Raw genomic sequence first — 52,124 nt, 5'->3', positions numbered from 1 at the left:
TAGCGACGGTGCCAAGGGGAGTGTAAGAAGACGACGACCTGAATGGGCAAAACGATCGAATAGATCTGGATTGGGAAAACCAGTTAGGGCCTACGAGCTCAGAGCTCGCTCAACAGATTTGGACCTGATCCGCTGATCACCATCCCGGCCCGCGGCTTTTGGAAGTGCCGCATCTCGAGGCCTTACAGAAGACCGCACTCGATCACTCGCCAATAGGGTCAAAAAATTCTTGCACTACGGGCGGCAACCACAGAAGGCCCTAGTTGGGTGATGGATGAACACAAGATGTTCGCGGATAGCACACGCAAGCTTTTTGATGCCGAAATGGCTCCAAACATCTCAACGCATATGGCAGTGAGGAACAGAAGAAAAAGTGGTTGCCGAAATTGGTTAGTGGTCATCATGTCGCCGCCATCGCGATGACCGAACCGGGAACGGGCTCTGACCTCCAGAACGTCCAGACCCATGCGGAAAAGGATGGCAACCACTACAAGATCAACGGCTCGAAGATCTTCATCACCAACGGACATACAGCCGATCTAGTTGTTGTCGTGGCAAAGACCGACCGTAACGCTGGCGCCAAGGGCGTTTCGCTGATCGTTCTGGAAACCGAGGACGCCGAAGGCTTTCGTAGGGGACGAAACCTGAAGAAGTTGGGCATGAAGGGGTCGGATACTGCCGAGCTGTTCTTTGAGGATGTGCGCGTGCCGACGGCAAACCTGCTTGGCTCGGAAGAGGGGCAGGGGTTCTATCAGCTAATGAAGCAACTGCCGTGGGAGCGGCTGATGATTGGCGTTACCGCGCTAGGCTTCATTGACTTTGCCATCGATGAAACCGTGAAATACGTGCAGGACCGCAAGGCGTTCGGCAGCCGGATCATGGATTTCCAGAACACAAGGTTCAAGCTGGCGGAATGCAAGACCAAGGCCGAATTGCTGCGCAGTTTCGTCAATGACGGGATCGCACGGCTGGAAGCGGGCGAGCTTGATGCGGCCACGGCCTCGCAGCATCTCCTCGTAAATGGCCACCGGGCGCAGCCCGGGGCTGGCCCGCAACATCGGCACGACTTCCGAGTCGAATATGTGTTCCAGCGGATCGGGACGCCGCCGCTCTCTGCTCGGCGTCTTCTGCGACGGGAGCCGGGGATCCTGCACGATCCGATAGGCGGTTGCCCGGCTCATTCCCGCCTTCGCGGCGGCGGTCTCGATGGGGTGGTCTTGTCTCAGCTTCATGAAAAGCCTCGTCTGATGATCGGTTACATGGCAACCCGGCACAAAGGTGGTTCTCCAGTCCTGAAAACCACCAGCGTAGCGGGCTAGCCGCGATCACAGACCCCAAAATCGGGCGCAGCGGCGGGTGTGTGCCTCCGGTCGGGCTACGCCCTCCCTTCGACACACACCCGCCGCAACGTCTCATCCTGATTGACGCTGAGGCTCATCCTGTTTGTCGCGCAGCAGATTGATCCGCCCGGAACCGGGAGGGGCTATTCCTCACCCGGCCCGAATGTCTCTTCCCCGAATATCTCGTCGTCGTGTTCCCCCAGCCGGGGGGCAGGGCGGTGGTCATGTCGCGCCGGCGTCGCCGAGAACCGGATCGGTGGGCGTGTCGTCCAGATCGCACCTTCGGATGGGTGATCAATCTGCTGAAAGAACCCGGTCGCGGCAAGATGGGGGTCGCTGGGCAAATCCGATAGGTTATTCACCGGCATGGCGGGGATGTCGGCCTGCTCCATCAGGGCAAGCCAGTCATCCGTTGTCCGGGTCAGCGCAATCTGCGCCACCATATCGTATACAGCGCCGATGTTGCGGCTGCGGTTGTCCATGTCAGTGACCCAGACGTGGTCGATCATGTCATCGCGCCCGACCGCCTTGAAGAACCGCGCCCATTGTATGTTGGTGTAGGGCAGAATTGTGATATATCCATCTGCCGTCTTAACCGGACGCCTATGCGGAACCAGCATCCGGGCATATCCGAAATCCTGCGGGGTCTCTTCGAAGGTGGCACCATCCAGATGTTCGGCCAGCAGGAAGGCGGCCAGCGTCTCAAACATCGGCACCTCGACATGCTGGGCTTCTCCCGTACGCTCTCGGTGGAACAGGGCTCCCATCACGGCATAGGCGGCCGTCACGCCGCCAAGCTTGTCGGCGAGAATCGTAGGGGCATATGCGGGCGGCGCTTCGGGATCGCGCAATGTTGCCAGGCTAGCCAACCCGGAAACCGACTGGACGGCATCGTCGAACGCGGGTCGGGCGGCATAGGGTCCGTCCTGCCCGAATCCAGTGGCAGATACCGTGATCAGGTTCGGATTTTCCTGGCGTAGGGTTTCGGGATCGAGAGATAATCTGGCTAGCGCCGCAGGCCGTATGCTTGAAATCATCACGTCGGCATCGATAAGCAGCTTGCGCAATCGATCCCGACCGGTTTGCGTCTTCAGGTCGAGCACAACGCTGCGCTTGTTGCGGTTGGTCCCCAGAAAGGCGGCCCCCATCAGCTTGTTGCGGGACGGCTGGACCTGGCGCAAAAGATCTCCCTCGGGGCCTTCTACCTTGATCACATCGGCCCCCAGATCGCCCAGCATTTGCGTGGCCAAAGGTCCGAAAACGACCGAAGTCAGATCCACGATCTTCACGCCTTCCAGGATCGCGGGTTTCTGCGCAGCTGTCATTTAGTTACCCACCCTTTTTCATGAACGAGTGCCGAACTCGGCGCGAATGGCTTTGCCTTCCGCATCGAAGGCCGGGCAGGGGCCCAGTGTCGTTTCGCCGACGCTGCGCCGGATCGGGGGTGTCGGGACCTTGATCCCGCCGGAGGGTGTGCCAATCACGGACCGGTCAAGCTGAGGGTGATCGGACAGGGTCGCCACGTCGTTCACGGCCCCGGAGGCAATGCCCGCAGCGTCAAGCCGCTTCAGCATCTCGGCGCGGTCATGAGAGGAGAACACGGCCTTGATGAGCGCTTCGAGCGCGGGCTTGTTTTCGAGGCGCGCCATGTTGTCATGAAACCGGGGGTCGGTTGCCAGAGTTTCATCGCCCAGTATGTGCTCACAGAACCGTTGCCATTCGCCGCTGTGTTGCACGGTAATGACGACAAGCTGGCCGTCCTTGCACTCATAGGCGCCGTAGGGACAGATCACCGTGTGGTTCAGACCGACGCGGGGCGTCGGTTTGCCAAGATAGTCGTGATAGAGCAGCGGAACCGACATCCAGTCGGCCATCACGTCGAACATGGCCACCGAAACGCCGCTGCCTTTGCCGGTGCGATCACGCCCGATCAGCGCTTCGCATATCCCGGCATGGGCTGTCATGCCCGTGGCGATGTCGCAGACCGACACGCCAACCCGCCCCGGCCGGTCCGGCGTGCCGGTCACCGATGCCAAGCCGCTTTCGCATTGCACCAGAAGGTCATAAGCCTTGGCGTTGCGCATCGGGCCGTCTTCGCCGTATCCGGTGATGTCGCAGGTCACAAGCCGCGGGAACTTCTCTCGCAAGGTCGTCGAATCCAGACCCAGCTTTGCCAGGGCGCCCGGCAAGAGATTTTGAATGAACACATCCGCGTTTTCCAGCATCCTGAGCAGGATTTCCCGGTCCTCGGCGGCTTTAATGTCCAGGGCGACCGATTCTTTGCCTCGGTTCAGCCATGTGAAATAGGCGCTTTCACCATTGGCGGCGGTATCGTAGGCGCGGGCGAAATCGCCTGTGCCCTTGCGTTCGACCTTGATCACCCGCGCACCGGCATCGGCAAGCCGCGAAGAGCAAAAGGGCGCCGCCACCGCCTGTTCGAGCGCGATGATGAGCTTACCGGAAAGAGGGGCTGAATTTGAACCAGACATGGCGTTCTCTCAAGTGATCCTATGGGCTTGACTAAATCTAACATTTGTTAGAAACATTATCAATACGCTTAACCAGAGACTGGATTACTTGAAGGAGGACGCCGGTGCCGGACGCCAAAGGACCAGACCATATTTTCCAGGGCGCGCTGACAAAAGGAGAGATCCTGCTGCCAAAGTGCGAAGACTGCGGGGCCTATCATTTTTTCCCGCGAGTCCTGTGTCCCCATTGTCATGGCACTGCGATTTCGTGGAAGCAGGCTACCGGCAAGGGACGGGTCCACACCACAACCGTCGTGCGCCGAAAGCCAGAACGAGGGGGCGACTACAACGTGTGCGTTGTCGAACTGGACGAGGGCGTCCGGATGATGAGCCGGGTCGAGGGCATTGCTCCGGGTGAGGTCGCCATCGACATGGCTGTAACCGCTTTCGTGGGCGAGGCCGAGGGCGCTCCGGCCGTGCTTTTCAAGCCGTCGGAGGGATAAAATATGACCGCTGAACTTCGGGGAAAATCCGCCATCGTGGGAACCGGTCATGCCGGTTTCGGCGAGGCCCATGGTCTGACGGCATATGATGTCATGGCGCAGTCCGCACTTGCAGCGCTTGGCGATGCCGGGCTGAAACTGTCCGACGTGGACGGGCTGTTCTGCACCATGATGGAAGACAGTATGCCGGCGCTTATGGCGGCAGAGTATCTGGGCATTCAGCCGCGTTTCATTGATGGCACGATGTCGGGCGGATCGTCCTTCGTGAATTATCTGACGTCTGCGACCATGACGCTTGATGCCGGTCTGTGTGATGTCGCCCTGATTGTTTATGGCTCCAATCAGCGCACCGCGTCGGGCAGGCTGGTGACCGCCTCGCGCCCGCCGGCCTATGAGGCGCCGTACAATCCGCGCTATCCGATCTCCGCATATGCGATGGCCGCGGCGCGGCACATGCATGAATATGGCACCACCCGCGAACAGCTGGCCGACGTGGCCGTTGCCGCGCGGGCCTGGGCGCAGCACAACCCCGAAGCGTTCGAGCGCGGCCCGCTGACCCGCGAGGACGTGTTAGGTGCGCGCATGGTAGGCGATCCATTGACCGTGCGCGATTGTTGTCTTGTCACCGACGGCGGCGGTGCGATCGTGATGGTTCGCGCCGAACGCGCGCGAGACTTCCCGAAGGCCCCGGTTTACGTTTTGGGCAGCGCGGCGGAAAGTTCGCACCGGCAGATTTCGCAGATGAAGGATTTCACCGTGACTGCAGCCCGCGACTCAGGCGCGCGCGCCTTTGCGGCGGCCGGAGTGACCGCTGCGGACATCCAGGCGGTCGAGCTTTATGATGCCTTCACCATCAATACCATCCTGTTTCTTGAAGATCTGGGGTTCTGCGCCAAGGGCGAAGGCGGGGCCTTCGTCGAAGGCGGGCGCATCGCGCCTGGCGGTGTCTTGCCGGTGAACACGAATGGTGGGGGTCTGTCCTGCGTGCATCCCGGCATGTACGGCATATTCACCGTGATCGAGGCAGCGCGCCAGATCCGTGGCGATGCCCCCGGCATTCAGTTGAACGGTGTCGATCTGGCGCTGGCGCATGGCAACGGCGGTGTGCTGTCCAGTCAGGTCACGGCAATCTTGGGGTCGCAAAACACCCTCTAAGAACGAACAAGGGAGGAAAGATCATGCCATTGGATTTCGACGCGCTGTCGAACTGGGACTTCGAAGAGATCGAACAGACGCTGACCGAGCGGGATACCATCCTGTATGCGCTCGGCCTTGGGTTCGGCGAGAATCCCACCGACAAAAAGGAACTGGCCTATGTCTATGAGGACGGGCTCAAGACGGCTCCATCGATGGCGGTCACTATGGGGTACCCCGGCTTCTGGCTGCGCGATCCCAAGACCGGTGTGAACTGGCAGCAAGTGCTACATGGTGAACAGTGGCTGGATATCTACAAGCCGCTGCCAACCCATGGCCGGATTGTCGGCCGCAGCAAGATCGACTTCATCTCCGACAAGGGCGAGGGCAAGGGTGCCGTCATCTACCAAAGCCGCGATATTATCGACGCGGACAGCGGTGAAAAGCTGGCGCGCGTGGCGATGTCGGCCTTCTGTCGCGGCGATGGCGGCTTTGGCGGTGAAAACAAGGCGGGCCCGGCACCGGCAACGCTGCCTGACCGCGCGCCCGATCACGTCTGTGAAATCGAAACCCTGCCACGTCAGGCGCTCATTTATCGCCTCAGCGGCGATTTCAATCCGCTTCACGCTGACCCGGATGTCGCCCGTTCGGTTGGGTTCGATCGCCCGATCCTGCATGGTCTGGCAACCTACGGGCTGGCGGCTCGGGCGATCCTCAAGTCGCTGCTCGATTATGACGCAGCCCGGCTTGTCGGGCTGGACGTGCGGTTTTCCGCCCCGGTCTATCCCGGTGAAACCGTGCGGTTCGAAATCTGGGAAGAGGACGGCGAGGCCCGGTTTCGCGCGTCGGTCCCGGCACGCGACGTCGTTGTTCTGAACAATGGCGCCGCGCGCTTCGCGTGAGGAACAGAAGATGACTCAACCGCTCAAGGATATTCTCGTGCTGGATTTCAGCACCCTGCTTCCCGGCCCGATGGCAACGCTCATGCTTTCCGAGGCCGGTGCCGAAGTTGTCAAGTTCGAACGGCCCGGGGTCGGTGAGGACGCGCGCCACACGGAACCCATGATCGAAGGAGAGAGCATCGGCTTTGCTGTGTTGAACCACGGCAAGCGATCGGTGGCCATCGACCTCAAGTCAAAAGACGCAATGGATGTTCTGCGCCCTTTGCTCGAAAAGGCCGACGTTCTGGTAGAGCAGTTCCGCCCCGGTGTGATGGACCGGCTCGGCCTGGGATACGATACCGTGCGCGAGATCAATCCGGGTCTCATCTACTGTTCGATTACCGGCTATGGCCAGACCGGACCAAAGGCCAGCGCCGCTGGCCACGACCTTAACTACGTCGGTGATGCGGGTATCCTGTCGCTGAGCCGCGGACCGGATGACCAACCAACGGCACCGTTCGGGCTGGTCGCCGATATCGGAGGCGGAACCTATCCGGCGGTGATGAATATCCTGCTGGCCCTGATTGCGCGGCAGGCAAGCGGGCAGGGGACGCATCTGGATATCGCCATGTCCGAGGGGGCGTTCACCTTTGCCTATTGGGCCCATGCCGAAGGTGTGATCGCCGGGCAAAACATCGAAAGCGGCGGCAGCCGCCTGACGGGCGGCCTGGCCCGGTATCGGCTTTATACGGCTGCGGACGGGCGTCAGATCGCCGTTGGCGCGTTGGAAGAAAAGTTCTGGCAGTCGTTCTGCGATGTCATCGGTTTGCCGTCGGCGCTTCGCGATGACTGGTCCGAGCCTGATTCCTGTGCTGCGGAAGTTGCGCGTCGTCTGGGGAAACAGCCCTCGACCCATTGGGAGCCTTTGCTGGCGGCGGCCGATTGTTGCTGTTCGGTCGTAAAAACGCCCGCCGAGGCGTCGCGTGACCCGCATTTCAAAGCGCGTGACGTTTTTGGGCGAACCCTGAGCATATCCGGCCAGAATGCGCCCGCATTGCCGCTACCGATTGCGCCGGAGTTCCGGTCTCCGGCCAACTCGGTCGGAGTTGCGGCCGCCTTGGGAGAAGACAATGCGCGTTACGGGCTGGGCGCGCCGGATACAGATTAAATCCCGTTGACGTGCTGGTGGTGAATCACTATTCTAACAGATGTTAGAAAAGAGGAGATGCACGATGGCCAAGGCCAATGACGACCTGCCGACAGAAGCCGAACGCTATGTCATGCCATCGCATTATGTCGAAAGCGACAGCCTGGAAGTGCAGGGGTTTGTGACAGCGGCCTTGCGCGATCTCTCGCCGGATGCGTCCAAGCGGGACAAGGCGATCCGCCTGTTCGAAGCGGTCCGCGATGACATCCGGTATGATCCCTACACATTCGCGCTGGATGAGGACTCTTACCGTGCAAGCAAGATCGCCGGGGAGGAAGCGGCGTTTTGCGTTCCCAAGGCAATTCTTCTGGCAGCCTGTTTGCGGGCCGTCGGTATTCCCGCCGCTCTGGGGTTTGCGGATGTGCGCAACCACCTGAACACACCCAAGCTGCAGGAGCTGATGGGCACCGATCTTTTCATCTATCACGGCTACGTTCAGTTGTGGCTGGATGGAGAGCCCTACAAGGTCACGCCTGCCTTCAACATGGATCTGTGCAAAAGGTTCGGGGTCAAGCCTCTGGTCTTTGACGGCTATCACGACGCCCTGTTTCATGAATTCGACGAACAGGACCAGCGCCACATGGAATATGTGAACGACCGCGGGCTCTATTTCGATGCGCCGATGGAGGAGTTCCTGACAAATTTCAAGGAAACCTATCCGAAGCTGGAAGAATTCAACCGCGTACGGATCTCCAAGGATGCAAGCGGATATGATTCCGGTTTCGCAAAGGAGGGTGCTTCTTGAAGTATCTGGAGGATTTCGCGCCGGGTCAAGTCTATCACTTTCGCAGTGCCCCGATGAGCGCAGACTCGATAAAGGCATTTGCCGAGGAATGGGATCCGCAGCGGCTCCACACCGACGAAGCCTATGCGGCCACCATTCACGGCAGCCTGATTGCCTCGGGCTTTCAGACGATGCTGGAGGCATTCAAGCCCGTCATGACCGAAATGATGGTCGATGTTGCCAATATCGGTGGCATGGGCTTTGACAATCTGCGCTGGCTGCGGCCGGTGCGCCCGGATGAACCCCTTGATATCGAACTGACGGTCAACGCGGTCACGCCTTCAAGAAGCAAGCCCGACAGAGGTGTTTTGCACTATACGCTCAGCGCCAAAAACCCCGAGGGCGAGGTCGTTTTTTCGACCGACACCCCCGTGATGATCCAGCGGAAAACAAAATGACACAGACTGATATCCTTTCCAGCGAACAAGAAGACCTTCGCCTGTTGCGGGAGAGCGCGCGTACGCTGTTTGAGCGGGCGGGCGGAAGTGGACGCGCCAGAAAACTCCGTGATGCCGGGGGCAGTTTCGACCCGAAGATGGTCCGGGAACTGGCCGAGGCCGGCGTTTTCAGCGTGGCGGTGCCCGAAGATCAAGGCGGGCTTGGCATGGGCCTGGCCGCCGGGGGCGTCATCGCCGAGGAGGTAGGCCGCGTGATTGCACCGGAACCGGTCGTGTTGACGATCGGTCTGAGTCTCGGCCTTCTGCGCCGCCTTTGCCCGGAACATCCGAAGATGGCGCAGCTCATCGGCGGCGAGGTTTCACTGGCGGTTGCCTGGCAGGAACGCGGCCCGGGCGGGGCGCCCGCCGATGCGACCTGCCGATACGCGGACGGGCGGCTAACCGGAAACAAGGCTTGGGTGGTCGGTGCGACCGGATCGCAAGGGTTCCTCGTCGTGGCCGAACAAGATGGTGGACCGGTTCTAGTCTTGGCCGAGTGCACCGCGGACGGGGTTGTCATCGACAAGCGGGCGCAGGCCGACGGCAGTTCCCTGGGCGAGCTTTCGTTTTCAGGAACACCGGCCGCGGAACTGGCCAGCGGCGACGCGGTTCAGGCTGCGCTTGCCGAGGCTGTCGCCGACGCAACGGCGCTTGCCGCGGCCGAGCTTGTCGGTCTGAGCGAGTGCGCCTTCGAGATTACGCTCGAGTACATCAAGACGCGCGAGCAGTTTGACAAGCCGATCGGGTCATTCCAGGTCATCCAGCATCGTGCTGTCGACCTCAACGTGATGTGCGAGGTTGCACAGGCGGGCGTCCGCGAAGTTCTGGCGCTGATGGACCGTGAAACCGATCCGAAGGTTCGGGCACAGCTTGCCAGCCGTGCCAAGGCGCGTGCGGTTACGGCCGCCAAAAGAATTACCCGTGATGCGATCCAGTTGCACGGCGCGGTCGGGTACACCGATGAGTTCGATATCGGGCTCTACCTGAATCGGGCGCTGGTGCTGTCGGCCTGGTTGGGCGACGACGCCTATCACAGGCGGATTTGGTTCGATGCGCGCGAAGCAGAGGGGGCAGCACAATGACCGACTGGAACGCAATGAGCGATGCGGACTTCCGCAAAGAAGTGCGCCAGTTCTTCGAGGCGGAATATCCCGAGGAGCTGCGCCACCTGCCGCATCGTCCCAAATTCGCCGAGATCGAACATTGGCACCGCAAGCTGCACGCCAAGGGCTGGGTCGCGCCGGCCTGGCCCGCGGAATACGGCGGCATGGGGCTGGATGCGGCCAAGCTGCTGATCTTCTACGAAGAGCAGCAACGCTGGGGCGTGAACCGCGGGCGCGATATGGGCGTGCAGATGGTCGGCCCTCTGATCATCAAGTTCGGCACCCAGGAACAAAAAGACTATTGGCTGCCGCGAATCCTCAGTTGCGAAGACATCTGGTGCCAGGGGTATTCGGAACCCGGTGCCGGGTCCGATCTGGCAAACCTGCGCACGCGCGCAAAGATTGACGGCGACGACTTTGTCATAAACGGACAGAAGATCTGGACCACGATGGCGCATGACGCCACGCACATCTTCATGCTGGTCCGCACCGATCCGGATGCGCCCAAGAAACAACAGGGTATCAGCTTTGTCCTGGCGCCGATGGATCAACCCGGTGTCGAGGTGCGCACGATCACCACGCTTTCGGGGGAAACGGAATTTTGCGAGGTTTTCTTCGACAATGCCCGTACACCCCGCGAAAACCTCGTGGGCGAGTTGAACAAGGGCTGGACGATGGCCAAGGCGCTTCTGAGTTTCGAGCGCATCTTCATCGGCTCGCCAAGCCTGGCCCAGAACGCTCTGGGTCAGCTTGAAAGCTTTGCCCGGGGCCGTGGCGCTTTCGATGATCCGGTGTTCCGCGACCGCTTTGCCCAAGCCGCACTCGATGTTGAAGATCACGCCGCGCTATACGCCCGTTTTGCCGATCAGCTCAAGCGAGGTGAAACGCTCGGCGCGGATGTCTCGATGCTCAAAATCTGGGTGACTGAGTGCTTTCAGCGCATTACCGAGCTTATGATCGAAGCTGCCGGCCCTGACGGCGGCACCATCGGGCCGCTTCAGGTCGGCAACGTAAGTGTCGATGTCCTTGCGAGCTTTTATAAGGCCAGGCCGACCACGATCTACGGTGGGTCGAACGAAATCCAACGAAACATTCTGTCCAACGCCGTCCTCGGATTGCCTGGCTGAACCCATACTCATACCCACACCCTACGGAGGAAAAGAACTATGTCGGAGCGCTATGCAAAGTACGACAAACTGAAATTTGACTACCCGGCGGATCGCGTCCTGCGCATCACTTTTGACCGCCCTGAGTCCTTTAATTCCGTGGACGCGGAAACCCATACCCAGATGACGGACATGTGGATCGACATCGACCGCGACCCTGACATCAACGCGGTCATCGTGACCGGCGCGGGAAAAGCGTTTTCCGCCGGGGGGGATTTCAGCCTGATCGAGAGCATGATCGGCAATTCGAACGAGATCATGAAGACGTGGAAAGAGGCCAAGGACCTCGTCTACAATATCATCAACTGCAACAAGCCGATTATTTCCGCGATCAACGGTCCGGCAGCGGGCGCGGGGCTTGTCGTGGGCATTCTCGCCGACATCTCGATCGCCGGCAAACGGGCCAAGATCGTCGATGGCCACCCGCGTCTGGGCGTCGCTGCAGGCGACGTGGCCGCAATCATCTGGCCGTTGCTGACCTCGATGGCCAAGGCGAAATACTACCTGATGACTTGCAAGCCAGTGTCTGGCGAAGAGGCCGAGCGCATCGGACTGGTTTCCATGTGCGTCGAAGATGACGAATTGCAACAAATCGCTTTGGACACGGCCGTCGAGCTGGCCAACGGCTCGCAAAGCGCAATCCGCTGGACCAAGTATTCGCTGAACAACTGGTTGCGCCAGGCTGGCCCGATCTTCGATGCGTCGACCGCGCTGGAGATGCTCGGTTTCATGGGTGAAGACGTCAAGGAAGGCGTTCTGTCACACCGGGAGAAGCGCGCGCCGAACTTCCGCAAGGACTGCCCGCTTTAACGCCTGATTGGACGAGGAGGCATAAAAATGTCTGAAGATATCTACCAAGATATAGCGCAAGCCTATGCCGCTGCGGCCGAAATGGCTCCTGGCCTGAAATCGCGATTTACGGCTGCCGGATTTGATCCGGCAGCCGTCACATCGGTGGCGGACCTCTCGCGTCTTCCAGTGATGAAGAAGGAAGAGCTTCTGAAGATCCAGCGTGACAACCCGCCCTTCGGCGGGTTCCTCGCATCGGATCTGAAGGATATCGGGCGGATCTACGTATCCCCCGGCCCGATTTTCGAACCGGCACTTTCGGGCGGTGGCGGCCACGGCATTGACCTGCTGTTCAAGGCGGCCGAAGTGGGACCGGGGGATATCATTCTGAACACCTGGATGTACCACCTCGTGCCGGCAGGCTTGCTGTTCGACGAAGCGGCACAGTCCGCTGGGGCCACGGTGATACCCGGCGGCGTCGGCAATACCGAGCTTCAAGCACAGATCATCGTCGAAACCGGCGTGACTTCGATCTGCGCTTCGACCGCGTTTTTCCTGACGCTGGCGGACAAGGTGATCGAAACCTATGGCCGCGACGCCTGGAAGGTGAAAACCGCATTTCTGGGTGGCGAGATGGGCGACTGGATGGCCACGCGCCACCGGATCGAGGCCGATTATGGGGTGTCCACCTGGGCCGCCTATGCAACCGCCGATCTGGGCCTTGTCGCCTATGAGGATGGCGGTGAAGGCTATGTGGTTCATCCCGACCGCGTGGTGCAGATCTGCGATCCGGTCAGCGGCGAACAGCTGCCGCAGGGCGAGCCGGGCGAGGTCGTCGTGACCGCGCGCGACGCAGGTTGGCCGATGATCCGGTTCGGAACCGGCGACAGCGCCCTTGCGCTGGAAAGCAACGCGGATGGCAGCGTCAGCCGCCTGTCCGCCCTGCAGGGCCGGGTGGGCGCAGCGGTGAAGGTGCGCGAGATTTTCGTTTATCCTCGCGTGATCGAGGAAGTCGTGATCGCGACGCCCGGCGCCAGGGCTGCACAGGCGGTTGTGACGCGAGAGAACGACCGCGACATGATCCGGCTTTCGCTTGTGCTGGATGAGGGTGCCGACACGGCCGCCGCCGAAAAGGCCGCCTCCGAGGCCTTCAAACTGCATGCACGAATCCGCGCAGACGAGGTGAGCATTGTTGCGGAACTGGCCGAGAATGCAGATCTGATCATCAACCAAAAAGACGGCTGAGATCGGCTGAAACCGGAAAGCGTTCCAAATGACTTGGGAGCGGCCAGGGCATCCTGGCCGCTCCCAAGTCATTTCAAGAGTCAGAACGCGTTCAACCCGGTCAGGTTCCGGCCCATGACCAGCTTCTGAATCTCGGTGGTCCCGTCCGGGATCGGCATGACCTTGGCATTGCGAAAGTGCCGTTCGACTGGAAACTCTTTGGTGATGCCGTTGCCGCCGTGTATCTGCACGGCCTTGCCGGCGATTTCGACAGCCATTTCCGTCGCATACCATTTCGCCATCGAGGTCTGGGTGTCGCAGCGCACGCCCAGGTCTAAAAGTTGCAGCCCGCGCTGACACAACAGGCGCGCTGCATCCAGGTGCGTGGCCATGTCGGCCAGGTAGCCCTGGATCAACTGGTGCCCGCCGATCGGCTTGCCATGCTGTTCGCGATCCTGCGCATATTTGACGGCGCATTCCAGTGCCGCCTGGGCAATGCCAATGCTCGTCAGGCCGACAAACACGCGAGCGCTTTCAAACAGCTTCAAAGTCTGGAACAGGCCTCCGCCCGCATTACCCAGAACATGCTCGGCGGTAGTTTCCGCGCGGTCGAAAAACAATTCGCAGGTCGAAGCACCGACAAGCCCCATCTTGCGCAATTCGCGGCTTTCGTATCCGCCAGTGTCACGGTCGACGATGACCATGGAAATACCGTCGTCTAGGTGTTCAGTCCCGGCATCTGGTGGATCGGATTTAGGATGAATCTGTCTGGCTCAGATGTCCAGATCTTGCAGATGTATTCATAGGGCGTGAGGCCGCCGAGGGTCTTGAGCCGGCGGGCGAAATTGTAGGCTGCCATGAAGTCTGCCAGGTGGGTGCGGAGCTGGCCGTGATCATCGTAATGGAAGCGTTTGACCGTTGCGTCCTTGATGGTGCGGTTCATCCGCTCGACCTGTCCATTCGTCCAAGGGTGGTTTGGCTTTGTGAGGCGGTGCTCGATACCGTTGGCCTCGCAGATCATGTCGAAGCGCATGTCCAGCGACATCAGGGACTGACCCCCTGGCGACACTAAGAACTGACCCCCTCGCTTTTTGATGTGTTGATGGTTGGGTGCGCCGGAGCGGCCTTTTGCAAAAGGCCGCTCCGGCGCTTCTCGCGCAACCGGTAGCTTTCGCCCCGGATGGTGATGACGTGGCTGTGGTGGAGCATCCGATCGAGGATCGCGGTGGCGACGACCGCGTCGCCGAAGACGCTGCCCCATTCGCCGATGGCCCTGTTCGAGGTAACGAGGAGCGCACCACGCTCGTAGCGACGGCTGACCAGCTGGAAGAACAGATGCGCTGCGTCCGGCTCGAAGGGCAGATAGCCGAGTTCGTCGACGATGAGCAGCTTCGGCTTGGCGAAGTGCGCCAGCTTCTCCTCCAGCCTCCCCTCGGCATGAGCCTTGGCCAGGGTGGCGACCAGCGTCATGGCCGGAACGAAGAGCACGGTATAGCCCGCCACGATCACCTCCCGGCCGATTGCGACAGCGAGGTGGGTCTTGCCAACCCCGGGAGGGCCCAGCAGCAGCACGGCCTCGCCGTTCGCGATGAAGCGCCCAGTGGCCAGGTCGCGGACCTGTCCCTTGTCGACCGAAGGCTGGGCCTCGAAGTCGAAGCCGGAGAGATCCCGCACGAAGGGGAAGCGGGCCAGGCCGAAGCTCATCTCGATCCGCCGCTGATCCTTGCGGGCAATCTCCCTCTCGCAGAACAGCGTCAGAGCCTCTCGGATCGTCAGCTCACCACGCCCGGCCTCGTCGAGGAGCCCGTCGAGTTGGTCGCGGATCGCGGTCAGCTTGAGCCGTGTCAGCATCCGCTCGAGATGGTCAGGGGTCTCGAAGGCCATCACCAGGCTCCTCCCGCCACGGCTTCGTATTCGCTGAGGGGCCGCAGCAGCTCCGGCGATAAGGGCGCGGGCTCGGGCTCGGCTTGCCCTTCGGCGCGGGCCAGCGGGCTGCCCGTGATGCCTTCGAAGTGGGTCCTGTCCACGATGCGGGCCCGGCGCCCGAGTCTCAACCGATGGCACGCGACCTCCCGGCCGGCATGGCTGACGCGCAGCTCCGTGCCGGTGACCGCCACGCTGACCCGCTCTCCGATCAGCCGCCAGGGCACCGAGTAGGCGTTGCCGTCGACCTCGACCGCGCAGTCCGACGAGACCCGGCGGACGAGGTCGCGACTGGTCAGGAAGGCCGGGAGGCCGTCGATAGGCTTGAGCCGGTGAGCCTCGTCCCGGGAGAAGCGCAGGCAGGGCGGCTCTCCGGTCGTGCCGTGGGTGCGCACATCCGCAACCTCCCTGATCCAGGCCTCCAGGTGCGCTTCAAGCGCGGCGAAGCTCTCGAACCTGCGTCCGGCGATGGCATTGCGCTTCACGTAGCCCACGCCGCGCTCGTCCTTGCCCTTCGTGCGCGCCCGGTAAGGCGCGCAGGCCCGGACCCGGAAGCCCCAGTGGTGGGCAAAAGCGTGGAGCCGGGGATTGATCGTCACCTCCCGCGTCGCCGGATCATGATGGGAGATCAGGGCGCGGGCGTTGTCGAGAAGCACTTCCTCCGGCACACCGCCGAAGCGGCGGAAGGCGCCTTCCATGCCCTCGAACCAGTGCTCCTGCCGTTCGCCCGGGAAGGCGCGCACATGCAGGCGCCGGGAGTAGCCGAGGGTGGCCACGAAGAAAAACACCTTCACCTTCGTGTCGCCGATCTCTACCCGACGCTCGCCGAAGTCGATCTGCAACTGCTGGCCGGGACGGGTCTCGAATCGGACCGTGGCCCGCGCTTCCGCCCGCAGCTCCTGCCGCAACGGCGCGACCGCCCGCTCCACGGTCCGCAGGCTGACCGTGATGCCCTTCTCCGCAGCCAGCTCCTGGCGCACGACATCCGCGTTCCCGGCGTGCTGCCGAAAGCGCTCCGCCACCCAATCCTCCAGCCCGTCGAGCGCCTTCGCCCGTCCCACCGGAGACGGCGCGCGCCAGCCTCCCGCAGCCAGCCATCGCTTCACAGTGTTCCGCGAGCAGCCGAGTTCCGTCGCGATGCGCTTCGAACCCCACCCACGCGCCTTCAGTGCCAGCATCGCCGACACCTCTTCGGGCGTCCGCATCTCGATCCTCCACGAAACTCGTTCCCGCGAAGAACCCTGCGATATTGCTTCCGTCATGTGACCTCCTTCCGACAAAGGGGGTCAGTTCCTCATGTCGTCAGGGGGTCAGTTTTCCATGTCGCCTGACAGCGCATGGGCCGGGAATAGATAGTGTTGCGATTCCGCGGCTGCTCGGCGAACTGAATGCCGTTGTCGGTGAGAATGGTGTGGACCTGATAGGGCATTGCTTCAAGCATGTGCTGTAGGAACTCCCAGGCCGTCTTCCTGTCCGCCTTGTCGACGAGCTGGGTCACGGCGAACTTGCTTGTGCGGTCGATGCCAACGAACAGAAACAGTTTGCCCTCAGCAGTCTGCACTTCGGCAATATCGATATGGAAGAAGCCGATGGGGTAGCGTTTGAACTTCTGCCGCTTCGGCTTGTCGCCTCCCACGTCAGGCAGTCGAGAGATACCGTGGCGCTGTAGGCACCGATGCAGCGCCGAGCGTGTCAGGTGCGGGATCGATGGCTGCAGGGCATAGAGGCAGTCGTCCAGCGGTAGCAGCGTGTGCCGCCGGAAAGCGACGACGGTCGCCTCCTCAGCCTCGGTCAGGGTCGTGGAGCGTGGCTCCTTCGGCCCGGTCTTGAGATCCTCAACCGCCTGGCGCTTTCGCCATTTCGCAACCGTCTTCGGGTTAATACCAAGATCCCGGCTCAGCGTCGCGAGCGAAGCTTGCGATCGTTGTATTGCAGCTCTGACGGCGTGCGTGGTCGTGGCGCTTCCATGGCGAACTTGGCCCATAATGCTTCCTTCCATTCCTGAGAAAGGATCGCACCATCAAACCGTGGGATCAAACACCTAGTCTATTTACCAAGTCTCCCCGCGCAACCTAACAGGTGTTAGAAAAGTTGGTCAACAACTGAATTCGCTACCGAAGAAAACCGATCAGACAGCCGCGTATTCTGCGGAGAAGCTTCGAAGACCGTTTTGATCCTGACACCAGACTGTCCCGGAGGTTTCGGTCCCTTCATTGTGCAATTGCAATTCGCAGGGCAAGGTCAGCGGTGCGAGTCCGCGGAAAGAAAACCGGTGGGGCGACGTATTCAACGCATCCGCCGCCAGGTTCAGAAGCAGCGTTGCCTGTAAAGGGCCATGCACAACGAGCCCGGGATAGGCTTCGGATTCGGTCGCGTAGATGTGGTCATAGTGGATGCGATGGGCATTGAACGTCAGCGCCGAATAGCGAAACAGCAGCACGGGATCCGGAGTCAGGCTCGATCTGAGCGTGGCGGGGTCGCCCGCGTCGGGTGCGCTCTTCACCGGGCGGGGCGCGGTGATCTTACGAAAGACAATCGACTGCTGTTCCCGGATACAAAGCCGGTTGCCGCTGAAATACTCGTGTTCGATGGTCACAAAGACCAACGCTCCGCTGCGGCCCTGCTTGGCCGTTATATCCCCGATCGACGAGCGTCGGGTGAAGGTTTCGCCGATCGTCACCGGCGCGATATGTGTAACATCGCCGCCGGCCCACATGCGGGCGGGCAGCGGTACCGGGGGCAGAAATCCACCCCTTGCGGCATGGCCATCTTCTGACAGGGCGGCAGCTGGCACGGTATCAAGGGCAATACACCAATGAATTCCCAGCGGGACATCCCCCGCTCCGCCCCAAAGGTGCGGGCCGAACGTGGCACGGAATTTGTCGATCAATCCCTGCGTCAGAACATCTTCACTGGTTTCGGTGCGTCCCAGCCAGGGCGCCAGCGCGTCTAGGTCGACCTCACTCATGGTCGCGGCCTCAGAAGGATCGCGGCATGCCGAGGATATGCTCGCCGACATAGGACAGGATCAGGTTGGTCGAGATCGGGGCCACCTGATACAGTCGGGCCTCGCGGAACTTGCGCTCGACATCGTATTCCCGCGCGAAACCGAAGCCGCCATGGGTCTGGATACAGGCATTGGCCGCCTCCCAGCTGGCCTCGGAGGCCAAGAGCTTGGCCATGTTCGCCTGCGCCCCGCAATCCAGCCCGGCATCGAAACGTCTGCAGGCCTCAAAGCGCATCAGATTGGCGGCCTCGACGTTCACATAGGCCCTTGCGATAGGGAACTGCACGCCCTGATTCTGGCCGATGGGACGGTCGAAGACCACGCGGTCGCCGGCATAGGCGCGGGCCTTGTCAACGAACCAGTATCCATCACCGATACATTCCGCCGCGATCAGGGTCCGTTCGGCGTTAAGCCCGTCAAGAATATGGTAAAACCCGCGCCCTTCGGTCCCGATCAGGTTTTCAGCGGGGATTTCGAGGTTGTCGAAAAACACTTCATTGGTTTCGTGGCCGGGCATATTGGCGATGGGGCGGACCTCCATCCCGTTGCCGATTGCCTCTTTCAGATTGACCATAAAGATCGACAGGCCCTGCGACTTTTTCTTGACCTCGTTCAGAGACGTGGTGCGTGCCAGCAGGATCATCAAGTCAGAATGCTGGATGCGGCTGATCCAGACCTTCTGGCCGTTGATCTCATACCGGTCACCCTTCTTGACCGCGGTGGTCTTCAGTTTGGTGGTGTCGGTCCCGGTTGTCGGTTCGGTCACGGCCATGGATTGTAGGCGCAACTCGCCGCTGGCAATACTGGGCAGGTATTTCTGCTTTTGCTCATCTGAACCGTGTCGCAGAAGCGTGCCCATGTTATACATCTGCCCATGGCAATGGCCCGCGTTTCCGCCGCAGCGGTTGACCTCTTCCATGATGATCGAAGCCTCGGTCAAGCCCAGGCCCGAGCCGCCGTATTCCTCGGGAATCATGGCCGCAAGCCAGCCCTCGCGGGTCAGCGCATCGACAAACTCCTCGGGGTAGGTTTCGTTTTCGCCGAACTTACGATGATATTCTGGCGGAAACTGCGCACAAAGTGCGCGCAAGGCGTCGCGCAAATCGGTGTAAGTGTCTGGGGCTGACGTTTGCATTGGTTACTTCGGTCCCGGTCCTGATGTTTCAAGAATTTCCTGCTCGGCGCGCTGCCACAGCTCATAGGAAATCGGGTTTTCGCTCTCTTCAAGGATATGACCGACCAGCCCGATCGCGCGCGCCATGACGCCAAAGCCGCGCACGATCTTCCAGGGGAAGCCGAATTCGCAGCAGATCGCGCCGATCGCACCAGTGGCGTTGATCGGCAGCATCTTGCCTGACTTATCTTCGGCCACGGCCTGAATTTTCTGGATCAGCGCAACATATTCGCCGGACATGCCGTTCTCGGCCGCAATCTGGAAAAGCCGCGGCGCGCGGGGATCGACCGGCTTGTGCACCGGATGGCCCAGCCCCGGCACGATCGCCTTGCGGGCGCGGAATTTTTCGACCGTTTCAGCGGCGATAGCATCCAGATCTGCGCCGGTGCCCAGCTTGTCCTGCGGCAGCGCCTCGTACAGCATCTTTGAGGCGCCTTCCATCGAGCCGACGAACACCGTGCCCAACCCACAGAGCCCCGCCGCGACTGCGGCCTGAAGCGATTCCGGCGCGCCCATATAGGTCATGCGCGCGGCCAGGGCGGACGGCGTGATACCATGTTCCACGAGCGTGATGACGATGGCGTTGAACACGCGGCTCTCCTCGGGCGTGGCTTTGCGGCCCGTCAACTGCAGAAACGCCAGATCGCCGAGGTTCATGTGCCCCAGTATCTCGTTCGGCAGGTCGAGGCCACGCACGCTGATCTTGTCAGAGGTGCTCCAGGCAATATTGGAGCTTATTTTTTCTTTGCGTTTTCCCATTAGACCGGATCCCACGAAAAGACATCCGCCGAAACTTCGAGCGGTGTGAATTGCGATTTGAGCGCAGGAATGGCGCGCTCGGCGATTTCGTCGGCGGTCCAGCCATCACCGGAATGAACCGACCGCACCGGGCGGGGCTGGTTGAACAGGAAGATTTCGTTCTTGCGAACCGCAAAGATCTGTCCGGACACGTCGGCCGCGCGGTCGCTCATCAGGAAACAGGCCATTGGAGCGACTTTGGCCGGTGTCATTTCCTTGATCTTTTCGACCCGTGCCACCTGTTCCGGGGTGTCTGTCTTGATAGACGAGATCATCCGGCTCCAGGCGAAGGGCGCGATGCAGTTTGACCGCACATTCCAGCGTTTCAGGTCGAGCGCGACCGATTTCGAGAAGGCCGCGATGCCCAGCTTTGCCGCCGAATAATTCGCCTGCGCCAGATTGCCAATCAGCCCCGAGGTCGAGGTCATGTGCACCAGAGCACCGCCCTCTTGTTCGCGGAAATAATCGGCCGCCGCGCGGCTGGTGTTGAACGCACCGTAGAGATGGACCTTCACAACCGCGTCGAAATCCTCGTAGGTCATTTTGTGGAAGAACCCGTCGCGCAGAATGCCGGCGTTGTTCACCACCGCGTCGATGCGACCGAATTCCTTGACCCCGGCTTCGATCATCGCGCGCGCGGCATCGGGATCGATGACAGAGCCGCCATCGGCAATGGCATCGCCCCCAGCGGCCCTGATCTCTTCGACGACTTTCTGCGCCGCAGTTTCTGTCTGACCGGTGCCTTTCAGGGACGCGCCCAGATCGTTGACCACAACGGCAGCGCCTTCTGCGGCTGCCATCAAGGCGATGTCGCGCCCGATCCCACCGCCGGCCCCGGTGACCAGAACGACCTTTCCGTCAAGTGCTTTTGTCATCTTCTTGCTCCCTCAGCTTGCCTTGCGGTATTTGTCCAACCCGCCGGTGTGCATGACCCGGCCCATGAGCGGCACACCGATGATCTCTTCTGCCTTGACCGCCGCTGCGATCAGCTTGTCCAGATCAATGCCGGTTTCGATGCCGAGCTCGTGACAAAGGAACACTGCATCCTCGGTGCAGACATTTCCTGCAGCGCGCGCGTGGCCGTGGCCCGCAAAAGGACAGCCGCCAAGACCGGCGACGGAGCTTTCGAACATGTCCACGCCCATCGACAGGGCCGCATAAACGTTGGCGATCCCCAGCCCACGCGTATCATGGATGTGCATACCGATGCGCGCCTCGGGCGCCATTTCGCGCAGCGCGCCGATCATCCGTTTGACCGCCTCGGGGTTTCCCCAACCCATGGTGTCGGCGATCACAAGGATCGGCACGGGGATGTCCTCTTCCTCGCACAGTTGGAGGATAAAGCGGAAATCGTCCAAGATGCGCTCTTGCGGGATGGGGCCTTCGAAGTTGCAGCCGAAGGCGGTCATCACATAGGCCGCGTCGACGGTATATCCCTCTTCCTTGTAAAGACGGACCCAGTCGCGTTGTTTCTCCCGCATCTCCGCCGAGGAACAATTGTTGTTCGACTTTGCGAATGCTTCGGAGGGATAGAACAGCAGACGCGGGTCGATATCGACCTCATGCGCGGTCAGGGCCTTGCGAAACCCTTTGTCGTTCAGCCACAGCGATGTGTAATTCACGCCCGGCTTGCGCTTGATACGCTGGAACAACTCGCCGGTGTCGGCCATTTGCGGTACGTATTTCGGGCTGACGAAACTTCCGACCTGAATGCGCTTCAGACCGGTTTCGCTAAGCATGTCGATCAGTTCGATCCGCTCTTCGACCGGATAAATCTTCTTTTCGATCTGAAAACCCTCGCGCGGGCCTTCTTCACGAAATTCTACGAATTTGGGAAAGTCGTTCATTTCATCACTCCTCGGATGGCAGAATCTCGGCGATGACCTGGCCGCGGTCGACCATGTCTCCATTCGAGACGGATATGTGGCTGGCGATCCCGGCCGCGGCCGCCCGGATCGAGATTTCGAGTTTCATGGACTCCATGACCGCAACCACGTCGCCTTCGGCCACGCTCTGACCATCGGAGACCTTGATTTCGACAATCATGCCGGTCAGCGGAGAGGTCACGGCGCGATCCGCCGCGGCATCGCCGCCGGCAAAGGCAAGGGGCGCGGCGGGGCGGAAGACCAGGCGGCCTTCGGGCGTGTCCAGTTCGATCACGCCGGCGTGCAGACGTGCCTCGATCAGGTGGACAGTGTCGCCCTCGTTCAGGCGCCAACGGCCCGGCGTGATTTCGCGTGCCGACAGTGTCAGCGCCTCGCCGTTTTCCGAATAGACGGTGTATCTGGCACCCGGTTTGACAGGACTGACGCGCAATTCCTCGGATACCTCGTCAGAATCGGTAAGCGTCACGCGCTGCCCCGCTTCCATCGCATCGCCGCCCAGTCCAAGCCGCCAGCCGGTAAAGGCATCACGGTTGGTCCAGGGATTGGCGTTTGTGTCGCTGCGCGACTGGGTCACGAAGAGAATGGCAGCGGTTGCTTTCCACAGATCGGGGCGGGTCAGGGCGGTTGCCTGTGTCAGCTCATCCAGCCTGCCGTCGATCCAGCGGGTATGCACCTGCATCCGTTCGAATTCATGGTTTCGCGCCAGCGCCGTCAAAAAGGCGCGATTGGTTTCGACACCTTCGACCGCGACATGATCAAGCGCCGTGGCCAGACGTGCCAATGCGGTTTCCCGGTCGGGCGCGTGCACGATCAGCTTGGCGATCATCGGGTCGTAGTAGGGCGTGACGGCATCGCCTTCCTCGGCGCCGCTGTCGATACGCAGGCCCGATGGCAGGCTGAGCGTGGTGAGCGTACCCGTCGACGGGGCGAATTGCATCGCCGGATCTTCGGCGTAAAGCCGCGCCTCGACCGCGTGGCCGTTGATCGTCAGATCGTCCTGCACCAGGCCAAGGCCCGCGCCTTCGGCAATGCGCAGGTGAAGCGCCACAAGGTCCAACCCGGTGATCGCCTCGGTGACGGGATGTTCCACCTGAATGCGCGGGTTCACCTCAAGAAAGAAATATTCGTCCCCCGCGACCAGAAATTCGACCGTGCCCAGCCCGCGATAGTCCAGCGTTTCACCGAGGCGCACCGCGTCGCGCGCGATGTCGTCCAGAAGCGTGCGCGGCAATCCCCAGGCCGGGGCTTCCTCGATGACCTTCTGGTGACGGCGCTGAAGCGTGCAATCGCGTTCGAACAGGTGCACCACATGGCCCTTGCCGTCACCTGCGATCTGCACTTCGACATGGCGCGCCTCGGGCAGGAAACGCTCCAACAGCAGCCCTTCGGAACCGAAGGTGGATTTTGCTTCGCGCAGCGCGCCTTCGATGTCCTCGACCAGCGTGGTTTCGTCGGTGACGAGCCGTTGCCCTCGCCCACCACCGCCGCCGACAGCCTTGAGCAGCACCGGCAGGCCCATTTGGCGCACCTCCTCGGCAATCTGCTCGGGATCGGACCGCGCACCTTCGGCGCCCGAAATCACCGGGACGCTGGCCGCCACGGCGGCCTCTTTGGCGCTGGCCTTGTCGCCGAAACGTTCCAGCGTTTTCGGCGTCGGCCCCATGAAGATCATGCCGGCGGCTTCGACCGCGCGGGCAAAATCGGGGTTTTCGGCCAGAAAGCCGTAACCGGGATGAATCGCATCCGCGCCCACCGATTGCGCGGCGGCAATCACCGCGTCGATTTTCAGATAGCTCTCGGACGCTGGTCCGGCACCGATGCAGACCGATTGCCCGATCTCGCGGACGTGCAGGGCATTGGCGTCGGCCTCGGAATGCACGCCAACAGGGGTAATGCCGCTGGCCCGCGCGGTACGCGCGATCCGGCAGGCAATTTCGCCGCGATTGGCGATGAGAAGCGTTTTGATTTTCATGATTCGCTCCTCACATCCTGAACACGCCGAAGTTGGTCTCGGCCTTGGGTCTGCGCGATGTCACATCCAGCATCAGCGCCATGACGTCACGGGTCTCACAGGGCTCGATCACGCTGTCGATCCAAAGGTTGGAAGCAAAATTATAGGCTCCCTGAAAATCTTCGTATTCCTTGCGGATCGGTGCCTTGAAGGCCTCCTCCTCCTCGGGGGTCCAGCTTCTGCCTTCGCGTTCGTTGATCTGCGCGCGGACCTGAGCCAGCACGCTGGCGGCCTGTTCCGGCCCCATGATCGCGGACCGTCCTGTTGGCCAGGCGAACATTGCGTCCGGCTGGAACGGGCGGCCCAGCATTGCCAGGTATCCCGCCCCGTAAGAGCCGCCGGTGATGATGGTGAACTTTGGCACCCGGGCCGAAGACATGGCCGTGATCATCTTGGCGCCCGCCTTGGCAATGCCCATTTGCTCGACCTCGCGGCCGACCATGAAGCCGTTCACATCCGCGAGGAACAGCAGCGGGATATCGCGCTGGACGCAGAGATTGATGAAATGCGTAGCCTTCAGCGCGGCTTCGACGAACAGTACGCCGGTATTGGCCAGGATGCCGACCTCGTGGCCATGGATTCGGCCCCAGCCGGTCATGATGGTGTCGCCGTAAAGCGGCTTGAACTCGTGAAAATCGCTGTCATCCATCAGCCGTGCGACGATCTCGCGGTTGTCGGTCGGGACCTTGGGGTCGCGGCTGACGATGCCGTAGATTTCCTCGACCGGATAGGCAGGCGCGCGCGGCGTCTTGGGCGTCTTGCGGGGCAGGGGCTTTTCGCCCAGATGGCTGACGATCTCGCGCGTGATGGCCAACGCGTGGGCGTCGTCCTCGGCCAAGTGGTCGGTCACGCCGGAGACGGACGAATGCATCTTGCCGCCGCCCAGCGTTTCGGCATCCACCTTCTCGCCGGTGGCAGCAAAGGTCAGTTCCGGCCCGCCCAGATACATGAAGCCCTGGCCACGCACGATCACCACCTCATCGCAGAGCGCGGGAATATAGGCACCACCCGCAGTGCAAGGCCCCATGACGACAGCGATCTGCGGCACCCCGTCACCGGACATGCCGATCTGCTGGTGAAAGATCGATCCGAACTGCCCCTCATCGGGGAAAATGTTTTCCTGATCCGGCAGGAAAGCACCGCCGGAATCGACCAGCGTGATTACTGGAAGACGGTTTTTCCAGGCGATTTTCTGGGCACGTACGTGCTTGCGGGATGTCATGCCAAAATAGGTGCCGCCCTTCACGGTTGCATCATTGGCGATGATCATGCACTGGCGGCCCTCGATCACGCCGATACCGGTGATGATACCTGCTCCCGGCGGCACGCCGTCGTATTTGTTCAGCCCGGCGAGTTCCCCGATTTCCAGAAAGGGCGAGCCCGGGTCGATCAGCCGCTCGATCCGTTCCCGCGGCAGGATCTTGCCCTTCTTCACGTGTCGGTCCCGTGCCTTTTCGGGACCGCCAATGCGTTGCAGAAGCCGAAGGGTATGCAGCTCATCGACCTTTTCGCGATACTGCGCGTCGTTTTCCCGGAAGTCGTCGGACCCGGTGTCGAGTAGGGATTTAATTCTTGTCATGGCAGGTCGGTGAATTCTCTCAGAACAAAGGCAACCTTGGCGGCGCCGGGTTTTTCAAAAGTGTCAGCCGCCACCAGGTGAACGTCGGCCTTGAACACGAGAGAGTCGCGCAAGCGCTGTTCGATCTTTTGCTTGAGGGCGGCGTCATCGGCCGGATCGCGACCCGGACCGCGTTCGACGATCACCTTCAGCGCGCCCTGCGTGGTATGACCTTCGAAATCGGCCACGATACGCATGACGCCGTTGGTGTCCGGCACCATCTCGGCGACCACGCTGTTGATGGCTGAGGGGAACACATTGGCTCCGCGCACGATCAGCATGTCGTCGGTTCGGCCGGTACAACGGATTTTGGGACCGGTGCGCCCGCAGGAGCATTCGGTGTCGAGGATCTCGATATAGTCCCCTGACCGGAACCGCACCAGCGGACTCGCTTGTCGGCCGATCGCGGTATAGATCATCTCGCCCTGTGCACCCTTCTCCCACGGAATGATCTTGCCGCTTTCGGGGTCGAGCAATTCGGTGATGATGTAGTCCATGTTGACCATATGCATTCCCGACTGGGTGTCGCATTCGGCCCAATAGGTCACACCCAGATCGGTGCCGCCCAGCATTTCGGTGCATTTCGCACCCCAGGCCGCTTCGATCTTGGCGCGAATTGCCGGGATGCCACCGCCGGGTTCTCCGCCGACAACCACCTGTTCCACCCCCAGTTCACTGGCTTTGCAGCCCAGCACCTCTGGTGCTTTTTCAGCCAGGTGCAGAACGAAATTCGGTGCGCCGACGATGCAGCGCGGACGCGTGTCGGCGCAAGCGCGCAGCAGCCGTTCCGCACCGCCATCCGCGCCCACCGGCACATCGATTGTGCCCATGTACTGCAATCCCTGCATCACGGGGATGCCGCCGACAAAGCCCTTGGCCAGCGAAAACGCGTGCAACACCATGTCGCCGGGGCGCACGCCATTGGCGAAAAAGCAGCGCGCCGTCATCTCGTGCCACATCTCGGCGTCGGATTCGGTAAGGGCAACATAGGACGGGCTGCCGGTGGTGCCCGACGAAGCCTGCATCTGGATAATGTCCGCCATCGGCGCGGCGCGGTGCTTGCCGAAGGGCGGTTCGGCAGCCAGGCTTTCGCGGATCTCGGTCTTGTAGGTATAGGGCAGCTTTTGCAGGTCTTCGATGGTGCGAATATCGTCGAACTCCACACCGGCCTCGGCGAACTTCTCCTGATAGAAGGTCGAGTTCGTCTTGAGATAGGCCATCTGCGCGCGCAACCGCTCTTCCTGGATGCGGCGCACGTCGTCGAGAGGCATGCCCTCGATCTCGTGCCAGAACCGGCTGTTCGCCTTGTCGGCGGCGTCTGCCCGCCGGAAACGCATTCCGTATTGCATGTCGTCCTCCCTGACTGTTCGCCCAATCAATAAGACCGCGGCAGGCCCATGACCTTTTCGCCGATGAAGCTGAGGCACAGCTCGCGGTTCACGGGCGCCGTGCGCAAGAGCCGCACCAGCGGATACATCTCGTAGAGTCCCGTATCCTCGGTGAAGCCCGATCCGCCATGCGCCTGAAGCGCGGCGTCAACCGCCTCGATCCCGGCTTCGGCGGCTGCATATTTCGCCATGTTCGACGACGCGCCAGCTGGCAGCTTGTTGTCGAACTCCCATGCCGCACGGCGGGTCATCAGGCTGGCCATTTCGATCGCGGTATGGGCCTTGGCCATCGGGTGCTGCACGCCCTGATGCGCGCCGATGGGCTGACCGAAAACGTTGCGCTCAGACGCGTAGTCCACAGCTTTGTTCAGGGCGAACCGGCCAATGCCGCAACACAGGGCGGCCAGGATGATGCGCTCGGGGTTGAGGCTGTCGAACAGAATCGAAAACCCTTCATCCACCTCGCCGACCACATCCTCGGGCCCCAGATCCACATCGTCGAAAAACAGCGTCCACTGTTCTTCGGGCAGGGGGATCGAGATCTTGACCCGCTGCTTTTCGACGCCTTTTTTCTTCAGATCTACGGCGAACAGGGTAAAGCCGTCGGTCTTGCGGTCGACTTCGGTGTGCGGCTTGGTCCGCGCCACAACCAAGCAGTAATCCGACACCTCGGCCCCGGTGATAAAGGTCTTTTCTCCGGACAGGCTGAACCGGTTGCCCCGGCGCTTGGCCAGCGTGGTGGCCTTCATCGTGTTGGATCCGGCCCCCGGTTCGGTGATCGCGAAACAGAACTGGATATCACCGCGGCAGGCAGCCGGAAGCAGCTCCTTCTTGTGGAACTCGGTGCCGTGGCTGGCGATATGGGCCAGCGACATGGTCGGCCCGACCACCATTATCAGAAGCGGTATGCCGTGATTGGCGGTGCCCTCCATGAACAGGGCCATTTCGGTCATGCCAAGGCCGGCGCCGCCGTATTCCTCGGGCACCATGATGCCCAGAAAGCCGTCATTGGCAATCTGCTTGAACATCTCCTGCGGGAACTCATGCCTGCGCGCGTGGTCCAGCCAATAAGCATTGTCGTATTTCTGCGCCAACTGACCGCCGTATTCGTAAATCTGACGCTGTTCGTCGTTCAAAGTGAATTCCATGTTTCGTCCTCAAGCCTCGAATTCAGGGGGGCGCCGGTTCTCGAATGCGTCGAGCCCTTCGGCGACGTCATCACCGGGCAACGCGCGCACGGCGGCGTCACGTTCCAGCCGCATTTGCTGGTCGATGCCCAGGTCCGCGCCCTCCCGCGCCAGTCGCTTCATCTCGGCGATGCCGGGGCGGGAGCGTGTGGCGATGGTCTGGCAATACTCCAGCGCGGCCTTGTGCAGATCCGCGTCCGGCACGATGTAATTGACCAGCCCGGCCTCTTTCGCCGCATCCGACTTGAGCCAGCGGGCCGAGAACATCAGGTCCAGCGCCCGGCGCAGGCCCATGAGTCGCGTCAGCCGCTGCGAGCCGCCCCAGCCCGGGATCAGCCCGAACTGCGCATGCTGATCGCCAAATTGAGCGGTTTCGGCGGCGAAACACACATCGCAAGCCAACATCAGTTCGATCCCGCCGGCCAGACACAACCCCTGCACTGCGACCACGACAGGGAGGGAGGAGGTTTCGAGCGCGCGCAGGTTATCCATGCCGAAGGCAATGAAATGGTCCAGCGCGGCGGGATCGTTCAGTTTGCCCTTCACCTCAGTCAGGTCGGCTCCGGTGCAAAAATGTTTGCCCTGCGCCCGGATCAGGATCGACCGGACGTTCCGGTCGGCCTCGAACCTGGCGCGTGCTTCCGAGATGCATTCATGCACCTCAAGCGACAGACAATTGAATTTCTCGGGGCGCGCCAGCTCGATGATGCCGACGCTGCCTTCGATGCTTGTGATGACGGGCGCGCTCATTTCGCGGCCCCCTTCGCCTTTGAGTCGTATTGAAGCGCCACGCGGCCAACCTTTTCACGGGCGATCACCAGCTTCTGGATCTGCGCCGTGCCGTCGCCGATCTGCAGGCCAAGAACGTCGTTGTAGCGCTGATGGTGGGGCAGGTCGGTGGTATACCCGTAATGGCCGTGCAGGATCAGGCACTGATGAATGATCTCGCAGGCGGTCTTGGGCAGGTACCATTTGCACATGGCCGCTTCGGAGGTATGCGGCAGGCCACGGTCGCGCAGGTCCAGCGTGTAATAGCAAAGCTGGCGCATCATGGTCAGTTGGGTTTCGGCCTCGGCCAGAGGGAAGCTGACGCCCTGGTATTGCACGATGGGCGCGCCAAAGGCTTCGCGTTCCTGAACGTAGGCCCAGGTTTCGTCCACCGACGCTTGCGCGGCACCCAGGCACTCCAGCCCGATCAGTGCACGCGAATAGTCGAACCCGGCCATGATGGTGCCGAAGGCCCGGTCCTGTTCGGCCATCATATTTTCGGCCGGCACGAAGACATCGTCGAAGAACACCGATCCGCGCCCGATGGGCTTGGTGCCGATGTCGTCGAAATGGGTGCGCTTGATGCCTTCCTGGTTTAGATCAACAAAAAAGGCGCTGACCCCGCGCGAGCCGCCGCTAGGGTCGCCCGTGCGGGCAAAAACCACCGCCGCATCGGCTTGGCTGGCGAAACTCATGGAGGTCTTTTCCCCGTTCAGCCGCCAGCCGTTGCCGGATTTCTCGGCCTTGAGGATCAGGTTCGCCGCGTCCGATCCGCCGCGCGGCTCTGTCAGACCCAGACCAATAACGGCCTCACCCGAAACAACCTTAGGCACCCATTCCGACGCAATGTCCTTTGAGGCATGTTTGGCCACCATGCCCCCCATGAGCGACCCGAGAAGCTGCACGTAACTTGCGTTGAAATCAGCATAGGCGATCTCTTCGACGATCAGCCCCGACGTGACCGAGCTTTCGCCCAGTCCGCCGAATTCTTCGGGCAGATCGGCCCCGATCAGACCGAGCGCGCCCATCTCCTTGATCAGCGCACGGTCGAAGGTATGGCCACTTGCGCGCTCCTGATATGTGGGCGCAAGTTTTTCAGTTGCGAAGCGCTTCGCGGTTTCGCGAAACGCCTTCTGATCTTCTGTTGGCTGGAATTGCATCGGTGCTCCTCCCCGTGACCGAAAATTATCTTTCCAAAAATCTAACAAATGTTAGATTACAGATCAAGCACAGTTTTGAGGAGGATGCCCACAATGGAAACTAAGCCAACGGAGAGCTTCGGGACCATGCTCTCGCCCATCCGCGCAGGCCAGCACACATTGCGAAACCGTGTCATCATGGGGTCGATGCACACGCGGTTGGAAACCGAGCCTGACGGCATAGCCAAACAGATCGCCTTTTATTCTGAGCGGGCACGAGGGGAGGCGGCGATTCTGGTCACCGGCGGGTTTTCCCCCAATGCCGAGGGCATATTCGATCCCGAAGGTCCGCGAATCGACGACCCGGAAGAGGCGCGCAGCCTGCGCCCGATCTGCGAGGCGGTGCATGCCGAAGGCAGTCTGATCTGCGCGCAACTCCTCCACGCCGGGCGGTATGCAAAGATCGAAGGATGTGTTGCCCCGTCGCCGATCCGGGCCCCGATCAACCGTTTCATCCCGCGTGAAATGACCGAAGCCGACATTCTCCGTACCATTGAGGATTTTGCCAACGCCGCCGCCAATGCGCAGGCCGCAGGATTCGACGGCGTCGAGATCATGGGGTCCGAGGGATACTTGATTAACGAATTCACCGTTACCCACACCAACAAGCGCGAAGACGACTGGGGCGGAAGCGCCGAGAAGCGCCATCGATTCCCGGTCGAGATCGTGCGCGCAGTACGTGAACGCTGTGGGCCCGACTTTCTGGTCATCTACCGGATTTCGGCGGCCGATCTGGTCGAGGGCGGCGCGCCCGCCGATGAAATCGCGGCACTGGCCCGCAAAATCGAGGCAGCAGGCGCGGATATTCTGAACACCGGCATCGGCTGGCACGAGGCGCGCGTCCCGACGATTGCCTATCCGGTGCCGCGCGGTGCTTGGCGCAAGGCGGCAGCCAACGTGAAGGCTGCAGTTTCAATTCCGGTGGTCGCCTCGAACCGAATCAACACACCCGAGCTTGCCGAAGACATCCTTGCCTCTGGCGATGCAGACATGATCTCGATGGCGCGCCCGTTTCTGGCCGATCCGCATTTCGTGAAAAAGGCGCGCGAGGGCCGCGCGGACGAGATCAATACCTGCATTGCCTGCAACCAGGCCTGTCTGGATTTCATCTTTTCGGATCGGCCGGTCGGGTGTCTGGTCAATCCGCGCGCCGGCCGCGAGACCGAGTTCCGCGACACACCAACTGACACGCCTAAGAAAGTGGCTGTCGTCGGCGGCGGTGCCGCGGGCATGGCCACGGCGGCCGAGGCGGCGCGGCTGGGTCACGACGTCACCCTGTTCGAAGCCCAGGACAAGCTGGGCGGTCAACTGAACCTGGCGCGCGCCGCACCGGGCAAGGACGAATTCGACGAAACCCTGCGGTATTATACCGCTCAGATGCACAAGCACGGGGTCAATCAGCGCCTGGGCCAGCGTGCCGGTGCGAGCGATCTTGACGGCTTCGACCATGTGGTTATCGCCACGGGTGTCACGCCACGCATTCCCGACCTGCCGGGTATCGACCATCCCAGTGTCGCGACCTATGCCGAAATTCTGTCCGGTGACCGCGAGGCGGGCGACCGTGTCGTGGTGATGGGGGCCGGTGGCATTGGCCATGATGTGGCCGAGTTCCTGGTGACCGAACCCGCCGAGGCCGCCAACACAGACGCCTTTTGCGAAACATGGGGCGTGGATCCCACGTTTGCCACCTCAGGCGCCTTGGCTGGCGATCCATTGGCACCAAAACCGTCGCGCCGCAAAGTCGTCATGCTGCAGCGCAAGACAGCAAAACCGGGCGCAGGGCTCGGCGTCTCGACAGGGTGGATCCTGCGCAACGCGCTGCGCAAACATGCAGTCGAGGCTATGAGCGGCGTGATCTATGAACGCATCGACGATGCGGGACTGCATATCCTCACGGATGGAAAGCCAAAGGTCATCGCGGCCGATACGATTGTGTTGTGCACCGGCCAGGAGCCGGAACGGGCTCTGGCCGAAGAGGTGGCCGCGCACGGTGTCACCGTTACGATGATCGGAGGGGCAAAGGAGGCCGCCGAACTTGATGCTCTGCGCGCCATTGATGAAGGGGTGCGTCTGGCGCAAAGTCTCTGAACCGAAACCCTGGCAAGGGAGGATGCCATGCTGCCCGAAGTCATCCGTGCGGGGCGCGCTGATCTATATTCGATCTTTCGAACCCGCGCACAGGACTGCGCGGAGGCTCTGGCCATCGAGGACGGCAGCAAGAAACTGACCTACGGCGAATTGCTGGGGCGCGTCGATCGTCTGGCTGCCGTCTTTCTGGCAAGAGGCGTGGCACCCGGCGACAGAATCGCGATCCTGTCGCACAACCGGTCTGAATACCTGGAGGTCGAACTGGCTGCGGCGGGAATCGGCGCGATCGTCGCTTGCCTGAACTGGCGGCTTGCCCGCGATGAACTGCAACATTGCATCAATCTGGTCGAACCGGTTCTGGCGACCGTCGAGCCTGACCTTTCAGAAGCGTATCGGGCCGCCGCCACGACACCCTGTCTGGCCATCGGGCCAGACCTGGAAATGGCCATTGCAGGGGCCGAACCGGACCCGCGCACCGGAACCATGGTAGGCGATCCAGAGGCCGGTCTGACGATCCTTTACACCTCGGGGACCACGGGCTTGCCCAAGGGGGCGCTCATCAGCCACCGCGCACATATCGCCCGATCCATGGCTTTTGCGGCACAACTGGCGCTGGATCCCAGCGATGGGTTCATCGCCTGGGCACCGATGTTCCACATGGCGTCCACCGATCATGCGCTGGCGACGATCCTGCGGGGCGGGACCGTGGTAATGGTGGATGGTTTGCAGCCTGCGGTCATCAACGAGGCGCTGTCGCGCCACAGGATCGGCTGGTTCGTGATGATGCCGGGGTCGCTGGACGCCTTTATCGCAGAACGACGCGCCAACCCTTTGCCGGTAAAGGGGATCAAGGTTTGCGGCGCCATGGCCGATCTGGTGCCGCCGCATCAGATCGCGGAACTGACAGCCTTTCTGGACACGCCCTATCTGAATTCTTTCGGCGCAACTGAAACCGGCCTGCCGCCGGGGACCGCCGATCTGATTGCGCCGGGTGTTACCCCGGACCGGCTTTCCAAGCGCATCAGCGCATTTTGCGAGGTTCGGCTGGTCGATCCCGACGACCACGAAGTGCCGGATGGGACGCCGGGGGAAATGGGGCGAAAGTCCGGTGGCCTTTGTCGCCTGCAGCAAGGACGGGCCGGATGCCGAAGCGCTGATGAATTTGTGCCGGGAGAAGCTGGCAGGCTACAAACGGCCGCGCGAGTTTCATTTTATCGCGTTCGAGGATTTTCCCAGATCGACCAGCGGAAAGGTCCAGCGGCATGTCCTAGAAGCCCGGCTCGCGGATTGATTTGCGCCCCAGCCCGGTCGTCAGCCCATCACGCCCGTTCGTCCCACAAGCGCCACAAGCGTTCCGGTCATTGTTGCGACCAGCTTCTCATCCTCGCCCTTCACGGCATAGGCACGCGCTTCGCAGATGGTCAGGGTCCTTCCCGGCTTCACCACGTCAGCGACGAAGCGAAACCGTTCGCCGTCGGCCGGGTTGAGCAGATTGATCTTGAATTCGGCTGTCAAAACGGCCGCTTCCGCGGGCATCAGCGAAAAGGCCGCGTATCCACAGGCGCTGTCGAGCGCGGTCGAAACGATTCCGGCATGTAAAAAACCATGCTGCTGGGTCAGCGTATCCTGATGTGCCATTTCCAGAACAATGCGGCCGGGCGACAACTCGGCAATGCTGATCCCCAAAGTATGCATCACGTGCTGGCGGTTGAAACTGTCATGCACGCGCGCATCGAAATCAGGGTTCTTCGGTTCGAAATTCGGCAAGGTCTGGTCCCGTTTCTTTCGCCATCCCAATCTGGGCGGTTGGTCGCAATTCATGGCGTCCCGCGCCGGAGGAGCCGGCAAAGGCCTCCGGTCACTGGACGAAGGCATCCCGATGCTCGGTGACGAATTCGCGAAAGCGGCGGGCGGGGCATCCGAGCACGTCGCTGACCGTGGCCTCTATGCCCGCGAGATGGCCCTTGGGGGCAATCGAGGCCAGTTCCACCATCGCCGCGGCGACTTCGCCTTGCATCCCCCCGGCGATCATCGTTGCCTTGGAGTCTTCGGCCGAGAGCGGAGCGCAGATGACGGATCGTCCGGTCACATCCGAAAGGATTTCCGCGATATCCACGCCGGTCAAGGCCTCGGGGCCGGTCAGGCCATAGGTCTTGCCCTCGTGGCCCGCCCCGGTCAGCGCCTCGGCGGCGACAGCGGCGATGTCACGGGCGTCGATCCAGGCCACGGGCCCGCCCAGATCGTCATGATAGACGCCGGTCTTCGCGACGCTTCCCGCCTGCCAAAGCAGGTTCTGCATAAAATAGGTCGGCTGCACGAAGGTCCAGTTCAAGCCGCTTTCCTTCAGCAGTTCCTGCGTCTCGGAATGCCACTTTCCAAAGGTCACCCTGGCCTTGGGCGACGCACCCAGCCCGGTGGCCAGAACGACATGGCGCACGCCTACGGCCTTGGCCGCCTCGATCGTATTGGCTTTCCAGCGGCGCATGTCCCGGTGTGCGGGTGTTACCAAGTATATCTTTTCGGCCCCGGCACAGGCCCGTTCTAGCGCAGCCGGGTCGGTCAAATTCGCGGTGACGGCATCGCATCCCCTGGCCCTGAGGGCCGCAACCTTGGCCGGATCGCTGGTGACGGCGCGCACCTCGGCGCCTTTCGCCAGAAGCGTGTCGACAAGAGGGGCGCCGGTGTTGCCGGTCGCTCCGAAAACGGTGATCATGTCTTATCCTTTCGCAGGTCTGCAATGGGCTGGATCGTTTCCGGGTTGCTGATCGACAACAGATCGCCCGGATTCTCGCCAAGGAAGGCCGCGCGCACGATCCGGCGCATCGTCTTCATGGTGCGGGTCTTGGGCAATGCCTCGACGAAATGGATCTCGCGCGGGCGGAAGGGTTTCGACACGATCTCACCCACCCGGTCCTTGAGTCGTTCGACCAGCAGGGCATCGGGTGACACACCCGGCGCCGCGACGCAGATGCAGACCACGGCTACCCCCTTGATATCGTCGGGTGCGGCGATGGCGGCGGCGTCCACCACCTCGCCGGTCACGGTCAGCGCCGCCTCGATCTCGGGCGGGCCGATGCGTTTACCGGCGATGTTCAGCGTGTCGTCCGAGCGGCCGAGGATATACCAGGTGCCGTCAGGATCGCGGCGCACCCAGTCGCCGTGCCGCCAGATGCCGGGATAGGTGGACCAGTAGGTTTTGAGATACCGCTCGCGGTCGCCCCAGATCGCCGAGGTCAGACCCATGGGCGGTTGAGTCACGACCAGTTCGCCCACCTCGCCCGGCGCGGCCTCATGGCCATCCTCGCGCAGTACGCGCGCGCCCACACCCAGGGCCTGGGCCGAAAAGCCGCCGGGCTTGATTTCGTGCAGCACAGTTGAGGTCAGAATCGCGCCGAACAGTTCGGTTCCGCCGGAAATGTTCAGCGGCACAGCGCGGCGTCGGCAGATATGGTCGAGTTGCCAGAGCCAGGCGTCTTCCGTCCAGGGCTCACCGGTCGAGGCGACGATGCGCAGGGGTGCCAAGTCACAGGCCGAAAGTGGCTCGGGGCTTTGCGTCATGAATTGCCGCACCAGCGTAGGGGCAACGCCGATGTGGCTCACCTGCATCTCGGACGCAATGCGCAAAAGCCTGAAGGGATCGCCGGGCATAGAGGGCGCGCCCTCGGCCAGCACCAGCGTGGCGCCGGACAGCAGCACCGACAGCAGGGTGAGCGGCCCCATCACCCAGCCCATGTCGGTCATCCACAGGTGGCGGTCATCGCGTTTCATGTCGAGGCACAGCAGGATATCCGCCGTTGCCTTGGCCTGCACCCCGAGATGGGTATGCACAACGCCCTTGGGCCGGCCTGTCGTGCCCGAGGTATAGGCGATGAGAAAGGGGTCTTCGGTCTTGACGGCAACCGCTGCGAAATCCGGTTCGGCGGCACCCACGGTTTCGGTCCAGTCGAGATCGCGGGCCGGATCGGCCACCGCGCCGCCGAACCGCCGCAGGCTGAACACGGTATGCACGGAAGGCACCTCGGTCAGGGCTTCGGCCAGCATCGCCTCCATCCAGACCGGCTTGCCCCGTCTGGGTGTGGCATCCGCCGTCAGCACCGCCACCGCACCCGCATCCTTCAGGCGCGAGATGATGGCATGCGGCGCAAAGCCGGAAAACAGTGGCACCGCGACCGCGCCCAGCCGGGCAATACCCAGCAGAGCGGCCTCGATTTCGGGGATCATCGGCATGTAGATACCCACCGCCTGACCCGGTCGCACCCCGCGGGCGTCAAGGGCCGAGGCGACGCGGGCGGCTTCGGCGGCAAGTTCGGAATAGGTCCAGCGGCGGCGGCGTCCGTCTTCGCCAACCCAGTCGATGGCAATTTTCTCGCCAAGACCCTGGGCAATTCGGGCGTCGAGACAGGTTTCCGTAAGATTCAGAGTGGCTCCGACGGCCCATCTGATCGATTCAGGCCCGTCAGAAATATCACGCAGCACCGTGTGCGGCTTGCTGAACCGTATACCGGCATAGTTGATGATCCGGCCCCAGAACCAGTCCGGCTCCTCATTGGCGCGGCGGACGAGATCTTCGTAACTGTCAATGCCGCAGTCTTTCAGAAAAGCGGCCAGCGTGCTTGACCGCTGAATGTCAGAGTCTGGCTGAAACATTTGTCACCTTTCTTCAACGAAAAAGGGCCGCACATCAGGCGCGGCCAGTCGGGGAGGTAACCTTGGACACGGTGTGGCGGCAATGCCTTGTGACAGGCACTGCCGCCCGCGTTCAACCGTGCATCGACAAGCCGCCCGAAACCGAAATCACCTGGCCGGTGATGAAGCCGGCGTCGTCGGACGACAGGAAGCAGATGATGCCAGGATAATCCGTCGGCTGCGCCAGCCGCTTCATCGGAATCGCCCGCTTGAGACCCTCGGCGATCTTCGCACCGGCCTCGCCCTCGGCAACCTGAGCAAACAGTGGCGTATCGGTCGGGCCAGGGGCAACAGCGTTCAACTGAATGCCCTTGCGTGCCAGTTCCCGCGCCACGGTCTTGGTGAATGAGATGATGCCGCCCTTGCAAGCCGAATAAACGGCTTCGCCCGAAGATCCGACACGGCCGGCGTCGGACGCGATGTTGACCACGCGGCCCGCGCCGTTATTGACCATGCCGGGCAACACCGCGTGGTGCATGTTCAGCGGACCATAAAGGTTGATGTCGATGACCTTTTTCCACAGGTCCGCATCGCTGTCGAGGAACGGCTTGATCACATCCCAGCCGGCGTTGTTCACCAGCACGTTGATCGGGCCACCGGCCTCGAACGCGGCCACTGCCTTGTCCACCTGGGCGCGATCAGTGATGTCCACCTTAAAAGCCTGGGCTTTCCCGCCGGCGCTCTGGATCAGACGGGCCGTTTCCTGCGCGCCGCCTTCATTCATGTCGAAGATCGCAACCTCGGCGCCTTCTTCGCCGAACCGTTCGCACACCGCGCGCCCGATTCCGCTGCCGCCACCAGTCACGATGACACGTTTTCCATTCAACCCGCGCATATGGATGTACTCCTCTTCCGCTAAGACCTTGGCAAAGAACTTGATTCGAGGCGTTCTTTCTTGCATTCTAACGCTTGTTAGATTTATTGCAATGGACATCCTTGTGGGCGGCAAGTATCGAAACCGTATGATACAACGGCTTGATTTGCTCAATAAAACAGAAGATGAGCTGAGCAAGTCCGAAAGGACGCGCGGGGACGTCCTCGCTGCGGCTGCCCGACTTTTTCGGCACGATGGCTATTACGCGACGACGATGCGCGACATCGCCCGTGAAACCGGCATAGAAGCCGGAAGCATCTACTATCATTTCCAGTCCAAGGACCAGATTTTAAGCGAGGTTCTCGAACTTGGTGTGCGGCAGCTTTACGAGAAGGTCTGCGAAATCGTCCGCGCGGCAAAGAAACGTCCGGAGGATTTTCGCAAAACCTTTGCTTTGCTCATCGAAACGCACCTGACCTACCTGTTGACTGACAGCGACTTCACATCGGCCAATATCCGGAACTATCCGATGCTGTCGGATGAAGCGCGCGCCCCGCACCGAGAGTTGCGCGCCTCTTATGCAGCGGTCTGGAGCAGTTTTCTGCAAGACGCCAGGGCCTCTGGTCACCTGAGAAGCGACATTTCCGTTACGGCTATCCGTCAGTTCGTATTGAGCGCTATGAACTGGACAGTTGAATGGTATAATGTCGATCGGTATCCGGTGCATATCCTCGCGGAACGTATGAGCAAACTGATACTTGACGGGATGTCTCCGAGTTGCAGAGCTGACATCCACGGGCTGAAGACGGGTGACGCCGTTTCCGTCGAAGCCCCGGACACTATCGGCAAGGCCGCGAAAACCCGCGCAGAAATCCTGCGGGCCGCGGCGCGCGTTCTCAGGGACAATGGCTACAAGGCGACCACGTTAAGGCTGATCGCGGATGAAGCGGATATGAAGGCGGGCAGCGTCTATTACCATTTCAAATCCAAGGAAGCGATTGTGGACGAGGTTCTGAACGCCGGGTTGAGCGATTTGCTAACCGGGGTCGGCACCGCCATCGCGGTTTTTAATGAGCCCTACGACCATCATTCCAGGATAGCGACGGCGATTTGGACGCATCTGGATTTCCTCTTCAAGGCAAGCGAATTCACCTCGGCGAACATCAGAAGCTATGGGATGCTGCCCAACCACTTCCGGGAGAGGCACCGGGGCATTCGCCACGAATACGGGCGACTCTGGGACAGGATCCTCCGCGAAGCGCAGGAAGACGGTGCGATAAGGTCGGATATCAAGATTGTCCCACTGCGCCAGGTGATGTTGGGCGCCTTGAACTGGACGGTGGAATGGTTTGATCCCAACAAGGGGGGAAACCCGGGGTATCTTTCATTGTCTGAGTCCTCTGGCATGCTCATCAAACTGCTTCTTGAAGGAATCTGCGACAGGGAGAACGTCGCGCGCGCGGATCAAGCGCGAGCCTGATGAGCACGGCCATTGCGATCAAACCAGAAGGAAGTGGTACAGCCCTTCCGCAACCGCCTTTTCCCGGTCCATCTGCCATGTGATCACGCTGACGCTCGCCATCCGCTTGCCCTTGCGGGTCATTTTAGCGCGGGCATAAAGGGGGCCCTTCACACCAGGGCGGAGGTAATCGACGGTCAGATTGATCGGCTTGGCCGGGATGTCCGCGAAACCGGGATGAACTGCGATGGCGGCGGTCGCTTCCATGAAGCTCGCGATGATCCCGCCATGGTAGTACTCCATGACCGGGTTACCGATAAGGCGGTCATCAAAGGTCATTTCCGCCTCGGCATGGAGCCTGTCCAAGCTTCGGATCTCAAAATTGAGAAATCGGAAGAACGGCACCCGGGATACGTTGGCATTGGCTGATAGCACATCCATCACGAGGTTTTTCCTTTTGTCATCGCGTCAAGCAGGCTGGTGTTACCGCGCGTCAATGCAAACGAGGCGGTTCCACGGGCTATTTCAGCATCCTCGTGGCCCTCGAACCAGACGCCGCCGGAATTGAAGGCGATATGGCGGGTCTGGCGAAAACAATGCGCGCGAACGATGACATCCGCGCGCGAACGGGCAGGGCGCAGGTAATCGACCCTGAGGTCAAGCGTAGCCATGGTGCTGACACCCTCGATGGCTACAAAGTTCGCCAGCCCGAAGACACTGTCCAGAAGGGCCGTCAGGATACCACCATGAAGCAGGGTTTGATCCGCATCGACGCAAAAGTCCGGATTGAACGGCATCCGCACCAGAACGTCTTCGGTCGAGACCTCTTCAATCTCGAGCGCCATATGCGTTATCAGACCCTTGCCCCGCGCATTCCACATCTGCGCGATCTGCTCCATCTTCTTCTTGGTGATATCGGACATGTGATCTTCCTTTAGCGACCCGTGAAATTCGGTTTTCGTTTTTCGATAAAGGCAGCGACCGCCTCGTGGTGGTCTTTGGTCTGATGCATGAGTGCCTGATAGGCCGCCGCGGAATTCAGGAAATCTGGTAGATCCATTCGTTCGGCATTGCGCATCAGACGTTTTGCGATCCGCATCGCGCGCGGCGGCTTCGATGCGATAACGGCGGCGCGTTCGCGGGTGCGGTCCATCAACCGGTCATGCGGGACGACCTCCAGAACCATTCCCATTTCCAGTGCCTCGGCGGCATCGATCATGCGGCCCGAGAAGGTCAGATCGGCAGCTTTCTGGTGGCCCAGACGGCGCAGCATGAACCAGCTGCCCGCATCGCCCGGAATGATGCCGAGGTTCAGAAACACCTCGCCGAACTTCGCCTTGTCCGACGCGATGCGCATGTCACACATCATGGTCAGGTCGCACCCCGCGCCGACCGCGGGACCGTTGACCGCGGCGATGGTCGGAACATCCAGGTTGTATAGCGCCTGTGGCAAACGCTGCACCCCATCGACATAGCTCTGCGCCGCCGCAAGCGGCTCCTTGCGAAAGATGCTGTCGGGGTCGTTCATCTCCTTGATGTCGCCGCCGGAACAAAAGGCCGGGTCGGCGCCGGTCAGGATCATGACGCTGACTTGCGGATCTGCCTGCACCTTGGCGAATGTGTCCAGAAGGGCGGCGATCATTTCATTACCGGTGATCGGGTTGCGACGCTCGGGATCGTTCAGCGTGACCGTGGCAATCCGGTCGGAGATGTCCAGAAGGACGGGTTGCTTACTCATTCTTTCCATCTCCGCGTTCGCGTTTCTCGAACATTTCAGGATTGATCATGTCACGGGCATCGTGGCCCATATGCAGGGTTTCCCCACCGTCAACATAGATATCTTCGCCGGTGATGAAATTCCCCAGATCGGACGCAAGGAAGATGATCGTGCCAGCGATATCCTCGGCCATGCCCATTCGATTCAGGACCGAGCGGTTAAGCTCTTTCCATCGATCCGGTGAAATGGGGTAGCGGCCAAGCGCATCGGTCTTGATCGTGCCCGGCGCAACACAGTTCAGACGGATCCCGTATTCGCCCCATTCGGCGGCCAGCGTCTTCATCATGCCGGTCACGCCGGCGCGGGCGGCGACGGTGTGCGTAAAGCCGGTGAGCGCGGTGCGCGCTGAAATGGCGGTGACAAACACGACCGATCCGCCGTTGTCATACATGAAGTGATCGGCAGCGGCGCGGGTCATCTGCCATGACCCGATCAGGTTGTTGCGGATCACGGCCTCGAAGCCCTTGTTAGTGATATCGCGGGCGGCAGCGATGTACTGGCCGCCCGCATTGTTCACCAGAACATCGAGCTGACCGTAATGGTCCTTGATCCGTTCCATCGCGGTTTCGATGCTTTCCTCGTCACGGGTATCGCCGGGCACGACAAACGCCTCGCCCCCCGCTGCCCGGATCATCTCGGCGGTTTCCTCCAGCGGCTCTTCCCGGCGTGCAAACAGCGCAAGTCTGGCCCCGCAGGAGGCCATTTCAAGCGCTGTCGCCCGGCCCATACCTGATCCGGATCCCGTGACCAGGGCAACCTGTCCCGCCATGAGATCCGGCGCGTAGCGCCTTGATTTTTCTTCGCTCATGTTCCGCCCCCTTAGTTTTTCAGAAGTTCGCCAGAGATGATGAGCTTGCGCACCTCCTGGGTGCCCGCGCCGACCTCTAGCACGCGACCGGTACGGTAGAGCCGGTTCACTTCGGTATCGCGCATATAGCCCGAACCGCCGTGAATCTGGACGGCCTTGTCCAGCACGAAGGATGTCGCCTCGGCGGCCTTGTAGATTGCCGCAGCGGTGAGCTTGTGGATCTCGCCACGCCCGCCTTCGCCCTCTTCAAGGCCCTCACACATGGCCGCGGTACGCAAGGACAGGCTGCGCGCCGCCTCGATCTGGGTGTACATGTCGGCCAGCATCGCCTGCACCATCTGGAAACTGGCGATCGGCTTGCCGAATTGCTGTCGTGTCTTGGCGTAGTCGATGGAAATATCCAGCGCCCGCTGCGCAATGCCCATTGCGTTGAAGCAGACGATGGCACGTTCCAGATCCAGCCCGGACATCGTCACGGCAACGCCGCCATCCAGTTTGCCGACCATGTTCTTGGCCGGAACGCGGCAATCTTCGAACACCAGTTCCCCGGTGGGCGAGCCACGGAAGCCCATCTTGTTGAGCTTCTGGGCAACCTTGAAACCTGGCGTGTCGGTTTCAACGATGAAGGCGGAAATGCCCTTGGCCCCTTTTTCCGGCGATGTCTTGGCATAGACCAGGACCAGATCGGCAATCGGTCCGTTGGTGATGTAGATCTTGGAACCGTTCAGGATGTAGTCGTCTCCATCCTTTTTGGCCGTGGTCCGCATCGAACCGAGCGCGTCAGACCCCGCGCCGGGTTCGGTCAGACCCAGGGCGCCGATCAGCGTGCCGTCACAAAGGCCCGGCAGATACTTGCGGCGCAGGTCGTCACTGGCGTTGCGATAGATGTTGTTGACGCACAAGTTGTCGTGGGCCACATGGGTCAGCCCGATGGCGGCAGAGGACCGCGAAAGCTGTTCGGTGATGATACAGGCCGAGGTAAAATCCAGCCCCGCACCGCCGAATTCAGGCGGCACGTTCAGGCCCAGATAGCCCATCTCGCCAAGCTTGGGAAAGACCGAAGGCGGCAGGTCATCAGTGTCGTCCATTTCCGCATTCAGATGGTGAAACTCGGACATGAAGAACTTGCCGGCCTGATCGGCCAGAGCCTGCTGCTCCTCCGTCATGAAATGTGTTGGCAAAGCGGTGTCGTTGCGAAGTTGCTTGTTCATGGTTTCGTCCCCCCTCAGGCGCGCAGAAGTACTTCGGCAATGATGATCTTGCGGACTTCGCTTGTGCCCGCGCCGATTTCCAACAACTTGTTGGCGCGGAACAACCGGTTGATCTCGGTGTCCTGCATGTAGCCAGAGCCGCCGTGGATGTGGCAGGCTTCGGTGACGGCCTTGTTGAAGGCCTCGCCTGCGTAAAGGCAGGCGGCCGCGGTCAGCTTGTGGATCTCGCCGCGCCCCCCGGCACCCTTCGGCAGGCCGACACAGGCCGCGAGCGCACGATAACTGAAGGCGCGAGCGGTTTCGACCTCGGTGTAGATCTCGGCCAGTTTCGACTGCATCATCTGGAAACTGGCGATCGGCTTGCCGAACTGTTCGCGAATTTTGGCGTATTCCAGACCCAGTTCCAGCGCGCGTTCGGCCATGCCAACGCAGACTGAGGCAACCATAGCACGCTCCAGATCCAGCCCGCTCATTACCACCGAAACGCCGGTGTTTTCCTCACCCACCATGGCGGATGCCGGAACGCGGCAGTCCTCGAACACCAGCTCGCCCGTAGGTGAGCCGCGAAAACCCATCTTGTCCAGTTTCTGCGCCACCTTGAATCCGGGATTGTCGGTTTCGATGATGAAGGCGGAAATGCCCTTGGCGCCTTTGGATTTGTCGGTCTTGGCATAGAGCAGGATCACATCGGCAATGGGGCCGTTGGTGATGTAGATCTTCGAGCCGTTGATGACATAGTCGTCGCCGTCGCGCCGGGCGGTGGTGGCCATGGAGCCAAGCGCATCGGATCCCGCGCCGGGCTCGGTCAGCCCCAGCCCGCCGACCAGATCGCCCGAACACAACCCCGGCACATATTTCTTCACCTGCGCTTCGGAGCCGTTGCGCAGCAGGTTGTTCAGGCACAGGTTGTCATGTGCGCCATGCGACAGGCCGACGGCGGGGTTCCATTTCGAAATCACCTCCGACACCAACGCCTGGGTGAATTCATCTTGTCCCGATCCGCCCAGCTCCTCGGGAGCGGTGATTCCCAGCAGGCCCAGCTCACCCATTTGCTTGAACAGGTCTTCGGGCCACCATTCTTCCTCGTCCATGCGTGCCTGTAGCGGGTGAAGCACCTCGCGCGACACCCGATCCACATGATCGACGATCTGGCGCTGCTCATCGGTCAGCGAATAATTCGCCCTGATGGCTTCCAGGTCAGCCGCGATAGCCTCACTTTGAGTCGTCATATCATCCTCCCGAAAATGTCGTTTGTGGTGTTGACCAAAATCAAACACATGTTAGAAAAATGATCAAGCCAAGCTTTTTGCTACCTGACGTTAGAAGGCACGGCGCACAGACTATTTTGGGGGAGCTTCGGAAATGGGTGAGAGCGTTGTTCAATCGCAGACGCGTGGCGATGAAGTCCGTATTACGATTCGACGTCCTGATAATCGAAATGCCCTCAATCGTGAGGTAGCCAACGGACTTATCACTGCAATCCTTTCAGCAGAGGCCGACCGCGAATGCCGGGTGATCGTCTTGACCGGCGAGGGCGAGCGCGCCTTCTGCGCCGGTGGCGACATTAAGGCGGGTGCGGACGGCGGCCCGTTCGTTCAGGATCCGGCCGATCCGGATCACTTTGCCGGAAGGTTGTTTGAAGCGATACAGGCGTGCCGAAAGCCAACCATCGCACGCATCAACGGTGTCGCGATGGGGGCAGGGGCGGGCATCATCTGTGCCTGCGATCTGGCCGTGATGGCGGACCACGCCCGAATCGGCACGCCGGAAGTGAAGGTGGGCCTGTTTCCCATGACGATCGTCCCTCCGATGATGCGCGTACTGCCCCGGCGGAAGTTGATGGAGATGTTCATCACCGGCGTGCCCCTGACGGCCGAGGAGGCCCTGAAATTCGACCTGGTCAACTATGTCACCGATGCCGCCGGGCTGGACGAAAAGGTTGCGGAACTTGTCGCCCAGATCGCAGCGCAGTCGCCGAGCGCGATCCGGCTTGGAAAATACGCCTGTCATGCGATGGAGGACATGACGTATCCGCAACAAATGCGGTTTGCGGAAACGCTTTTACCCCGCGTTGCGCAGACAGAAGACGCGCGCGAGGGCTTTGATGCCTTCATCACCAAGCGCAAACCTGAATGGACGGGCCGCTGAACAAGCGGGGAGGAGAGCAAAATGTCGGATCGAAAACTGCGCATAGGATGCGCTTCCGGCTTCTGGGGCGATACGCCCGAAGCGGTCGGCCAGCTGGTGTCCAAAGGCGAGATCGACTATCTGGTGTTCGATTATCTGGCCGAAGTGACGATGTCGCTGATGGCGCGCGCGCGTGCCAAGACACCCGAGGCGGGCTATGCGCCGGATTTCGTCAAGGCGCTGGTTCCGTGGCTGCCTGAAATCAAACGTCAGGGCATCAAGGTCGTCGCCAACGCCGGGGGCGTCAATCCGCGCGGCTGCCGCAAGGCGCTGGCCAAGGCCGCCGCCGAGGCCGGGATAGAACTGTCCATCGGTGTCGTGCTGGGCGATGACCTGTTGCCGCAGGCCGACGAAATTCGCGCTGCCGGCCAGACGGAGATGTTCTCGGGCGTCGCGTTTCCGGGCGACATCTGGAGCATGAACGCCTATCTGGGTGCCCGCCCCATCGCGGCCGCGCTGGATGCCGGGGCCGATATCGTGATTACCGGGCGCTGCGCCGACAGCGCGGTCGCGCTTGGCCCCCTGATGCATGAATACAACTGGGGCGATGACGACTGGGACAAGCTCAGCCAAGGTTCGCTGGCCGGCCACCTGATCGAATGCGGCCCCCAGGGTACGGGCGGTAACTTTACCGACTGGCAGGACGTGCCGGGTTGGGACAATATGGGGATGCCCATCGTCGAAGTGTCGGAAGACGGCAGTTTCGTCATGACCAAGACGCCTGACACCGGCGGGCTGGTCGTGCCGGGATCGGTCGGAGAGCAGATGCTCTATGAAATCGGTGATCCGCGCGCTTACCTGTTGCCTGACGTGATCTGCGACTGGTCCGGGGTCACCCTAGAACAGGTCGGACCCGATCGGGTGCTGGTCAAGGGCGGCAAGGGTCTCGGGCGCACCGACAGCTACAAGGTGTCGGCGACCCATGCCGATGGCTGGCGCGCGGTCTCTACCCTGACACTGGCCGCGATTGATGCCCCCGCCAAGGCCGAACGCGTGGCCGAGGCGATCCTGACCCGCTGTCGCCAGATTTTCCGCGACCGCAACATGGGCGATTTCCGGCAGGTCAGCGTCGAGGTGCTGGGCGCAGAGGCCGCCTATGGCGCCAACGCCCGCGCCCTGACGCGCGAAGTGGTGCTCAAGATCGGCGCGGTCCATGACGATCGCGCCGCGCTGAACATCTTTGCCGGAGAAATCGCACCCATGGCGATTTCGACCGCGCAGGGTCTGACCGGGTTCTTCGCCGGACGGCCAAAGGTACAGCCGGTGGTCCGGCTGTTCTCCTTCCTGCAGGACAAGGCCGACACCCCCGTCGCGGTTGAGGTTGATGGCAAGGATGTGCCCGTCACAGTGGCCACCAAACCTGTGCAACTTGATCCGCCCGCTACACTACATGCAGAAAGCCGAGAGGCAGGTGCCGCCGCCGTCAAGGTGCGGCTGGTCGACCTGGCGTGGGGCCGTTCGGGCGACAAGGGCGATATCGCCAACATCGGCATTCTGGCACGCAAGCCGGAGTATCTGCCTTTTATCCGGTCGGCTCTTAGCGAAGAGGTGGTAAAAGACTATTTCTCCCATGTCTGCGAAGGCAAGGTCGAGCGGTTCGACCTGCCGGGAAGCCATTCGCTGAATTTCCTGCTGCATGAATCGCTGGGCGGGGGCGGCATTGCCTCGGTCCGCATCGATCCGCAAGGCAAGGGGTTTGCCCAGATGCTGCTGGATATCGGAATTCCCGTGCCGGCCGACCTGGCCGCGCGCGACGGGTTGGCCCCGAACAAGGGTGCCTGAAAGGAGGAAAGATGAGCTTTTCAAAACTGCTGGTCGTCAATCGTGGTGAAATCGCGGCGCGCGTGTTGCGCACCGCCAAGGCCCGCGGCCTTGCGACGGCTGTGTTGCGCCACGTCGCCGAACAAGAGGGGCCGGCCCATCTGATCGCGGATGAGATTGTGATGATCGACGGCCTGACGCCTGTAGCGGCCTATCTCGATATTCCGCAGATCGTTGCGGCCGCAAAAAAGATCGGCGCTGATGCGGTGCATCCCGGCTACGGTTTTCTGTCAGAGAATGCCGGTTTCGTCGCTGCGCTGGAAGAGGCCGGTGTGACATTTGTCGGCCCGACCTCCGAGACCATCGACCTGATGGGCGACAAGGTCCGCGCGCGCGCCTTTGTCGAGGAACGCGGCTTTCCCGTCGCACCCTCAGCCATCGAGGATGACGATCCGGAAACATTCGTGGAACGCGCCCGCGCCGTGGGCTATCCGCTGCTGATCAAGCCCTCGGCCGGAGGCGGCGGCAAGGGGATGCGCGTTGTGCGTGAGGACAGCGGCTTGGAAGCCGAGATCGAAACCGCGCGCCGCGAGGGCGAGCGATATTTCGGCGACGGTCGTCTTTTCGTCGAACGCTATATCGAACGTCCGCGCCATATCGAGGTGCAGGTGATGGGTGACGGGCAGGGCAACGTGGTCCATTTCTGGGAACGCGAATGCTCGATCCAGCGCCGCTTTCAGAAGATCATCGAGGAAACGCCCTCTCCGGCGTTGTCGCTCGAGCAACGTCAGGACATCTGCGAAACCGCAGCCGGAATTGCGCGCGCCGTCAACTATCGGGGTGCCGGCACGGTCGAGTTCATCTATGCGCAGGACGGGGCCTTCTACTTTCTCGAAATGAACACCCGCCTTCAGGTCGAACATCCGGTGACCGAGATGGTCACGGGTTTTGATCTGGTGGCCGAACAGCTGCGCATCGCTGCGGGCGAAGGGCTGAGCGCGGTGCAGGCGGATATTCCGCAGACCGGCCATTCGATCGAACTGCGCATCTGTGCCGAGGACGCGACGGCCGATTTCCGCCCCGCGATCGGGGATATCCTGCTGCTGGACGAACCCCAAGGCGAGGGTGTCCGCGTGGACAGCGGCATTCTGGACGGTGGCAAGGTGACCACCGATTTCGACCCGATGTTGTCCAAGCTGATCGTGCATGGCCGGGATCGCGCGCAGGCCATCGCCCGTGCCCGGAATGCGGTGCAAAACTATGTGATTCTCGGGGTGACGACCAACACCGGATACCTGGATGCGATCCTTTCACATCCAGATTTTGCCTCGGGTGACGTTTCAACCGGCTTCCTGGCTGAACAATCCGAAATGCTGACCGCACCGGGCGAAGATGTCTCTGACCTGCTGATGGCGGCGGCGGCCCTGTCAGACGATCGGCTGGTGAGCGACGTAATGCAAATACCGAAAATGCACCGCAAGATGGGCGGGTGGAGAAACTGATGCAACGGATTTTTCAGATCGACGGCGAAGAGACTGAATGCTGGCTGGGCCATGATGGCAGCCAGTTCGTGCTGAATACCCCCGATGGTACTGTTGCCTGCCAATTGGACCCGACTGGCCTGCCGGGCGGTTACACGTTGCGGGCCAAGGGTGTTGTGCGCGAATTGCGACTGGCCGTGGGGCCGGAGGCGACTTTTGTGCACATGGACGGGCGAACCTACGGAGTCGGGCGGGTTGACCCCGCCGAACGTCTGGCGGGGCGTGACGGGGGCGCAAGCGACGATCGACTGGTGGCACCAATGCCTGGGGTCGTGGTTTCGGTCGCGGTCAAACCCGGCGACACAGTTGAAGAAGGCCAGCCGCTTTTGGTTATCGAAAGCATGAAGCTGGAAACCACACTGACGGCGCCACGCGACGGGGTCGTTGCCGAAATGCCATTCGCCGAAGGCGACAGTTTTGGGCTGAAAGATATCCTGGCCCAATTGGCCCCGGAGGAGGAGTGAGAATGCGCAGGATTGAAAGTCTGGTCGATACCAACGCCGCCGACTACAAGGCAAATTATGCCGCCATGTCCGTGCGGCTGAAGGAATTTCACGCCCGCCAGCACGCGGCGCGTTTCGAACGCCCGCAACGGGACATTGACCGCCTTGCGCGGCAAAACAAGCTGGGGGTGCGCGAGCGGCTGAAGCTATTGCTGGATCCCGGCACACCGTTTCTGGAGTTTTCAACCCTGGCCGCCTGCCGCGAATACGATGGTGCGGTGCCCGGCGCCGCCGTGGTAACGGGTATCGGCATCGTGCAGGGCCGCGAGGTCGCTATTCATGCCAATGACGCCAGCGTCAAGGGCGGTGCTTGGTATCCGCATACGGTTAAAAAGATCGTGCGACTTCTGGATGTGGCATTGGAAAACCGTTTGCCGGTCATCCATATCTGCGACAGCGCCGGCGGTTTCCTGCCGCTGCAACATGGCGTCTTTCCCGACCGCTATCTGGGCGGGCGGGTGTTTCGCAACCAGGTCAAGCTGAGTCAGGCCAATATCCCGCAGATTGCTGTGGTCGGCGGGCATTGCACCGCAGGCGGTGCCTATGTACCTACGCTGAGCGATTACAACATCATCATCGAAGGCACTGGGGCGATTTTCCTTGGCGGTCCCCCGCTGGTCAAGGCGGCCACCGGCGAAGAGGTCGGCGTGCAGGAGCTTGGCGGCGCGGTGATGCACACCTCTGTCTCGGGGACGGGAGATTATCGTGCCGCGACCGAACAGCACGCCTTTTCACTGGCGCGCGAGATTGTCAGCCAATGGAAACGCACACCGAAAACGATCATCGAAACTGCTTCCTATGAAGAGCCTTACTACGACCCGACCGAGCTTTACGGGATCATTCCCAGGGACCGGAAAACCCAATTCGACATGCGCGAGGTTCTGGCCCGGATCGTGGACGGTTCGCGCTTTCACGAATACCAGCCCGATTACGGCACCACGATGGTCTGTGGTTTTGCCCATATCTGGGGTTTCAAGGTGGGGATCCTCGCCAATAACGGGGTGCTGTTCAACGACAGCTCGCTGAAGGCCGCGCATTTCATGCAGCTATGCAACCAGAACCGTACGCCACTGGTCTTTTTTCAGAACATCACTGGCTATATGGTGGGCCGCGAATACGAAGAACGCGGCATCGCCAAGGACGGCGCCAAGATGCTGATGGCGCAGGGCGGCTCGGTCGTGCCGAAGTTTACCGTGATCGCCAATGCGTCCTATGGGGCAGGCAATTACGGCATGTGCGGACGGGCCTGGGATGCACGCACGCTGTTCATGTGGCCGCAGGCCGAAATCGGCGTGATGGGTGCGGATCAGGCTGCCAATACCATGGCCGACGTCAAGATCCGGCAGCTTCAGCGCGAAGGCAAAGAACTGAGCGAGGAAGAAATCGCCGCGATCCGTGATCCCGTGCTGGAGAAATTCCGCCGAGATGTCGAAGCCTATACCTCGACCTCGGAATTGTGGGACGATGGCATCCTTGACCCGGCGGACACACGCAATGCGCTTGGCATGTCGATTTCCGCCTCGCTGAACGCGCCGATCGATGATCCGCACTACGGGATCTTCCGGCTGTGACGGCTTGAGGGGTAGGGCGGCACGCCGGCTTTCCGCTGGGGCCGGCCCGTGCCAAGGCGATACCACTTGGCGCATTCGGCACCTGCAGAGACCCGCCCCTGTCCGGCTTCCGGGCAGGTCAGGACGGCTTCTGCCGCGCTTCCTGAATGGAGACGACGTCGGAGGCAGCCATCTCCGGTCGGTTGGCCTCGACCGCCTTCAGCGGCTCGACGGGCTTCAATCCGGCCAGACAGTCGCGCGCGAGTTGCTGATACTCGGCAGTTCCGCGTGTTTTCCAAGCGACTTCCTTCTCGGTGACGTCGCGGATCACCTTCGCAGGCGACCCGACAACCATCGAGCGTGGCGGAATCACCGTTTCACCACGCACGAAGGCTTGCGCGCCGACAATCGATTCCGCGCCAAGCTCGACGCCGTCCATGATGACCGCGTTCATGCCGATCAAAGCGTTTCGTCCAACGATGCAACCATGCAGAATCGCGCCGTGGCCGACATGCCCGTCCGGTTCCACCACCGCGTCGCGGCCGGGGAAGGAATGCATGATGCAATTATCCTGAACATTGGCACCGTCTCCAATCACGATCCTGCCGAAATCGCCCCGCAGGCTTGCTCCGGGTCCGATATAGCATCCATGACCCAGGATGACATTTCCGATCAGAACCGCCTGAGGATGGACATATGTATCCTCAGGCACAACGGGCACGAACCCTTTGAATTCATAACAATACGCCATTCTCTCTCCCTTTAGTGGGTTGGGTGCCACTGGTTACCGGAACCAGACGTCAAACGCTCATCAACCGTCATGCCGGGACCCAAAAGCCTGAAAGGTGCTGGCTTCCGGAACGCGCGGTCAAGAAAATCAGTCATGTGTTAGCAAATGACGCAAGCGCCCTACATCACGTTTTAACTATGTTGACAGTTATCAAGGCTAAGCGCTAAAATCAAACATTTGTTAGAAAATGATATGGCTTACCGTTCACAATAGCCAGACCAAGCATGGGAGAGAGAAAGAAATGACAGGCAAAGCCTATGTCACCGGCGTCGGGATGGTCCCGTTCCAGAAGCCGGGAAAATCCGAAAGCTATGATGTGATGGCGAGCGCAGCCACCCGTTCTGCCCTGGCCGACGCGGGTCTGGATTATGACAAGGTTCAGCAGGCCTATGTTGGCTATGTCTATGGCGATAGCACCTGTGGCCAGCGGGCTTTGTATCAGGTCGGCATGACCGGCATCCCGGTTCTGAATGTGAACAACAACTGCTCGACCGGGTCGTCTGCCCTGTTCCTAGCCCGCCAGGCAGTTGAAAGCGGCGCGGTGGAATGTGCTCTGGCACTAGGATTCGAGCAGATGCAGCCCGGCGCAATCGGCGCGATGTTCCACGATCGGGTCAGCCCGTTTGCGGCTTTCGACGAAGAAACCGACGATCTGGTTGGCAACCCCGATATTCCGCTGGCGCTGCGCTATTTCGGGGGCGCGGGCAAAGCGCATATGGACGAGTTCGGCACGCCTCTTGAGACCTTCGCCAAAATCCGAGCCAAGGCCAGCCGCCATGCGGCCAAGAACCCGGTGGCCCTATTCCGCCAGGAAGTGACGGCGGAAGACGTCATGGCTGCGCAGGTGGTCTGGCCCGGCGTCATGACCAAGCTTATGGCCTGTCCGCCAACCTGTGGCGCAGCCGCCGCGATCCGAACCGAACTGTCCAGTCCGTGCTTGTCGGCGAATTCCTT

44 protein-coding genes and 6 pseudogenes are annotated in these 52,124 nt (G+C 61.2%); 20 read left to right on the top strand and 30 right to left on the bottom strand.

All coding sequences use genetic code 11. From position 1 onward, the window contains the following. Window positions 1-419: 419 nt before the first annotated feature. Window positions 420-941 (top strand): annotated as a pseudogene (locus tag A3722_RS20990) (acyl-CoA dehydrogenase family protein); the annotation flags it as partial. A gap of 60 nt (window positions 942-1,001) precedes the next feature. Here the strand turns inward: A3722_RS20990 and A3722_RS25010 are convergent. From A3722_RS25010 to A3722_RS20980, 3 genes and pseudogenes are all read right to left on the bottom strand, one after another. Continuing rightward, window positions 1,002-1,274, bottom strand: a pseudogene (locus tag A3722_RS25010) (IS21 family transposase); the annotation flags it as partial. Between the two features lie 209 nt (window positions 1,275-1,483). After that, window positions 1,484-2,665 carry a CaiB/BaiF CoA transferase family protein gene (locus A3722_RS20985; protein WP_067624573.1) on the bottom strand — a complete coding sequence of 394 codons (1,182 nt, stop codon included), beginning with the start codon at window positions 2,663-2,665 and terminating at the stop codon, window positions 1,484-1,486. 18 nt (window positions 2,666-2,683) lie between these two features. Further along, a complete protein-coding gene (locus A3722_RS20980; RefSeq protein WP_067624575.1) occupies window positions 2,684-3,829 on the bottom strand; it encodes a CaiB/BaiF CoA transferase family protein in 1,146 nt (381 codons plus the stop codon). A gap of 104 nt (window positions 3,830-3,933) precedes the next feature. Here A3722_RS20980 and A3722_RS20975 point away from each other — a divergent pair, with 104 nt between their 5' ends. From A3722_RS20975 to A3722_RS20930, 10 genes are all read left to right on the top strand, one after another. Then, entirely contained in the window at window positions 3,934-4,311 is a 378-nt protein-coding gene (locus A3722_RS20975; RefSeq protein WP_067624578.1) for a Zn-ribbon domain-containing OB-fold protein, read from the top strand. 3 nt (window positions 4,312-4,314) lie between these two features. Further along, window positions 4,315-5,466 (top strand): thiolase, encoded by a 1,152-nt coding sequence (locus A3722_RS20970; protein ID WP_067916420.1) that lies wholly within the window; start codon window positions 4,315-4,317, stop codon window positions 5,464-5,466. 23 nt (window positions 5,467-5,489) lie between these two features. Then, window positions 5,490-6,347, top strand: coding sequence for a MaoC/PaaZ C-terminal domain-containing protein (locus A3722_RS20965; protein ID WP_201722089.1), 858 nt, complete (start codon window positions 5,490-5,492; stop codon window positions 6,345-6,347). A gap of 10 nt (window positions 6,348-6,357) precedes the next feature. Next, on the top strand, window positions 6,358-7,494 hold the full coding sequence (locus A3722_RS20960; RefSeq protein ID WP_067628102.1) for a CaiB/BaiF CoA transferase family protein: 1,137 nt from the start codon (window positions 6,358-6,360) through the stop codon (window positions 7,492-7,494). A gap of 64 nt (window positions 7,495-7,558) precedes the next feature. Then, window positions 7,559-8,278: a transglutaminase-like domain-containing protein gene (locus A3722_RS20955; RefSeq protein ID WP_067628096.1), complete on the top strand. Its 720-nt coding sequence runs from the start codon at window positions 7,559-7,561 to the stop codon at window positions 8,276-8,278. Then, on the top strand, window positions 8,275-8,715 hold the full coding sequence (locus tag A3722_RS20950) for a MaoC family dehydratase (RefSeq protein WP_067628093.1): 441 nt from the start codon (window positions 8,275-8,277) through the stop codon (window positions 8,713-8,715). Before A3722_RS20955 ends, A3722_RS20950 begins: the two co-directional genes overlap by 4 nt. Then, entirely contained in the window at window positions 8,712-9,836 is a 1,125-nt protein-coding gene (locus tag A3722_RS20945) for an acyl-CoA dehydrogenase family protein (RefSeq protein ID WP_067916418.1), read from the top strand. The genes A3722_RS20950 and A3722_RS20945 overlap by 4 nt, the downstream gene beginning before the upstream one ends. After that, on the top strand, window positions 9,833-10,984 hold the full coding sequence (locus A3722_RS20940) for an acyl-CoA dehydrogenase family protein (protein WP_067630517.1): 1,152 nt from the start codon (window positions 9,833-9,835) through the stop codon (window positions 10,982-10,984). The genes A3722_RS20945 and A3722_RS20940 overlap by 4 nt, the downstream gene beginning before the upstream one ends. 39 nt (window positions 10,985-11,023) lie before the next feature. Further along, a complete protein-coding gene (locus tag A3722_RS20935) occupies window positions 11,024-11,833 on the top strand; it encodes an enoyl-CoA hydratase/isomerase family protein (protein ID WP_067630515.1) in 810 nt (269 codons plus the stop codon). A 27-nt stretch (window positions 11,834-11,860) separates the two neighbouring features. After that, window positions 11,861-13,057, top strand: coding sequence for a phenylacetate--CoA ligase family protein (locus tag A3722_RS20930; protein WP_236627491.1), 1,197 nt, complete (start codon window positions 11,861-11,863; stop codon window positions 13,055-13,057). Between the two features lie 80 nt (window positions 13,058-13,137). Here the strand turns inward: A3722_RS20930 and A3722_RS20925 are convergent, their stop codons facing one another. The 16 genes and pseudogenes from A3722_RS20925 to A3722_RS20850 all read right to left on the bottom strand — a co-directional run bounded on the left by A3722_RS20925 (window position 13,138) and on the right by A3722_RS20850 (window position 29,956). Beyond that, window positions 13,138-13,740: an acyl-CoA dehydrogenase family protein gene (locus A3722_RS20925; RefSeq protein ID WP_236627490.1), complete on the bottom strand. Its 603-nt coding sequence runs from the start codon at window positions 13,738-13,740 to the stop codon at window positions 13,138-13,140. Window positions 13,741-13,754: 14 nt separating this feature from the next. Beyond that, window positions 13,755-14,063: pseudogene (locus A3722_RS20920) on the bottom strand (integrase core domain-containing protein); the annotation flags it as partial. A gap of 41 nt (window positions 14,064-14,104) precedes the next feature. Next, window positions 14,105-14,920: an IS21-like element helper ATPase IstB gene (istB, locus tag A3722_RS20915; RefSeq protein ID WP_067630506.1), complete on the bottom strand. Its 816-nt coding sequence runs from the start codon at window positions 14,918-14,920 to the stop codon at window positions 14,105-14,107. Continuing rightward, window positions 14,920-16,221, bottom strand: coding sequence for an IS21 family transposase (istA, locus tag A3722_RS20910; RefSeq protein ID WP_082849570.1), 1,302 nt, complete (start codon window positions 16,219-16,221; stop codon window positions 14,920-14,922). Before istA ends, istB begins: the two co-directional genes overlap by 1 nt. A 95-nt stretch (window positions 16,222-16,316) precedes the next feature. Further along, a pseudogene (locus A3722_RS20905) lies at window positions 16,317-16,943 on the bottom strand (IS481 family transposase); the annotation flags it as partial. A 144-nt stretch (window positions 16,944-17,087) separates the two neighbouring features. Beyond that, window positions 17,088-17,927 (bottom strand): FAS1-like dehydratase domain-containing protein, encoded by an 840-nt coding sequence (locus A3722_RS20900; RefSeq protein ID WP_067630500.1) that lies wholly within the window; start codon window positions 17,925-17,927, stop codon window positions 17,088-17,090. Window positions 17,928-17,937: 10 nt separating this feature from the next. Continuing rightward, the gene (locus A3722_RS20895) at window positions 17,938-19,101 is read right to left on the bottom strand and encodes an acyl-CoA dehydrogenase family protein (protein WP_067630497.1); all 1,164 of its coding nucleotides are present in this window, start codon (window positions 19,099-19,101) and stop codon (window positions 17,938-17,940) included. A gap of 3 nt (window positions 19,102-19,104) precedes the next feature. After that, window positions 19,105-19,899: a citryl-CoA lyase gene (locus A3722_RS20890; protein WP_067629660.1), complete on the bottom strand. Its 795-nt coding sequence runs from the start codon at window positions 19,897-19,899 to the stop codon at window positions 19,105-19,107. Next, window positions 19,899-20,813 carry an SDR family NAD(P)-dependent oxidoreductase gene (locus tag A3722_RS20885; protein WP_067629663.1) on the bottom strand — a complete coding sequence of 305 codons (915 nt, stop codon included), beginning with the start codon at window positions 20,811-20,813 and terminating at the stop codon, window positions 19,899-19,901. Before A3722_RS20885 ends, A3722_RS20890 begins: the two co-directional genes overlap by 1 nt. Before the next feature lie 12 nt (window positions 20,814-20,825). Next, window positions 20,826-21,785 (bottom strand): hydroxymethylglutaryl-CoA lyase, encoded by a 960-nt coding sequence (locus A3722_RS20880; RefSeq protein ID WP_067629666.1) that lies wholly within the window; start codon window positions 21,783-21,785, stop codon window positions 20,826-20,828. Window positions 21,786-21,789: 4 nt separating this feature from the next. Further along, a complete protein-coding gene (locus A3722_RS20875) occupies window positions 21,790-23,796 on the bottom strand; it encodes an acetyl/propionyl/methylcrotonyl-CoA carboxylase subunit alpha (RefSeq protein WP_067629669.1) in 2,007 nt (668 codons plus the stop codon). 10 nt (window positions 23,797-23,806) lie between these two features. After that, window positions 23,807-25,414 (bottom strand): acyl-CoA carboxylase subunit beta, encoded by a 1,608-nt coding sequence (locus A3722_RS20870; RefSeq protein ID WP_067629671.1) that lies wholly within the window; start codon window positions 25,412-25,414, stop codon window positions 23,807-23,809. After that, window positions 25,411-26,802: a phenylacetate--CoA ligase family protein gene (locus A3722_RS20865; protein ID WP_067629674.1), complete on the bottom strand. Its 1,392-nt coding sequence runs from the start codon at window positions 26,800-26,802 to the stop codon at window positions 25,411-25,413. Before A3722_RS20865 ends, A3722_RS20870 begins: the two co-directional genes overlap by 4 nt. Window positions 26,803-26,828: 26 nt before the next feature. Further along, window positions 26,829-27,989, bottom strand: coding sequence for an acyl-CoA dehydrogenase family protein (locus A3722_RS20860; RefSeq protein WP_067629677.1), 1,161 nt, complete (start codon window positions 27,987-27,989; stop codon window positions 26,829-26,831). Between the two features lie 9 nt (window positions 27,990-27,998). Continuing rightward, window positions 27,999-28,778, bottom strand: coding sequence for an enoyl-CoA hydratase/isomerase family protein (locus tag A3722_RS20855; protein ID WP_067629680.1), 780 nt, complete (start codon window positions 28,776-28,778; stop codon window positions 27,999-28,001). Continuing rightward, on the bottom strand, window positions 28,775-29,956 hold the full coding sequence (locus tag A3722_RS20850; RefSeq protein WP_067629683.1) for an acyl-CoA dehydrogenase family protein: 1,182 nt from the start codon (window positions 29,954-29,956) through the stop codon (window positions 28,775-28,777). The genes A3722_RS20855 and A3722_RS20850 overlap by 4 nt, the downstream gene beginning before the upstream one ends. 93 nt (window positions 29,957-30,049) lie before the next feature. On the opposite strand from A3722_RS20850, the gene A3722_RS20845 reads away from it, so the two are divergent. Both A3722_RS20845 and A3722_RS20840 read left to right on the top strand, forming a co-directional pair. Continuing rightward, window positions 30,050-32,083 carry an NADPH-dependent 2,4-dienoyl-CoA reductase gene (locus tag A3722_RS20845; protein ID WP_082849569.1) on the top strand — a complete coding sequence of 678 codons (2,034 nt, stop codon included), beginning with the start codon at window positions 30,050-30,052 and terminating at the stop codon, window positions 32,081-32,083. 27 nt (window positions 32,084-32,110) lie between these two features. Beyond that, a pseudogene (locus A3722_RS20840) lies at window positions 32,111-33,118 on the top strand (class I adenylate-forming enzyme family protein); the annotation flags it as partial. 276 nt (window positions 33,119-33,394) lie between these two features. On the opposite strand, the gene A3722_RS20835 reads toward A3722_RS20840, so the two are convergent. The 4 genes from A3722_RS20835 to A3722_RS20820 form a co-directional block, all read right to left on the bottom strand. Then, the gene (locus A3722_RS20835; RefSeq protein WP_236627492.1) at window positions 33,395-33,721 is read right to left on the bottom strand and encodes a PaaI family thioesterase; all 327 of its coding nucleotides are present in this window, start codon (window positions 33,719-33,721) and stop codon (window positions 33,395-33,397) included. A gap of 220 nt (window positions 33,722-33,941) precedes the next feature. After that, window positions 33,942-34,796: an SDR family oxidoreductase gene (locus A3722_RS20830; protein WP_067629692.1), complete on the bottom strand. Its 855-nt coding sequence runs from the start codon at window positions 34,794-34,796 to the stop codon at window positions 33,942-33,944. Continuing rightward, entirely contained in the window at window positions 34,793-36,730 is a 1,938-nt protein-coding gene (locus tag A3722_RS20825) for an AMP-binding protein (RefSeq protein WP_067629695.1), read from the bottom strand. The genes A3722_RS20830 and A3722_RS20825 overlap by 4 nt, the downstream gene beginning before the upstream one ends. Before the next feature lie 112 nt (window positions 36,731-36,842). Beyond that, window positions 36,843-37,670, bottom strand: coding sequence for a glucose 1-dehydrogenase (locus A3722_RS20820; RefSeq protein WP_330220242.1), 828 nt, complete (start codon window positions 37,668-37,670; stop codon window positions 36,843-36,845). 25 nt (window positions 37,671-37,695) lie between these two features. Between A3722_RS20820 and A3722_RS20815 the strand changes: the two genes are divergently transcribed. After that, window positions 37,696-39,063 carry a TetR/AcrR family transcriptional regulator gene (locus A3722_RS20815; protein WP_236627489.1) on the top strand — a complete coding sequence of 456 codons (1,368 nt, stop codon included), beginning with the start codon at window positions 37,696-37,698 and terminating at the stop codon, window positions 39,061-39,063. A gap of 18 nt (window positions 39,064-39,081) precedes the next feature. On the opposite strand, the gene A3722_RS20810 is transcribed toward A3722_RS20815, so the two are convergent. From A3722_RS20810 to A3722_RS20785, 6 genes are read right to left on the bottom strand one after another with little or no spacing between them, the layout of a single operon-like run. Next, entirely contained in the window at window positions 39,082-39,483 is a 402-nt protein-coding gene (locus A3722_RS20810; RefSeq protein WP_067629700.1) for a PaaI family thioesterase, read from the bottom strand. After that, window positions 39,483-39,965 (bottom strand): PaaI family thioesterase, encoded by a 483-nt coding sequence (locus tag A3722_RS20805; protein WP_067629703.1) that lies wholly within the window; start codon window positions 39,963-39,965, stop codon window positions 39,483-39,485. Before A3722_RS20805 ends, A3722_RS20810 begins: the two co-directional genes overlap by 1 nt. A gap of 11 nt (window positions 39,966-39,976) precedes the next feature. Then, a complete protein-coding gene (locus A3722_RS20800) occupies window positions 39,977-40,780 on the bottom strand; it encodes an enoyl-CoA hydratase-related protein (RefSeq protein WP_067629706.1) in 804 nt (267 codons plus the stop codon). After that, on the bottom strand, window positions 40,773-41,627 hold the full coding sequence (locus A3722_RS20795; protein ID WP_067629709.1) for an SDR family NAD(P)-dependent oxidoreductase: 855 nt from the start codon (window positions 41,625-41,627) through the stop codon (window positions 40,773-40,775). Before A3722_RS20795 ends, A3722_RS20800 begins: the two co-directional genes overlap by 8 nt. An 11-nt stretch (window positions 41,628-41,638) precedes the next feature. After that, window positions 41,639-42,838 (bottom strand): acyl-CoA dehydrogenase family protein, encoded by a 1,200-nt coding sequence (locus A3722_RS20790; RefSeq protein ID WP_027238772.1) that lies wholly within the window; start codon window positions 42,836-42,838, stop codon window positions 41,639-41,641. 14 nt (window positions 42,839-42,852) lie between these two features. After that, window positions 42,853-44,067 (bottom strand): acyl-CoA dehydrogenase family protein, encoded by a 1,215-nt coding sequence (locus A3722_RS20785; RefSeq protein WP_067629713.1) that lies wholly within the window; start codon window positions 44,065-44,067, stop codon window positions 42,853-42,855. Window positions 44,068-44,200: 133 nt separating this feature from the next. Between A3722_RS20785 and A3722_RS20780 the strand changes: the two genes are divergently transcribed. From A3722_RS20780 to A3722_RS20760, 5 genes are read left to right on the top strand one after another with little or no spacing between them, the layout of a single operon-like run. After that, window positions 44,201-44,986, top strand: coding sequence for an enoyl-CoA hydratase-related protein (locus A3722_RS20780; protein ID WP_067629716.1), 786 nt, complete (start codon window positions 44,201-44,203; stop codon window positions 44,984-44,986). Window positions 44,987-45,007: 21 nt separating this feature from the next. Beyond that, complete coding sequence (locus A3722_RS20775; RefSeq protein WP_067629718.1) at window positions 45,008-46,807, top strand: acyclic terpene utilization AtuA family protein; 1,800 nt, start codon at window positions 45,008-45,010, stop codon at window positions 46,805-46,807. A gap of 11 nt (window positions 46,808-46,818) precedes the next feature. After that, the gene (locus A3722_RS20770; RefSeq protein WP_067629721.1) at window positions 46,819-48,288 is read left to right on the top strand and encodes an acetyl-CoA carboxylase biotin carboxylase subunit; all 1,470 of its coding nucleotides are present in this window, start codon (window positions 46,819-46,821) and stop codon (window positions 48,286-48,288) included. Beyond that, window positions 48,288-48,791 (top strand): acetyl-CoA carboxylase biotin carboxyl carrier protein subunit, encoded by a 504-nt coding sequence (locus A3722_RS20765; protein ID WP_236627488.1) that lies wholly within the window; start codon window positions 48,288-48,290, stop codon window positions 48,789-48,791. Before A3722_RS20770 ends, A3722_RS20765 begins: the two co-directional genes overlap by 1 nt. A gap of 2 nt (window positions 48,792-48,793) precedes the next feature. Further along, window positions 48,794-50,401, top strand: a complete 1,608-nt coding sequence (locus tag A3722_RS20760; RefSeq protein WP_067629727.1) for an acyl-CoA carboxylase subunit beta — start codon at window positions 48,794-48,796, stop codon at window positions 50,399-50,401. A 118-nt stretch (window positions 50,402-50,519) separates the two neighbouring features. On the opposite strand, the gene A3722_RS20755 is transcribed toward A3722_RS20760, so the two are convergent. After that, on the bottom strand, window positions 50,520-51,131 hold the full coding sequence (locus tag A3722_RS20755; RefSeq protein ID WP_067629730.1) for an acyltransferase: 612 nt from the start codon (window positions 51,129-51,131) through the stop codon (window positions 50,520-50,522). A 280-nt stretch (window positions 51,132-51,411) separates the two neighbouring features. Between A3722_RS20755 and A3722_RS20750 the strand changes: the two are divergent. Beyond that, a pseudogene (locus A3722_RS20750) lies at window positions 51,412-52,124 on the top strand (lipid-transfer protein); the annotation flags it as partial.

It is taken from the genome of Sulfitobacter sp. HI0027 (assembly GCF_001634775.1).
Classification (GTDB): domain Bacteria; phylum Pseudomonadota; class Alphaproteobacteria; order Rhodobacterales; family Rhodobacteraceae; genus Sulfitobacter.
The sequence above is the reverse complement of the archived record's forward strand: the minus strand, read 5'-3'. Positions and strand labels throughout refer to the sequence as shown.

Coding starts and splice junctions, on each gene's coding strand:
- A3722_RS20985 (WP_067624573.1), bottom strand. CDS start 2,665: ATGACAGCTGCGCAGAAACCCGCGATCCTGGAAGGCGTGAAGATCGTG.
- A3722_RS20980 (WP_067624575.1), bottom strand. CDS start 3,829: ATGTCTGGTTCAAATTCAGCCCCTCTTTCCGGTAAGCTCATCATCGCG.
- A3722_RS20970 (WP_067916420.1), top strand. CDS start 4,315: ATGACCGCTGAACTTCGGGGAAAATCCGCCATCGTGGGAACCGGTCAT.
- A3722_RS20965 (WP_201722089.1), top strand. CDS start 5,490: ATGCCATTGGATTTCGACGCGCTGTCGAACTGGGACTTCGAAGAGATC.
- A3722_RS20960 (WP_067628102.1), top strand. CDS start 6,358: ATGACTCAACCGCTCAAGGATATTCTCGTGCTGGATTTCAGCACCCTG.
- A3722_RS20955 (WP_067628096.1), top strand. CDS start 7,559: ATGGCCAAGGCCAATGACGACCTGCCGACAGAAGCCGAACGCTATGTC.
- A3722_RS20945 (WP_067916418.1), top strand. CDS start 8,712: ATGACACAGACTGATATCCTTTCCAGCGAACAAGAAGACCTTCGCCTG.
- A3722_RS20940 (WP_067630517.1), top strand. CDS start 9,833: ATGACCGACTGGAACGCAATGAGCGATGCGGACTTCCGCAAAGAAGTG.
- A3722_RS20935 (WP_067630515.1), top strand. CDS start 11,024: ATGTCGGAGCGCTATGCAAAGTACGACAAACTGAAATTTGACTACCCG.
- A3722_RS20930 (WP_236627491.1), top strand. CDS start 11,861: ATGTCTGAAGATATCTACCAAGATATAGCGCAAGCCTATGCCGCTGCG.
- A3722_RS20925 (WP_236627490.1), bottom strand. CDS start 13,740: ATGGTCATCGTCGACCGTGACACTGGCGGATACGAAAGCCGCGAATTG.
- istB (WP_067630506.1), bottom strand. CDS start 14,920: ATGGCCTTCGAGACCCCTGACCATCTCGAGCGGATGCTGACACGGCTC.
- istA (WP_082849570.1), bottom strand. CDS start 16,221: ATGACGGAAGCAATATCGCAGGGTTCTTCGCGGGAACGAGTTTCGTGG.
- A3722_RS20900 (WP_067630500.1), bottom strand. CDS start 17,927: ATGAGTGAGGTCGACCTAGACGCGCTGGCGCCCTGGCTGGGACGCACC.
- A3722_RS20895 (WP_067630497.1), bottom strand. CDS start 19,101: ATGCAAACGTCAGCCCCAGACACTTACACCGATTTGCGCGACGCCTTG.
- A3722_RS20890 (WP_067629660.1), bottom strand. CDS start 19,899: ATGGGAAAACGCAAAGAAAAAATAAGCTCCAATATTGCCTGGAGCACC.
- A3722_RS20885 (WP_067629663.1), bottom strand. CDS start 20,813: ATGACAAAAGCACTTGACGGAAAGGTCGTTCTGGTCACCGGGGCCGGC.
- A3722_RS20880 (WP_067629666.1), bottom strand. CDS start 21,785: ATGAACGACTTTCCCAAATTCGTAGAATTTCGTGAAGAAGGCCCGCGC.
- A3722_RS20875 (WP_067629669.1), bottom strand. CDS start 23,796: ATGAAAATCAAAACGCTTCTCATCGCCAATCGCGGCGAAATTGCCTGC.
- A3722_RS20870 (WP_067629671.1), bottom strand. CDS start 25,414: ATGACAAGAATTAAATCCCTACTCGACACCGGGTCCGACGACTTCCGG.
- A3722_RS20865 (WP_067629674.1), bottom strand. CDS start 26,802: ATGCAATACGGAATGCGTTTCCGGCGGGCAGACGCCGCCGACAAGGCG.
- A3722_RS20860 (WP_067629677.1), bottom strand. CDS start 27,989: ATGGAATTCACTTTGAACGACGAACAGCGTCAGATTTACGAATACGGC.
- A3722_RS20855 (WP_067629680.1), bottom strand. CDS start 28,778: ATGAGCGCGCCCGTCATCACAAGCATCGAAGGCAGCGTCGGCATCATC.
- A3722_RS20850 (WP_067629683.1), bottom strand. CDS start 29,956: ATGCAATTCCAGCCAACAGAAGATCAGAAGGCGTTTCGCGAAACCGCG.
- A3722_RS20845 (WP_082849569.1), top strand. CDS start 30,050: ATGGAAACTAAGCCAACGGAGAGCTTCGGGACCATGCTCTCGCCCATC.
- A3722_RS20835 (WP_236627492.1), bottom strand. CDS start 33,721: ATGGCACATCAGGATACGCTGACCCAGCAGCATGGTTTTTTACATGCC.
- A3722_RS20830 (WP_067629692.1), bottom strand. CDS start 34,796: ATGATCACCGTTTTCGGAGCGACCGGCAACACCGGCGCCCCTCTTGTC.
- A3722_RS20825 (WP_067629695.1), bottom strand. CDS start 36,730: ATGTTTCAGCCAGACTCTGACATTCAGCGGTCAAGCACGCTGGCCGCT.
- A3722_RS20820 (WP_330220242.1), bottom strand. CDS start 37,670: ATGCAAGAAAGAACGCCTCGAATCAAGTTCTTTGCCAAGGTCTTAGCG.
- A3722_RS20815 (WP_236627489.1), top strand. CDS start 37,696: ATGGACATCCTTGTGGGCGGCAAGTATCGAAACCGTATGATACAACGG.
- A3722_RS20810 (WP_067629700.1), bottom strand. CDS start 39,483: ATGGATGTGCTATCAGCCAATGCCAACGTATCCCGGGTGCCGTTCTTC.
- A3722_RS20805 (WP_067629703.1), bottom strand. CDS start 39,965: ATGTCCGATATCACCAAGAAGAAGATGGAGCAGATCGCGCAGATGTGG.
- A3722_RS20800 (WP_067629706.1), bottom strand. CDS start 40,780: ATGAGTAAGCAACCCGTCCTTCTGGACATCTCCGACCGGATTGCCACG.
- A3722_RS20795 (WP_067629709.1), bottom strand. CDS start 41,627: ATGAGCGAAGAAAAATCAAGGCGCTACGCGCCGGATCTCATGGCGGGA.
- A3722_RS20790 (WP_027238772.1), bottom strand. CDS start 42,838: ATGAACAAGCAACTTCGCAACGACACCGCTTTGCCAACACATTTCATG.
- A3722_RS20785 (WP_067629713.1), bottom strand. CDS start 44,067: ATGACGACTCAAAGTGAGGCTATCGCGGCTGACCTGGAAGCCATCAGG.
- A3722_RS20780 (WP_067629716.1), top strand. CDS start 44,201: ATGGGTGAGAGCGTTGTTCAATCGCAGACGCGTGGCGATGAAGTCCGT.
- A3722_RS20775 (WP_067629718.1), top strand. CDS start 45,008: ATGTCGGATCGAAAACTGCGCATAGGATGCGCTTCCGGCTTCTGGGGC.
- A3722_RS20770 (WP_067629721.1), top strand. CDS start 46,819: ATGAGCTTTTCAAAACTGCTGGTCGTCAATCGTGGTGAAATCGCGGCG.
- A3722_RS20765 (WP_236627488.1), top strand. CDS start 48,288: ATGCAACGGATTTTTCAGATCGACGGCGAAGAGACTGAATGCTGGCTG.
- A3722_RS20760 (WP_067629727.1), top strand. CDS start 48,794: ATGCGCAGGATTGAAAGTCTGGTCGATACCAACGCCGCCGACTACAAG.
- A3722_RS20755 (WP_067629730.1), bottom strand. CDS start 51,131: ATGGCGTATTGTTATGAATTCAAAGGGTTCGTGCCCGTTGTGCCTGAG.